Annotated in this window: 54 protein-coding genes (2 of these 54 only partly in view); 34 read left to right on the forward strand and 20 right to left on the reverse strand. The window is 63.6% G+C overall.

What is annotated here, in order from left to right; all coding sequences use genetic code 11:
* The 8 genes in view from msbA to NOM55_RS14615 are tightly spaced (each overlapping or abutting the next) and all read left to right on the forward strand, a layout consistent with a single transcriptional unit that may run on beyond the window.
* Positions 1–676, forward strand: partial view of a lipid A export permease/ATP-binding protein MsbA gene (gene msbA, locus NOM55_RS14580; protein ID WP_047967911.1) — the end only. Its footprint begins 1,085 nt before the window's first position; 676 of the gene's 1,761 nt are visible here — the last part of the coding sequence; its start codon lies off the left edge, out of view; it ends in the stop codon at positions 674–676.
* Positions 669–1,769, forward strand: coding sequence for a glycosyltransferase family 4 protein (locus NOM55_RS14585; RefSeq protein WP_255909275.1), 1,101 nt, complete (start codon positions 669–671; stop codon positions 1,767–1,769). The genes msbA and NOM55_RS14585 overlap by 8 nt, the downstream gene beginning before the upstream one ends.
* On the forward strand, positions 1,766–2,587 hold the full coding sequence (locus tag NOM55_RS14590; protein WP_255909277.1) for a polysaccharide deacetylase family protein: 822 nt from the start codon (positions 1,766–1,768) through the stop codon (positions 2,585–2,587). Before NOM55_RS14585 ends, NOM55_RS14590 begins: the two co-directional genes overlap by 4 nt.
* Positions 2,587–3,732: a glycosyltransferase family 9 protein gene (locus tag NOM55_RS14595; protein ID WP_255909279.1), complete on the forward strand. Its 1,146-nt coding sequence runs from the start codon at positions 2,587–2,589 to the stop codon at positions 3,730–3,732. The genes NOM55_RS14590 and NOM55_RS14595 overlap by 1 nt, the downstream gene beginning before the upstream one ends.
* Complete coding sequence (locus NOM55_RS14600) at positions 3,729–4,940, forward strand: glycosyltransferase (RefSeq protein ID WP_255909283.1); 1,212 nt, start codon at positions 3,729–3,731, stop codon at positions 4,938–4,940. The genes NOM55_RS14595 and NOM55_RS14600 overlap by 4 nt, the downstream gene beginning before the upstream one ends.
* Positions 4,937–6,046, forward strand: coding sequence for a glycosyltransferase family 9 protein (locus NOM55_RS14605; RefSeq protein ID WP_120809310.1), 1,110 nt, complete (start codon positions 4,937–4,939; stop codon positions 6,044–6,046). Before NOM55_RS14600 ends, NOM55_RS14605 begins: the two co-directional genes overlap by 4 nt.
* Positions 6,039–7,334, forward strand: a complete 1,296-nt coding sequence (locus tag NOM55_RS14610) for an O-antigen ligase (protein ID WP_255909286.1) — start codon at positions 6,039–6,041, stop codon at positions 7,332–7,334. Before NOM55_RS14605 ends, NOM55_RS14610 begins: the two co-directional genes overlap by 8 nt.
* Entirely contained in the window at positions 7,331–8,389 is a 1,059-nt protein-coding gene (locus NOM55_RS14615) for a glycosyltransferase family 9 protein (protein WP_255909288.1), read from the forward strand. Before NOM55_RS14610 ends, NOM55_RS14615 begins: the two co-directional genes overlap by 4 nt.
* A 100-nt stretch (positions 8,390–8,489) precedes the next feature.
* On the opposite strand, the gene NOM55_RS14620 is transcribed toward NOM55_RS14615, so the two are convergent.
* The 4 genes from NOM55_RS14620 to NOM55_RS14635 form a co-directional block, all read right to left on the reverse strand.
* A complete protein-coding gene (locus tag NOM55_RS14620; RefSeq protein ID WP_255909290.1) occupies positions 8,490–9,797 on the reverse strand; it encodes a TolC family outer membrane protein in 1,308 nt (435 codons plus the stop codon).
* Between the two features lie 80 nt (positions 9,798–9,877).
* Positions 9,878–12,937 (reverse strand): efflux RND transporter permease subunit, encoded by a 3,060-nt coding sequence (locus NOM55_RS14625; protein ID WP_255909291.1) that lies wholly within the window; start codon positions 12,935–12,937, stop codon positions 9,878–9,880.
* A gap of 9 nt (positions 12,938–12,946) precedes the next feature.
* Positions 12,947–14,020 carry an efflux RND transporter periplasmic adaptor subunit gene (locus NOM55_RS14630; RefSeq protein ID WP_255909293.1) on the reverse strand — a complete coding sequence of 358 codons (1,074 nt, stop codon included), beginning with the start codon at positions 14,018–14,020 and terminating at the stop codon, positions 12,947–12,949.
* Positions 14,021–14,040: 20 nt separating this feature from the next.
* A complete protein-coding gene (locus NOM55_RS14635) occupies positions 14,041–14,706 on the reverse strand; it encodes a TetR/AcrR family transcriptional regulator (protein ID WP_047968425.1) in 666 nt (221 codons plus the stop codon).
* 249 nt (positions 14,707–14,955) lie between these two features.
* On the opposite strand from NOM55_RS14635, the gene argB reads away from it, so the two are divergent.
* Both argB and NOM55_RS14645 read left to right on the forward strand, forming a co-directional pair.
* On the forward strand, positions 14,956–15,828 hold the full coding sequence (gene argB / locus NOM55_RS14640) for an acetylglutamate kinase (protein ID WP_255909294.1): 873 nt from the start codon (positions 14,956–14,958) through the stop codon (positions 15,826–15,828).
* Between the two features lie 133 nt (positions 15,829–15,961).
* Positions 15,962–16,393: a CBS domain-containing protein gene (locus NOM55_RS14645; protein ID WP_255909295.1), complete on the forward strand. Its 432-nt coding sequence runs from the start codon at positions 15,962–15,964 to the stop codon at positions 16,391–16,393.
* Between the two features lie 92 nt (positions 16,394–16,485).
* On the opposite strand, the gene NOM55_RS14650 is transcribed toward NOM55_RS14645, so the two are convergent.
* Positions 16,486–17,265 (reverse strand): IclR family transcriptional regulator, encoded by a 780-nt coding sequence (locus tag NOM55_RS14650; RefSeq protein ID WP_120809303.1) that lies wholly within the window; start codon positions 17,263–17,265, stop codon positions 16,486–16,488.
* A 153-nt stretch (positions 17,266–17,418) separates the two neighbouring features.
* Between NOM55_RS14650 and NOM55_RS14655 the strand changes: the two genes are divergently transcribed.
* The 3 genes from NOM55_RS14655 to NOM55_RS14665 all read left to right on the forward strand — a co-directional run bounded on the left by NOM55_RS14655 (position 17,419) and on the right by NOM55_RS14665 (position 21,679).
* Positions 17,419–18,606, forward strand: coding sequence for an acyl-CoA dehydrogenase (locus NOM55_RS14655; protein ID WP_255909296.1), 1,188 nt, complete (start codon positions 17,419–17,421; stop codon positions 18,604–18,606).
* A gap of 163 nt (positions 18,607–18,769) precedes the next feature.
* The gene (locus NOM55_RS14660) at positions 18,770–19,963 is read left to right on the forward strand and encodes a CaiB/BaiF CoA-transferase family protein (protein ID WP_255909297.1); all 1,194 of its coding nucleotides are present in this window, start codon (positions 18,770–18,772) and stop codon (positions 19,961–19,963) included.
* A gap of 96 nt (positions 19,964–20,059) precedes the next feature.
* Positions 20,060–21,679 carry an electron transfer flavoprotein-ubiquinone oxidoreductase gene (locus NOM55_RS14665; protein ID WP_120809359.1) on the forward strand — a complete coding sequence of 540 codons (1,620 nt, stop codon included), beginning with the start codon at positions 20,060–20,062 and terminating at the stop codon, positions 21,677–21,679.
* Positions 21,680–21,853: 174 nt separating this feature from the next.
* Here the strand turns inward: NOM55_RS14665 and NOM55_RS14670 are convergent, their stop codons facing one another.
* Complete coding sequence (locus tag NOM55_RS14670; RefSeq protein ID WP_255909299.1) at positions 21,854–22,210, reverse strand: translation initiation factor Sui1; 357 nt, start codon at positions 22,208–22,210, stop codon at positions 21,854–21,856.
* Between the two features lie 340 nt (positions 22,211–22,550).
* On the opposite strand from NOM55_RS14670, the gene NOM55_RS14675 reads away from it, so the two are divergent.
* The 4 genes from NOM55_RS14675 to ylqF all read left to right on the forward strand — a co-directional run bounded on the left by NOM55_RS14675 (position 22,551) and on the right by ylqF (position 24,751).
* A complete protein-coding gene (locus NOM55_RS14675) occupies positions 22,551–23,081 on the forward strand; it encodes a hypothetical protein (protein WP_255909300.1) in 531 nt (176 codons plus the stop codon).
* 96 nt (positions 23,082–23,177) lie between these two features.
* Entirely contained in the window at positions 23,178–23,531 is a 354-nt protein-coding gene (locus NOM55_RS14680) for a DUF4870 domain-containing protein (RefSeq protein ID WP_120809298.1), read from the forward strand.
* A gap of 62 nt (positions 23,532–23,593) precedes the next feature.
* Entirely contained in the window at positions 23,594–23,806 is a 213-nt protein-coding gene (locus NOM55_RS14685; RefSeq protein ID WP_047968423.1) for a DUF3820 family protein, read from the forward strand.
* Between the two features lie 3 nt (positions 23,807–23,809).
* Positions 23,810–24,751, forward strand: a complete 942-nt coding sequence (ylqF, locus tag NOM55_RS14690; protein WP_120809297.1) for a ribosome biogenesis GTPase YlqF — start codon at positions 23,810–23,812, stop codon at positions 24,749–24,751.
* Between the two features lie 84 nt (positions 24,752–24,835).
* On the opposite strand, the gene ruvX is transcribed toward ylqF, so the two are convergent.
* Positions 24,836–25,276: a Holliday junction resolvase RuvX gene (gene ruvX, locus NOM55_RS14695; RefSeq protein ID WP_202902807.1), complete on the reverse strand. Its 441-nt coding sequence runs from the start codon at positions 25,274–25,276 to the stop codon at positions 24,836–24,838.
* A complete protein-coding gene (locus tag NOM55_RS14700; protein WP_120809295.1) occupies positions 25,260–25,820 on the reverse strand; it encodes a YqgE/AlgH family protein in 561 nt (186 codons plus the stop codon). The genes ruvX and NOM55_RS14700 overlap by 17 nt, the downstream gene beginning before the upstream one ends.
* Positions 25,821–25,977: 157 nt before the next feature.
* Here NOM55_RS14700 and smc point away from each other — a divergent pair, with 157 nt between their 5' ends.
* The 17 genes from smc (at position 25,978) to NOM55_RS14785 (ending at position 45,769) form a co-directional block, all read left to right on the forward strand.
* Complete coding sequence (gene smc / locus NOM55_RS14705; protein ID WP_255909302.1) at positions 25,978–29,463, forward strand: chromosome segregation protein SMC; 3,486 nt, start codon at positions 25,978–25,980, stop codon at positions 29,461–29,463.
* A gap of 3 nt (positions 29,464–29,466) precedes the next feature.
* Positions 29,467–30,207 carry an energy transducer TonB gene (locus NOM55_RS14710; protein WP_255909303.1) on the forward strand — a complete coding sequence of 247 codons (741 nt, stop codon included), beginning with the start codon at positions 29,467–29,469 and terminating at the stop codon, positions 30,205–30,207.
* Positions 30,208–30,410: 203 nt separating this feature from the next.
* Positions 30,411–31,553 (forward strand): cell division protein ZipA C-terminal FtsZ-binding domain-containing protein, encoded by a 1,143-nt coding sequence (locus NOM55_RS14715; protein WP_047968311.1) that lies wholly within the window; start codon positions 30,411–30,413, stop codon positions 31,551–31,553.
* 64 nt (positions 31,554–31,617) lie between these two features.
* Positions 31,618–34,047 carry an NAD-dependent DNA ligase LigA gene (gene ligA, locus NOM55_RS14720; protein ID WP_255909304.1) on the forward strand — a complete coding sequence of 810 codons (2,430 nt, stop codon included), beginning with the start codon at positions 31,618–31,620 and terminating at the stop codon, positions 34,045–34,047.
* 83 nt (positions 34,048–34,130) lie between these two features.
* Complete coding sequence (gene galU / locus NOM55_RS14725; protein WP_047968309.1) at positions 34,131–35,003, forward strand: UTP--glucose-1-phosphate uridylyltransferase GalU; 873 nt, start codon at positions 34,131–34,133, stop codon at positions 35,001–35,003.
* Between the two features lie 72 nt (positions 35,004–35,075).
* Positions 35,076–35,618, forward strand: coding sequence for a hypoxanthine-guanine phosphoribosyltransferase (locus NOM55_RS14730; RefSeq protein WP_047968308.1), 543 nt, complete (start codon positions 35,076–35,078; stop codon positions 35,616–35,618).
* 105 nt (positions 35,619–35,723) lie between these two features.
* Positions 35,724–36,452, forward strand: a complete 729-nt coding sequence (locus tag NOM55_RS14735) for an S-methyl-5'-thioinosine phosphorylase (RefSeq protein WP_255909305.1) — start codon at positions 35,724–35,726, stop codon at positions 36,450–36,452.
* Between the two features lie 28 nt (positions 36,453–36,480).
* Positions 36,481–37,716 carry a flagellin lysine-N-methylase gene (fliB, locus tag NOM55_RS14740; protein ID WP_255909306.1) on the forward strand — a complete coding sequence of 412 codons (1,236 nt, stop codon included), beginning with the start codon at positions 36,481–36,483 and terminating at the stop codon, positions 37,714–37,716.
* Positions 37,717–37,835: 119 nt separating this feature from the next.
* The gene (locus NOM55_RS14745; RefSeq protein ID WP_255909307.1) at positions 37,836–39,317 is read left to right on the forward strand and encodes a flagellin; all 1,482 of its coding nucleotides are present in this window, start codon (positions 37,836–37,838) and stop codon (positions 39,315–39,317) included.
* Positions 39,318–39,403: 86 nt separating this feature from the next.
* Complete coding sequence (locus tag NOM55_RS14750) at positions 39,404–39,811, forward strand: flagellar protein FlaG (RefSeq protein WP_255909308.1); 408 nt, start codon at positions 39,404–39,406, stop codon at positions 39,809–39,811.
* Between the two features lie 63 nt (positions 39,812–39,874).
* Complete coding sequence (gene fliD, locus NOM55_RS14755; protein WP_255909309.1) at positions 39,875–41,854, forward strand: flagellar filament capping protein FliD; 1,980 nt, start codon at positions 39,875–39,877, stop codon at positions 41,852–41,854.
* Positions 41,855–41,882: 28 nt separating this feature from the next.
* Positions 41,883–42,326, forward strand: coding sequence for a flagellar export chaperone FliS (gene fliS / locus NOM55_RS14760; RefSeq protein ID WP_047968302.1), 444 nt, complete (start codon positions 41,883–41,885; stop codon positions 42,324–42,326).
* The gene (locus NOM55_RS14765) at positions 42,313–42,633 is read left to right on the forward strand and encodes a hypothetical protein (protein ID WP_255909310.1); all 321 of its coding nucleotides are present in this window, start codon (positions 42,313–42,315) and stop codon (positions 42,631–42,633) included. Before fliS ends, NOM55_RS14765 begins: the two co-directional genes overlap by 14 nt.
* 241 nt (positions 42,634–42,874) lie before the next feature.
* The gene (locus tag NOM55_RS14770) at positions 42,875–43,252 is read left to right on the forward strand and encodes a DUF2802 domain-containing protein (RefSeq protein ID WP_255909312.1); all 378 of its coding nucleotides are present in this window, start codon (positions 42,875–42,877) and stop codon (positions 43,250–43,252) included.
* Positions 43,249–44,547 (forward strand): flagellar hook-length control protein FliK, encoded by a 1,299-nt coding sequence (locus NOM55_RS14775; protein ID WP_255909313.1) that lies wholly within the window; start codon positions 43,249–43,251, stop codon positions 44,545–44,547. Before NOM55_RS14770 ends, NOM55_RS14775 begins: the two co-directional genes overlap by 4 nt.
* Positions 44,537–44,857, forward strand: coding sequence for an EscU/YscU/HrcU family type III secretion system export apparatus switch protein (locus tag NOM55_RS14780; protein WP_120809282.1), 321 nt, complete (start codon positions 44,537–44,539; stop codon positions 44,855–44,857). Before NOM55_RS14775 ends, NOM55_RS14780 begins: the two co-directional genes overlap by 11 nt.
* A 39-nt stretch (positions 44,858–44,896) precedes the next feature.
* Complete coding sequence (locus NOM55_RS14785) at positions 44,897–45,769, forward strand: NAD(P)-dependent oxidoreductase (protein ID WP_255909314.1); 873 nt, start codon at positions 44,897–44,899, stop codon at positions 45,767–45,769.
* Between the two features lie 773 nt (positions 45,770–46,542).
* Here NOM55_RS14785 and NOM55_RS14790 read toward each other — a convergent pair.
* The 12 genes from NOM55_RS14790 to NOM55_RS14845 form a co-directional block, all read right to left on the reverse strand.
* Complete coding sequence (locus NOM55_RS14790; protein WP_255909315.1) at positions 46,543–47,109, reverse strand: Panacea domain-containing protein; 567 nt, start codon at positions 47,107–47,109, stop codon at positions 46,543–46,545.
* A 646-nt stretch (positions 47,110–47,755) separates the two neighbouring features.
* Positions 47,756–48,016, reverse strand: a complete 261-nt coding sequence (locus NOM55_RS14795; protein WP_255909316.1) for a hypothetical protein — start codon at positions 48,014–48,016, stop codon at positions 47,756–47,758.
* The gene (locus NOM55_RS14800; RefSeq protein ID WP_255909317.1) at positions 48,013–48,519 is read right to left on the reverse strand and encodes a hypothetical protein; all 507 of its coding nucleotides are present in this window, start codon (positions 48,517–48,519) and stop codon (positions 48,013–48,015) included. The genes NOM55_RS14795 and NOM55_RS14800 overlap by 4 nt, the downstream gene beginning before the upstream one ends.
* 214 nt (positions 48,520–48,733) lie before the next feature.
* Positions 48,734–49,063: a hypothetical protein gene (locus NOM55_RS14805; RefSeq protein ID WP_255909318.1), complete on the reverse strand. Its 330-nt coding sequence runs from the start codon at positions 49,061–49,063 to the stop codon at positions 48,734–48,736.
* A 103-nt stretch (positions 49,064–49,166) separates the two neighbouring features.
* Complete coding sequence (locus NOM55_RS14810; RefSeq protein ID WP_255909319.1) at positions 49,167–51,623, reverse strand: DUF927 domain-containing protein; 2,457 nt, start codon at positions 51,621–51,623, stop codon at positions 49,167–49,169.
* Positions 51,620–51,925: a hypothetical protein gene (locus NOM55_RS14815; protein WP_255909320.1), complete on the reverse strand. Its 306-nt coding sequence runs from the start codon at positions 51,923–51,925 to the stop codon at positions 51,620–51,622. The genes NOM55_RS14810 and NOM55_RS14815 overlap by 4 nt, the downstream gene beginning before the upstream one ends.
* Positions 51,926–51,930: 5 nt before the next feature.
* Complete coding sequence (locus tag NOM55_RS14820) at positions 51,931–52,257, reverse strand: hypothetical protein (protein ID WP_255909321.1); 327 nt, start codon at positions 52,255–52,257, stop codon at positions 51,931–51,933.
* Positions 52,254–52,715 (reverse strand): hypothetical protein, encoded by a 462-nt coding sequence (locus NOM55_RS14825; RefSeq protein ID WP_255909322.1) that lies wholly within the window; start codon positions 52,713–52,715, stop codon positions 52,254–52,256. The genes NOM55_RS14820 and NOM55_RS14825 overlap by 4 nt, the downstream gene beginning before the upstream one ends.
* Positions 52,716–52,726: 11 nt before the next feature.
* Complete coding sequence (locus tag NOM55_RS14830) at positions 52,727–52,960, reverse strand: AlpA family transcriptional regulator (protein ID WP_255909324.1); 234 nt, start codon at positions 52,958–52,960, stop codon at positions 52,727–52,729.
* 162 nt (positions 52,961–53,122) lie between these two features.
* Positions 53,123–53,947, reverse strand: coding sequence for a hypothetical protein (locus tag NOM55_RS14835; RefSeq protein WP_255909326.1), 825 nt, complete (start codon positions 53,945–53,947; stop codon positions 53,123–53,125).
* Positions 53,948–54,048: 101 nt separating this feature from the next.
* Positions 54,049–55,299 (reverse strand): Fic family protein, encoded by a 1,251-nt coding sequence (locus tag NOM55_RS14840; protein ID WP_255909328.1) that lies wholly within the window; start codon positions 55,297–55,299, stop codon positions 54,049–54,051.
* 74 nt (positions 55,300–55,373) lie between these two features.
* Positions 55,374–56,298: the 3' portion of a site-specific integrase gene (locus NOM55_RS14845; RefSeq protein ID WP_255909330.1), read on the reverse strand. Its footprint extends 347 nt past the window's final position; only the last 925 of its 1,272 coding nucleotides appear in the window; its start codon lies beyond the right edge, outside the window — the gene reads right to left on this strand; it ends in the stop codon at positions 55,374–55,376.

A 56,298-nucleotide genomic window follows, 5' to 3' on the forward strand; every position in this document is an offset into this window, starting at 1 on the left:
CCGCTTTGCCATCAAGCCGGGTGAAACGGTGGCACTGGTCGGCTCCAGCGGCAGCGGCAAGACCACGCTGGTCAGCCTGATCCCGCGCTTTTACGAGCCGTCGGCAGGACAGATTACGCTGGATGGCATCCCACTGACCGACATCGCCCTCGGCAGCCTGCGCCAGCACATCGCGCTGGTCAGCCAGGATGTGGTGCTGTTCAACGACAGCGTGGCGGCCAACATCGCCTATGGCCGCATCGGCGAAGTCAGCCGCGAACAGGTTGTCGACGCCGCCCGCGCCGCCAACGCGCTGGAATTCATCGAGGCGATGCCGCAGGGCTTTGACACCATCATCGGCGAAAACGGCGTGCGCCTGTCCGGCGGCCAGCGCCAGCGGCTGGCGATTGCCCGCGCCTTGCTGAAAAACGCGCCGATCCTGATCCTGGACGAGGCGACCAGCGCGCTGGATACCCAGTCCGAGCGTCTGGTACAGGCGGCGTTGGAGAACCTGATGCAGAACCGCACCACACTGGTGATCGCCCACCGCCTGTCCACCATCGAGCACGCCGACCGCATCGTGGTGATGCACCAGGGGCGCATTGCCGAAGTCGGCAACCATGCCGCACTGATCGCGCAGGATGGCCTGTACGCCAACCTGCACCGCCTGCAGTTCAAGGAGCCCGCGCATGACTAAGCCGGTGCTGACCATCGTCCATACCGAATCATCGCTGGGCTGGGGCGGGCAGGAGCACCGTACCTTCAAGGAGATGGTCGGCCTGCGCAAGCTGGGCCACCGCATGGTCCTGCTGTGCCAGCCCAAGGCCAAGTTCGGCGCCCGTGCGCGCGAGGCCGGCTTCGAGGTGTTTGAAGTCCGCATGCGCAACGGCATCGACCTGCCGGCGGCGTGGCGCATGGCGGCCATCATCCGTCGCGTGCAGGCCGATGTGGTCAATACCCACAGCGGCCGCGACAGCATTCTCGGCGGTCTGGCCGGTTTGCTGGCCGGCCGTCTGGTGGTGCGTACCCGCCATCTGGCGCTGCCGATCACCTCGCGTTTCACCTACACCACGCTGCCGCACCATGTCGTCAGTGTCAGCGAGCATGTGCGCCGCTACCTGATGAGCGAGGGCGTGCCGGAGTCGCGCGTGTCTACCGTGTATACCGGCATCGACCCGCAGGTGATGCAACTGGATGGGCCGTCCACGCTGCGCGCCGAACTGGGGATTGCCGACAGCGCCCGCGTGATCGGCACCGTGGCCATCCTGCGCATGAAAAAGGGGCACCGTTTCATTGTGGAGGCGGCCGACCGCATTCTGGCCGCGCATCCGGACACCCATTTCGTGTTTGCCGGCGACGGCGCGCAGATGGACAACCTCAAGACGCTGATTGCGGCCAAAGGGTTGGCCGCACGCATACACCTGCTCGGCCTGCGCCGCGACATCGCCAACGTGCTGGCCGGCTGCGACCTGTTCCTGCTGCCGACCGAGCAGGAAGCGCTGGGCACCTCCTATATCGAGGCGATGGCGATGGGCCTGCCGGTGGTGGGCACCAATGTCGACGGCGTACCGGAAGTGGTCCGCGACGGCGACAACGGCCTGCTGATCGCGCCGGGCGACGCCGCCAGTCTGGCCGAAGCGGTCAACCGCCTGCTGGGCGACGACACGCTGCGCCAGCGCATGGCGGGGCGCAGCCGCGAGCTGGTGTCGTCGGTGTTCCACGTCGATACCATGTGCCAGTCGATGCTGGACCTGTATCGTCGCCTGCTGGCGCAACGGGGGCAGGGATGAAACAGGCCAAAGCCATTCCGGTACTGATGTACCACCATGTCAGTCCCGCTCCCGGGCTGGTCACGGTCTCGCCGCAGACCTTCGAGCACAATATGCGCTGGCTGGCAGAAAACGGCTGGACCACCATCGGCTGCGACGATCTGGCCGGATTTCTGGCCGGTCGGCCGCTGCCCGACAAAAGTGTGCTGGTCACCTTTGACGACGGTTATCTCGACAACTGGGTCTACGCCCATCCCGTGCTGCAGCGCTACGGCCAGCAGGCCACGCTGTTCACCATTACCGGCTGGATCGGTGACGGTGCGGTGCGTCCGCACGACGGCTGTGGCCAACCCTTGCCGGCCACGCCTGATCACAATGGCTGCAAGCAGGCGGTGGCCGACGGCCGCCACGATGCGGTGATGATGCGCTGGAGCGAGATCGAGGCGGCGCGTGCCGCCGGCACCTTCGAGTTTCACAGTCATACCCACAGCCATGCCCGCTGGGACAAGCTGTGTGCCAGTCGCGAAGACAAGCGCGAACGGCTGGCCGCCGATCTGGCACAGTCGCGTGCCACGCTGCAGGCGCGGCTGGGTTCGGTCAACGATCACCTGTGCTGGCCGCAGGGCTATTTTGACGACGACTACCTGGCCGTGGCCGACGCCGCCGGTTTCCGTCACCTGTACACGGTGGACAAGACGCTCAACACCCGCACCACCTCGCCACGGCACATCGGCCGCATCGTGACCAAGGACCGCCGCGACAGCTGGTTTGGCCGCCGCCTCGGCCTGTATCGCAGCCCGCTACTGGGCCGCGCCTATCTGGCGTTGCGGGGCAAATAATGGGCACCCGCATCCGTGAAAACCTGCTGGCGTGGGGGCTGGGCTTGGCCCGCCGTTTCGACCGCCGCGCGCCGGACCCGGCCGAGCTGGGTACCGCGGCCATCCGCCGCATCCTGGTGATGTCCTGCACCGCCATCGGCGACACGCTGTTATCCACACCGGCCATCCGCAGCCTGCGCCAGCGCTACCCGCAGGCGCGCATCGTGCTGCTGGTCAATGCTCCGTATCACGGTCTGTTTGCCGATAATCCCGACATCGACGACCTGATCGACTACCACGGCGGCTATCGCCGTTTTGTGCGTCTGGCGCTGGCACTGCGCCGCGAGCGTTTCGATCTGGTGGCCATTCTGCATGCCAACGAGCCGCAGGCCACGCCGCTGGCGTATCTGAGCGGTGCCCGCTGGCGCTTCAAGCTGCCCAACAACAGCCGTTTCCGTTTTTTGCTCAGCAATCACCAGCAGGTCAGCAACTGGCGCGATTTCACCCACGGCATTGACCAGCGCCTGGCCGTGGCCACGCTGGCCGGTGCCGACGGCAGCGACAAGCACATGATCCTGCCGGTGGCGGCACAGAACCGCGATGCGGTGGCCGGCTGGCTGCAACAGCAATACGGCATCACCCCGCAGCAGCCGGTGATCGGTTTCCAGGTAGGCGCCTCGACCGCCAGCCGGCGCTGGCGGCCGGAGCGCTATGCCGAGCTGGCGCAGCGCCTGCTTGCGGCCAACCCAAGCTTACGCATCGTGGTGACCGGCTCGCCACAGGAGCGGGCGCTGGCCGATGCCGTTGCCGGCGCGGTCAACGACGCGCGGCTGGTGGTGACGGCAGGGCAGTTGCCGCTGACGCGGATGCCGGCGCTGGTACAGCGTTTTGCCTGTCTGGTGACGCCGGACACCGGCATCATGCACATGGCGATTGCGGTGGGCACGCCGATCGTCGGCCTGTTTGCCGCCGCGCACTGGCACGGCTCCGGCCCGACCACCGAGCTGCAACGCCATATCGTGATCCAGAAACACCGCACCTGCGAACCCTGCCTCGGCAAACGCTGCCGATATGCGGCGCCGCCGTGCATGGACAACATTACGGTTGACGAAGTGCTGGCCGCCTGTGAGCACCAGTTGTCGTTGCAACCGGAGAATTCTCAATGACAACCCGAACCAGAATCCTGTTGCTGGATACCGGCAATGAATGGGGCGGCGGGACCAATAGCCTGTTCGAGCTGCTCAAGCGCATCGATCGCGAGCGTTTTGACATCACCTGCCTGTTTTACCGCGATTACAGCAAGGGCCAGAGCACGCTGTCGCGCGAGCTGGCCGCTATCGGCATGCCGCTGCGGCTGTTACCGCAGCGCAAGCAGCCGCTGTGGGCCAAGCTGGCCAAGGAACTGGCGCGTGGCCTGCTAGCCTGGCATAAGCCCTGGCGCCAGGCCCTGGTCAAGCGCATCGAGCACGCCTGGCGCATTGCGCCCAATGCCGCCGCGATTGCGCGCCAGCTGCGTGACGAGCGCTTTGACCTGCTGTACATGAACAACCAGCCGCGTTCCAACCTGGAAGGCTATCTGGCGGCCGAACAGAGCGGCGTGCCGGTAGTGCAGCATTGCCGCATCGAGCCGCTGATGGATGCCGCCGATGCGGCCATCGTCAACCGCGTGGCCAGCAAGGTGATCGGCGTCTCCAATGGCGTGGTCGGAGCGCTGGTCCGACACGGGGTGCAGGCGGACAAATGCGTGGCGGTGCTGAACGGCATCGACCCGGACCAGCCCCTGCCTGATGGCGCGGCGGTACGGGAACAACTGCTGGCTGGCCGCGAGCACGAGATCGTGCTGGGTGCGGTCGGGCAACTGGTGGAACGCAAGGGGCTGCGCTTCTTGCTGCAGGCGACGGCTGAACTGGTGCGGTGCCAGCTGCCGGTGCGCCTGCTGCTGGTCGGCGACGGCCCGCAGCGCGCCGAACTGGAAAGGTTGGCCGCAAGCCTGGGCATTGCCGGGCAGGTGGTGTTTGCCGGCTTCCAGCCGCAGCCGCTGGCCTATACCGCAGCGATGGACGTCTGCGTGCTGGTGTCGCAAAGCGAGGGCCTGCCGCGGGTGCTGCTGGAGGCGATGCTGCTGGTCAAGCCGGTAGTGGCCTCGCGCGTGGTTGGCTCGCAGGAGCTGGTCGCCGATGGCGACAGCGGCCTGCTGGTACCGTATGGCGACAGCGCGGCGCTGGCCGAGGCGCTGGCTAAACTGGTGGCCGATGCCGGCCTGCGTCAGCGCATGGGGCAGGCCGGGGAGGCGCGGGTCAAGGCGCAGTACACCATTGCCCGCTACGTGGCTGGTACCGAGGCCATTCTGGCGGAGGCGGCGCGCAAACCATGATCTACGTGCTGCTGACCTATCTGCTGGCGCCGTGGTGGTGGCTGGCCAAGCGCTTGCAGCGCCGGGGCAAGATCGAGCGCATCCTGCTGGTGCAGACTGCCAAGATCGGCGACATGCTGTGTGCCACGCCGGTGATCCTGGCGCTGCGGCAGCACTATCCCGACGCGCAACTCACCGTGCTGCACGCGCCGGTCACCGGCAAGATCATTGCCGGCCTGAGCGAGGTCGACCACTGCATCGCCATCCGCTCCGACTCCTGGCGCGGCTGGGCGGGGAAATGGCGGCTGGCGCAGCTGATTGCTGGCGGGCGCTACGACCTGGCGGTCAACCTGTCACCGTCGCTACCGATACTGTGCGGGCTGATCTGGTCCGGTGTGCCGCGCACGCTGTCCATCATGCCGACCAAGGTTGGCCGCACGCTGGCCGCGCTGCGCCACTGTATCGACCTGACCGAACAGCATCGCCCGGGCGAACTGGTACTGGCTACCAAGCAGCGCCTGTTGCAGCAGCAGGGCATCGCCATGGGCCTGCGCAAGAAAATGGCCATCGCCGTCAGCGGCGAAACCGTGTGTGACCGGCTGGGTGTTACCCCTGACCATTCCGCCATCGGACTGGCGATCTCCAGCGCCAACAAACTGAAGGAGCTGGGCGAGGACTTGCTGGCGGCGCTGGTGACGCGGCTGTTGCAGGATTATCCGGGACAGGTGGTGCTGATCGGCGGCCCGGAAGACGGCCCCTGTGCTGCTGCCGTGGTGGGTCGCGTGAAGGGCGCCGAACGCGTGATCAATGCCGCCGGCGCCTTCCAGCTGGACGAGCTGCCGGCGCTGATGCAGCGCTTGAAGCTGTTCATCGGCGTCGACTCCGGTCTGACCTATCTGGCGGATACCTTCGACGTGCCTATGGTCGTGATCGTCGGGCCGGTGGATTTTCGCGAGCAGCGACCGCTGGGGCCGCAAGTACGTTTCGTGTCGAAACAGCCACCCTGCTATCCGTGTGCCTTTGTATTCAACGCCCCTTATACCTGCAAGACGGGTGATCGAGCCTGTATCCGCACTGTTGCGGTTGGGGACATCCTGGCGGCAGCGAAAGAAGCCCTGAATGACTGATACTCGCCCTTCTTCCTCTCTGGCGCGCTACGGGGCGCTGCTGGAGAAACCGCTGTTCTTCCTGATTGCTCTGTTCTGTTTTGCCTCGGCCTCGACTGCGCTGACCGGCCTCATGAATGTGTCTTTTTTCATGGCTGTCATCCTTTGGACCGGCTGGCTGTTGTGTGTGCGGCCAACCCTGCCGTGGCGTAGTGGGATATTCCGCCTGTTTATGCTGCTGGTACTGGTGTTTGTCGTCTCGCTGCTGCTCAATGGCGACTGGCTGGCAAACAACCTCAACGAGTTCAAGAAGGACCACCTGAAGCCATTGCTGGTATTTCTGGTGGCGTGCAGCTTTATCCGTCGCGAGCAGCAGGTTCGCATCATTCTGTTGGGCTTTGCACTGGGCTTTGCCCTGCGCTCGTTATTGGTGCTGGCTTATTACGGCCTTGATCTGGCTTGGCTGGCACCGTACCGGCGCGGCTATGCGATGGATGCGGTGTTCTATCTGTCATTGACTTCGGTGTTGTTGCTGTTTGGGCAGGACTGGCTGTCGCGCCGTTGGCGCGTGCTGCTGGTGGTGATGTGGGGTGTGGAAATGCTGAACCTGGTGTTGCATCAGAGTCGGACGCCACTGCTGGCTACCGTTGCCAGCCTGCTATTGTTGCTGTTGCTTAACGGCGCATGGCGGCAGTGTTTACTGTTACTGCTGGTCGGCGTAATTGCCGGGGCAGGGCTATTTGCTGCCAAGCCCGAACTGTGGCAGCGCTATACCTCGACTTTCCGCTCCGAAACCTATCAGCAGGATGGCTCTCTGCTGGAGCGGCAAGGCATCTGGGTTGCGACCAGCTATCTGATCCGCCAGCAGCCGGTACTTGGTTATGGGCCCGGCTGGCGCAAGCTGGCACTGCTGGCGCGTGACGAACAGCTGCTGCAGCACCTGCAGGCCGGAACCCACCCGCGCAACCGTTACGGCTATGCATATTTCACCAAACGGGGGTACCCGTATGGCAAAGCCAATCCTCACAATCTGTACTTGCAGGTAGCGCTGGAAACCGGTCTGTTTGGCTTGTTGGTATACCTGTCATTCCTGTTGACAATTCTGTGGCTGGCGTTTCGTCAAGTTTGGCGGCAGACGGTACGTCATCCGGTTGCCAGCAGCCTGCTGGTGATCATTCCTGCCTTCTTGCTGGTAGGTTTTGCCAATGGCATGTGGGCAAACGCGGTGTTGCTGATGATGCTGGCAGGCATGCTATTGGTGCCGCAGGTGGTGCACCGTTCCGACCCTTCTTCGGAAAAACTGGTATGAAGATTTTGGTGATACGCCGTGACAATATCGGCGATCTGGTTTGTACCACGCCATTGATCGCAGCCTTGCGTGAGAAATATCCGCAAGCAGCAATCTATGCACTGGTCAATGACTACAACAAGGACGTGCTGGATGGGCACCCGCTGCTGGATGGCGTGTACTTCTATACCAAACTGAAGCACCGCGGAGCGGGGGATTCGGTTGTGCGGGTAATCTGGCGCAAGCTGATGACCTACCTTGCGTTGCGGCGCGAGCATTTTGATTACGCGATTGTGGCCGGCTCGGGTTATCCCAAAAATGCTGTACGTCTGGCAAAGGCCGCCAGACCGAAACATGTGATCAGTTTTGTGTCGGAGGGGACAGACTATGATGCCATCGTGGACTACCCGATCCCCTTCACGCGGGATCATGTATTCCGTCATGAAGTAGAGTGTCTTGCCGAACTTTTGTTACCGCTTGGTGTGACTCAAGCTCCTGGCAGGCTGAGTTTGCCTGCTGTTGTGGTGCCTGATGTCTTGGCCCGTCGTTTTTCCACCAAGCAGCGTCCGGTTATCGCCTTGCACATCAGCGCCCGCGAGAGGAGCCGAGTCTGGGCGGTCGAGCATTTTTGCGAAGTGATCCGTACCTGCTTGTCGCGGGACGTGGATTTCCTGTTGTTGTGGGCGCCTGGCGCCGCCGATGATCCTCGTCATCCGGGGGATGATGAGAAAGCGGATTACATTCGCAGCCAGTTCCCGGAGCACGAGCGTTTGGTGTTTTATCCCACCCGGACGGTCAAGGAGTTGATGGCGGCATTTTCTTGTGCCGATCTGGCGGTGTGTTCGGACGGCGGCGGCTTGCATCTCGCGGCAGGGAGCGGGGCCAGCGTGGTCGGTCTGTTCGAGCATCTGGAAAAGAAAACCAAGCATTGGTATCCGTGGCAGGTGCCGCACCGGGTGCTGACCTCCGGCTCAGAACAGGACTGGCAGGTTGCCCATATTCCGGTAGCGGATGTTGTAAGTGCCATCGAAGACTTGCTGCCGCACAGTAGGGTACTACCTGCCGATAGCGACTGATCCGAACAACCTCGAGTCGGCCCATACGCAGTTGTGATTGCGGCCAACCTTATTAAAGGTTGGCCGCAATGTTTTTGTGCAGCGCCTGCCCAGACCGATATCAGAAGAAACGGTTGACCTCTTCCACCACCTCGTCGTCCAGCGTGCCGGCGGCCTGTGCCAGCGCCAGTCGCGCCTGCAGGAAGTTGTAGCGGGCCTGTGCCAGTGCGCGGATGGCGTCCTGGTAGTCCTTTTCCGCGTTGAGCAGGTCGAGGTTGGTGCGCACGCCGACGTCCTTGCCGAGGCGGGTGGCGTCGAGCTTGCTCTTGGCGGAGACCAGCAGCTGTTCCTGCGCCTTGACCAGCGCCGCGCCGTTGCTGACGCCCAGCCAGCTGCGGCGCACGTTCTGCGCGTTCTGGCGGCGGGTGACTTCCAGGTCCTCGCGTGCCTTGTCGCGGTTGGCCGCGGCTTCGGTCACCTGCGAGTCGATGGCGCCGCCGGCGTACAGCGGCAGCGTCAGGCTGAGGCCGAGGCTGCTACCGCGCGTGGTGTCGCGGCCGCTGGCGACGCTGCTGGCATCGGTGCTGCGGTTGTGGCTGTAGCCGGCGTTGAGGCTGACCGTGGGCAGGTGCTTGCCGCGTGCTTCGTCCAGGTTCTTTTCCGCCAGTGCCAGCTGCTGTTGTTGCAGCTGCAGTGCCAGGCTGTTCTGCTGCGCGCGTTGCGTCCACGTCTCCAGCGTGCCGAGGTCGGCGGCGCTCAGTTGCGGCTTGTCGCGCAGGCGGCGGATGCTTTTCGGGTTGAGACCGGTCAGCTGCGCCAGCGCGTTGCGCTTGAGGTCGAGGTCGCTGAGGGCGGCGATTTCCTGGGCGGTGGCGGCGTCGTAGCCGGCCTGTGCCTCGTGGGTGTCGGTGATGGTGGCGGTGCCGACCTCGAACGCCTTGCGCGCCTGTGCCAGCTGGCGCTCGTAGGCGCTCTTGGTGGCGCGGGTGACGTTGAGCACGTCCTCGGCCAGCAGCGCGTCGAAGTAGGCCTTTGCGACGTCGATCACCAGTTGCTGGCCGCTGGCGTCGAACTGCAGCTGCGCCACGGTGCTGGCGATCTTGCCCTTGTGGTAGCCGCTGTAGCTGGCGGTGTCGAACAGCGGTTGCGTCAGCTGCACACCGAGGCTGTCGCTGCGGTAGCTGCCGGACGTCGGCTGCAAGGGTTTGTTCTGGGTAGTGCTGGCACTCAGGCCGACGCTGGGCAGCAGCAGCGCGCGGCCCTGGACCGCCTTTTCGGCACCGGCACGGTTGGCGGCGCTGGCGCTGGCGTAGCCGGCATCGTACTGGCGCGCGGCCTGCAGCGCCTGCAGCAGGTCGAAGGCGTGGGCCGGGGCGGCGAGGGCGCTGCCGAGCAGGGCGCCTAGGCCTAGGGTGCGGATGAGCTTCATAGTGGGCATTCCGGTTGCATCATGAAAGCGGTGAAGCCTCTACCTTACCCAATTCCGGTAGCGGCTTCACTCGGGATTGATTAATTTGTTTGCGGACGCTTGACGCCGAACCACTGCGCGTACAGCGCCGGCAGGAACAGCAGCGTCAGCACGGTGGCCACCAGCAGGCCGCCCATGATCGCCACCGCCATCGGCCCCCAGAAGGTGCTGCGCGACAGCGGGATCATCGCCAGGATCGCCGCCAGCGCGGTGAGCATGATCGGGCGGAAGCGGCGCACGGTGGAGCCGACGATGGCCTCGAAGCGGTCGATGCCCTCGCCGATGTCGGTCTCGATCTGGTCGACCAGAATCACCGAGTTGCGCATGATCATGCCGAACAGCGCGATCACCCCCAGCATCGCGACAAAGCCGAACGGTGCGCCGAACAGGATCAGCGTCAGCGTGACGCCGATCAGGCCCAGTGGCGCGGTCAGCACCACCAGCAGCGTGCGCTGGAAGCTGCCGAGCTGGATCATCAGCAGCGTCAGCACCACCACCAGCATCAGCGGCGTCACCTTGCTGATCGCGTTCTGCGAGTTCTGGCTGGCTTCCAGCGAGCCGCCCAGCTCGATGTGGTAGCCCAGTGGCAGCGTCTTCTCCAGTGCCTGCAACTGTGGCCACAGCGCCTTGGAGATGTCGGCCGCCTGCACGCCGTCGGCGGCATCGGCGCGCACCGTCACCGTCGGCAGCCGGTTGCGGCGCCAGATGATGCTTTCCTCCGGCTGGTAGCTGATGCTGCCCAGCTGCGCCACCGGCACGTACTTGCCGCTGGCGGTCTGCACCATCAGGCTGCCCAGCGCGTCCACCTGCTCGCGGCCGGCATTGTCCAGCCGCGCCACGATGCCGATGCTGCGGTCGCCTTCACGCCATTCGCTGACGGTGCTGCCGCTGATCAGCAATTGCAGCTGGCGGCTGAGCGACTGGCTGGAGACGCCCAGCACGCGCGCCTTGTCCTGGTCGATCTCCACCCGCAGCGCCTTCACCTGCTCGCCCCAGTCGATGTTGACGTGGCGGGCGCCGGGATGGGCGCGTAGCAGCGTCTCAACGTTGGCCGCAATGCTGCGCACCTTGGCGTGGTCCTCGCCCATCACGCGGAACTGCACCGCGTAGCCGACCGGCGGGCCGTTTTCCAGCCGCGTGACGCGGCCGCGCACCATCGGGAAGTCACGCTCGAACAGCGTTTCCAGCTTGTGCTTGACGTCTTCGCGCACCTTTTCGTCCTGCGTCATCACCATCAGCTGCGCGTAGTTGAGGTGCTGCTGCTGCTGGTCCAGCGGCAGGTAGAAGCGCGGGCTGCCGCCGCCGACGTAGGCGGTGGTGCTGACCACGTGTTTATCGTCCTTGATCAGCGCCTCCAGCTTGCGTACCTCGGCCTCGGTGGCCTGGTAGCTGGCGCCCTGCGGCAGCCACATGTCCACCATCAGCTCGACGCGGTTGGAGGAGGGGAAGAACTGCTGCTGCACGAACAGCTTGAACGCCACCAGCGACAGGATGAACGCGGCCGCGGTCAGCGCGATCACCGTCTTGCGGTGGTCGAGGCACCACTCCACCGTGGCGCGGAAGCGCAGGTAGAACGGCTTGTGGTAGACGTCTTCGTGCGCGCTGGCGGCGTGGTGCTCCGGCAGCAGCTTGTAGCCGAGGTAGGGCACGAACACCACCGCCACGATCCACGACAGCAGCAGCGCGATGCTGACCACCGAGAACAGGCTGAACACGTACTCGCCGGCGTTGGAGCGGGCCATGCCCACCGGCAGGAAGGTGGCCGCGGTGAGCAGGGTGCCGGTCAGCATCGGGAAGGCGGTGCTGGTGTAGGCAAAGGTGGCGGCCTGGAACTTGTTCCAGCCCTGTTCCAGCTTCAGCGCCATCATTTCCACCGCGATGATGGCGTCGTCGACCAGCAGGCCCAGCGCGATGATCAGCGAGCCGAGCGAGATGCGCTGCAGGTCGATGCCCAGCAGGTACATGGCGAGGAAGGTCATCGCCAGTACCAGCGGGATCGACAGCGCCACCACGATGCCGTTGCGCACGCCCAGGCTGAGGAAGCACACCGCCAGCACGATCACCACCGCCTCGATCAGCACCTTCATGAATTCGCCGACCGCGTTCTTCACCACCTGCGGCTGGTCGGACACCGAGTGGATCTGCATGCCGACCGGCAGCTTGTTCTGTACCTCCTGCATTAGCAGCTGCAGGTTGTTACCCAGTTTCAGCACGTCGCCGCCCTGTTTCATGCTGATGGCGAGACCAAGCGCCGGCTTGCCGTCAAAACGCATGCCGAACGACGGCGGGGTGACGAACTGGCGCTCGACGGTGGCGATGTCGCCGAGGCGGAAGCTCTTGCCACCGGCGCTGAGCGGGGTATCGGCAATGGCCGCCACCGAGCCGTAGCTGCCGGAGACGCGCACCCAGATGCGGTCGCTGGCGGTGTCGTAATTGCCGGCCGGCGTCATCGCGTTCTGCTCCGCCAGCGCGCTCCAGATGGTGCGTGCGTCCAGCTGCAGCGCCGCCAGCTTGGCGTTGGACAGCGTCACGTAGATGCGCTCTTCCTGCTCGCCGATCAGGTCGACCTTGCCGACGTCGGGCAGGCGCAGGATCTCCTGGCGCACGCCGTCGACGTAGCGGCGTACTTCCTCGTAGCTGAAGCCGTCGCCGGTAAAGGCGTAGATGTTGCCGAAGGTGTCACCGAATTCATCGTTGAAGAACGGGCCGCGGATGTCGGTGGGTAGGGTGTGTTTGATGTCGCCCAGCTTCTTGCGCACCGTGTACCACAGCTGCTGCACGTTCTTGGGCGGCACGTCCTCGCGGATCGACAGGATCAGCAGCGCTTCGCCCGGCTTGGTGTAGCTCTTCACGTACTCCAGCTCGCCCATTTCCTGCAGCTTCTTCTCGATCTTGTCGGTGACCTGCTGTTCGGTCTCCAGCGCGGTGGCGCCGGGCCACAGCACGCGCACCATCATCGCCTTGAAGGTGAATTCCGGATCTTCCTTCTGTCCCAGCTGGGTGTAGGCGAACAGTCCGGCCACCATCAGCACCACCATCAGGTACTGCACCAGCGAGCCGTTGCGCAGCGCCCATTCCGACAGGTTGATTTTTTTCATCATCGCGGTCCCTTATTGCTGCAGCAGGCTGACGCGCTGGCCGTCGCGCAGCAGGTGGACACCGGCGGTGACCACTTTCTCGCCGCCGGCAAGGCCGGACTGCAGTGTCACGCCCTGGCTGTCGAGGCGGGCGACCTGCACCGCCTTGCGGCCAACCTTGTTGCTGCCGTCGATCAGCCACACATAGTGCTTGCCGTTCTCGTCGAGAATGGCGCTGTGCGGCAAGCGGATGGCGCGCGGCTGGCCGCTGGCGGCCAGCGCGCTGATGCGCGCGGTCATGCCCAGCCGCACGCTGTCGTCGCTGGCGGCCAGCTGCAGCCGCGCGGCGTAGGTGCGGGTGGCCGGGTCGGCGTCGGCGGCCAGCTCGCGCAGGCTGGCATCCAGCTCGCGGCCGTCGGCCCACAGCGCCACCTTGAAGCCGCTGGCGCGGCGTACCCGTTCCAGCGCGTTTTCCGGTACCTGGAACAGCACCTCGCGCGCGCCGTCGGCGGCGAGGCGGGCGACCACCTGGCCGGCGGCGACCACCATGCCCGGCTCGGCGCTGATCTCGCTGACCACGCCGTCACTGTCGGCCAGCAGCGAGGTGTAGCTGCCCTGGTTGCGGCTGGCGGCCAGTGCCGCCTGCGCCTGCTGCAGGCTGGCGCGCGCGCTGCTGACCGCCGCCTGCTGGCGGTCGACCTGCGACTGGCTGATGAAGGACTGGTCCAGCAGGTCGCGGAAGCGCTGCAGATCGGCCTGCTGTTGCTGCAGGTTGGCCTGTGCCGCCGCCAGCTGTGCCGCCTTGGCCTGGCTGTCGAGCTGGTAGTCGCTGGCATCCAGCACCGCCAGCACCTGGCCGCGCCGCACGCGCTCGCCGCTGTTGACGCGCTTCTCCACCACCTTGCCGGCGACGCGGAAGGCGAGGCGGCTTTCCTGGCGGGCACGGACTTCGCCGCTGAATTGCTGGCTGCTGGCAGCGTCGCTGCTGCTGGCGGTGGTGTAGCGGACCGGGCGGATCTCCTCGACCGGTTTGACCTCGTCCTGGCAGGCGGACAGGGTCAGCAGCAGTGCGCTGGCCAGGGCCAGCCGGTGGTAGTGCGGTGCCATCGTGATTTCCTCGTTGCGTTTTATTGTTGTGGCTGACGGCCGGACATCAGGCCGTTAAGCATCAGGTCCAGCGACAGTTCCAGATACTGCAGTGGCGGCATGGAACGGTGCTGGCTGTCGGTGATCACCTTGCCGAAGGAGCAGCGCCAGGTCATGGTCAGCATCATCGGCGCCACCAGGGTGTCGACCACCGCGTGCGGGTTGATGTCGCGGAACTCGCCGCGGGCGACGCCGCGCTGCAGGATGCGCAGCAGCATGTTGTGGCTGGGCTCGATCACCTCGTGGTGGTAGAAGCGCGCCAGCTCCGGGAAGTTGGTGGCCTCGGCGAACATCAGCTTGCAGATGCCGGCCAGCGGCGATTCGCCGACTTCCATCCACCAGCGCCGCATCATCAGCCGCAGCAGTTCGGCGCTGCTGCCGTCGAACTGTTGCTCCAGCTCGGCAAAGCTGGCCAGCCGCGTCACCAGGTTCTCGCGCAGCACCGCCTTGAAGATGTCTTCCTTGTTCTCGAAGTACAAATAGGGCGTGCCCTTGGTGACGCCGGCGGCCTTGGCGATGTCTTCCATCTTGGTGGACTTGAAGCCGCGCTCGACAAACAGCGCCAGTGCCGCATCCAGGATCTCCGCCGGGCGGACTTCCTTGCGGCGGTGCCAGCGGGTGATCGGACAGCAGGATGGTTTGCTCATGGCGGTGTTCTCTGAATACTTGTTCATTAATCTGATGGCCGGACTTTAGTGCAAGAGCTCGGTATCGGCAATTAATAAATCGAAATTTATTTGCAAATGGCGTATTGGCGATGGCGGCCTGTTGCAGCGTTGCCAACAGCCGCTTAATCGCGGCCGGATGTGCACAAACGCCAGCCGAATCGGCCGTGCTTGGGTAGAATGCGGCGCAGCAATAGCTGTTTCTGATTCCGACTACCGTGGAGATGCCCCGTGAGCGTAGCCCCCATCGACAAGGCCGCCATCCTGGCCGAAGCGCTGCCATATATCCGCAGCTTCAACAACAAGACCATCGTGGTGAAATACGGTGGCAACGCGATGACCGACGACAAGCTGAAGGAAGACTTCGCCAAGGACATCGTGCTGCTGAAACTGGTCGGCCTCAACCCGGTGGTGGTGCACGGCGGCGGCCCGCAGATCAATGAGCTGCTGGAGCGCGTCGGCAAGGAAGGCCAGTTCATCCAGGGCATGCGCGTCACCGACAGCGAAACCATGGACGTGGTGGAAATGGTGCTCGGCGGCCTGGTGAACAAGGAAATCGTGTCGCTGCTGAACAAGCACGGCGGCAAGGCGGTCGGCATCACCGGCAAGGACGGCCACTTCATCCGCGCCAGCAAGCTGTTCCTGAAATCGGAATCCGATGAGAACATCGATATCGGCCAGGTCGGCGACATCGAGCACATCGACCCGAGCCTGGTGGCGCTGCTGGACAGCCACGACTTCATCCCGGTGATCGCGCCGATCGGTGTCGGCAAGGATGGCGAGGCCTACAACATCAACGCCGACGTGGTCGCCGGCAAGCTGGCGGAAACGCTGAAGGCGGAAAAGCTGGTGCTGATGACCAATACCCCCGGCGTGCTGGACAAGCAGGGCAACCTGCTCACCGGCCTCACAGCGGCCAAGGTTGACGAGCTGTTTGCCGACGGCACCATCAGCGGCGGCATGCTGCCGAAGATCAGTTCGGCGCTGGACGCGGCCAAGAGCGGCGTCAACTCGGTGCACATCATCGACGGCCGCGTACCGCACGCGCTGCTGCTGGAAATCCTCACCGACGAAGGCGTCGGCACCATGATCAAGGCCGGCTGATTCCGCGCCTGTTCCCTGCCAAAGGCCGCTGTTGCGGCCTTTTTCTTTTGGTCCTGGCTGGCGGCTGTCTATATTGAACGCAATACGGTTCTACTCCGGCATATGCCGGGCGGTCATCAAGGGGGAGGGCGGCATGCAAACAGTGCGACAACTGCTGGAAAACAAGGCAATCAAGGAGCTGATCAGCGTCGGGCCGGAAATGACGGTATTCCAGGCGCTGCAGGTGATGGCGGAGCGCGACGTCGGTGCCATTCTGGTGATGGAGATGGGCGATGTGGTCGGCATTTTCTCCGAGCGCGACTATGCGCGGCGCATCGTGCTGCTGGGGCGCACCTCGGCCGGCACCAGGGTGCGCGACATCATGACCAGCAAGGTGATCTTCGTGAGCCCGGAGCAGAGCATCGGCGAGTGCATGGCACTGATGACCGAGCGCCGTATCCGCCACCTGCCGGTGATGGAGGACAACCGTGTCATCGGCCTGCTGTCGATCGGCGACCTGGTGCACGCCACCATCGCCGAGCAGCAGTTCGTGATCGAGCAGCTGGTGAAGTACATCCGCACCTGAGACAGGCGGCGCCCGCCGCCTCGTAAAAACCACAAAAGGTTGGCCGCAACGCTTGCGGCCAACCTTTTGTGTTTGTCGGGACGGTTGCCGGCTCAGGGCACGATCTGGCGCGCCAGCTGCATCAGCGCCGGCGCGATCTGGCGGCGCATGGTGTCGGCGTTGAAGGCGAAGGCCGGGCCGCTGGCATTGAGGCACACCACCGGCATGCCCGGCACCGGCGACGGCAGCGCGACGCCGACCGCCATCACGTCGCGCTCGAACTCGCCGAACGATTCGCTGTAGCCGTATTGCGCGTAGTGCTCGCCGCTGGCCTGCAGCCGCGCCGCGACGGCCGGCCAGTCGCCGCTGTAGCGCTGCGCCAGCTCCGGCGCCAGCGCGGCGCGCTCCGCCGGCGACAGGATGGCGTAACAGGCGCGGCCGATGGCGGTGCTGGCCAGCGGCACGCGCGAGCCGACGGTGAGCTGCACCGATACCCGCGCCTGGCTGCGGCAGGTTTCCAGATAGACGATGTCGGTGCCGTCGCGCATGCCGAGGCTGACCGAGATGGTGTGCTGCATCGCAAAGTCGCGCATCAGCGGCGAGGCGACGCGGCGGATGTCGTAGCTGCCGAGCACGGTGGAGCCCAGCGCCAGCACCGCCAGCCCCAGCCGGTAGTAGCCGGTGTCGTGATCCTGGGACAGGTAGCCGAGCTTGGTCAGGGTATAGGTCAGCCGCGACACGGTGGATTTCGGCAGGTCGGTCCGTTGCGCCAGCACCTGGTTGGACAGTGCGCCCTCGCCGGGCTGGAACGCCGCCAGCACGCGCAGGCCACGGGCCAGCGCTCCGACGAACAGGCGGTCTTTTTCCTCGTCTGCAACAGGGTTTGACGACATCGGCAATCGGCTCTCTTTCTGGATGAGTGGCAAGAATAGTGCACCGCCTTATATCGACCAAGAAAAAACTTTACAGCGTCTGGCCGAGTTGTTAGTCTATTTTGCATTGTAGAACGTAATTCCGCAATGCGGAATTACTTAAGGAGAGTCCACATGGCTGCAGCATCCAATCGCGCCCCTTTTCAGTGGGATGACGCACTGTTACTGAACGATCAGCTGACTGACGAAGAACGCATGGTGCGCGACAGCGCCTACGCCTACTGCCAGGAGCGCCTGCTGCCGCGGGTGCTGACGGCCAACCGCGAAGAGCGCTTCGACCGCGAGATCATGAGCGAGATGGGCGAGCTGGGCCTGCTCGGCTGCACCATCGACACCCACGGCTGTGCCGGCCTGTCGCACGTGGCCTACGGCCTGGTGGCGCGTGAAGTGGAGCGTGTGGATTCCGGCTACCGTTCGGCGATGTCGGTCCAGTCCAGTCTGGTGATGCACCCGATCTGGGCCTACGGCACCGACGCGCAAAAAGACAAGTACCTGCCGAAACTGGCGACCGGCGAATGGGTCGGCTGCTTCGGCCTGACCGAGCCGGATGCCGGCTCCGACCCGGCTGGCATGAAGACCCGCGCCCGCAAGGTGGACGGCGGCTACGTGCTCAACGGCAGCAAGATGTGGATCACCAACAGCCCGATCGCCGATGTCTTCATCGTGTGGGCCAAGGACGACGACGGCGAGATCCGCGGCTTCGTGCTGGAAAAAGGCATGAAGGGCCTGTCGGCGCCGAAGATCGAGGGCAAGTTCTCGCTGCGCGCCTCCATCACCGGCGAAATCGTGATGGACAACGTGGAAGTGGGCGAAGACGCACTGCTGCCGCACGTCAAAGGCCTGAAAGGCCCGTTCGGCTGCCTCAACAAGGCGCGCTACGGCATCGCCTGGGGCGCGATGGGCGCCGCCGAGTTCTGCTGGCACGGTGCCCGCCAGTACACGCTGGACCGCAAGCAGTTCAACCGTCCGCTGGCCGCCACCCAGCTGGTGCAGCTGAAACTGGCCAATATGCAGACCGAAATCAGCCTGGCGCTGCAGGCCGCGCTGCGTGTCGGCCGCCTGATGGACGAAGGCCGTGCCGCGCCGGAAATGATCAGCCTGATCAAGCGCAACAACTGCGGCAAGGCGCTGGACATCGCCCGCGTTGCCCGCGACATGCACGGCGGTAACGGTATTTCCGACGAATTCCACATCATCCGTCACGTGATGAACCTGGAAGCCGTCAACACCTACGAGGGCACGCACGACGTACACGCCCTGATTCTGGGCCGCGCCCAGACCGGTATTCAGGCGTTTGCCTGATCGCTTGCGGGCGCACCGGGCAAGGGTGTCCCGTGCGCCTGGAGTGTGATGTACCGCCGCCGGCCTCCACCAGCGGCGCGAGTTGGTTCCTGTCTGTCCTTAGGGCTCGGTGTAACCGAGCCATTTTTTTCGCGGCCAAGGTTGGCCGCAAAGGAGAAGCATCATGGCTGGCGCATTGTCGGGTATCAAGGTTCTGGATCTGAGTCGTGTCCTCGCCGGGCCGTGGACCGGGCAGCTGCTGGCCGATCTCGGCGCGGAAGTGATCAAGGTGGAGCGCCCCGGCAGCGGCGACGATACCCGCCACTGGTCGCCGCCCAGCCTGGCGGACGGTACCGCTGCCTACTACCTCGCCGCCAACCGCGGCAAGCAGTCGCTCACCGTCGACATCACCCAGCCGGCCGGGCAGCAGATCGTGCGTCAGCTGGCGACCGAATGCGACGTGCTGCTGGAAAATTACAAGGTCGGCGGCCTGAAGAAGTACGGCCTCGACTACGACAGCCTGCAACAGCTCAACCCGCGGCTGGTGTACTGCTCGATCACCGGCTTTGGCCAGGATGGCCCCTACGCCGAGCTGCCCGGTTACGACTACATCGTGCAGGGCATGTCCGGGCTGATGAGCATCACCGGCCCAGCCGACGGCGAGCCGCACAAGGTCGGCGTCGCGGTCACCGACCTGTTCACCGGCCTGTACGCCGCCAATGCGGTACAGGCGGCACTGCTGTCGCGCCACCACACCGGCGTCGGCCAGTACATCGACATGGCACTGTTCGACTGCGCGCTGGCGATGCTGTCCAACGTCAACATGAACTGGCTGGTCGGCGGCGAAGTGCCGCCGCGGCTGGGCAATGCCCACCCCAATATCGTGCCCTACCAGGTCTTCAAGACCGGCGGCGACGGCCACTTCATCCTCGCCTGTGGCAACGACAAGCAGTTCCGCGCGGTGTGCGAGGTACTGCAACTGCCGCAACTAGCCGACGATGCGCGCTTTGCCAGCAACCCGAAGCGGGTGCAACACCGTGCCACGCTGGTGCCGCTGCTGGCCGAGGCCTTCATGGCGCGTGGTCGCGACGAATGGCTGAAACTGCTCGATGCTGCCGGCGTGCCGTGCGGCCCGATCAATACCGTCGCCGAGGCATTTGCCGACCCGCAGATTCGTCATCGCGACATGGCGTTGCAGATGACCGACAGTAAAGGGCAGAACGTGCCCCAGGTGGCCTGCCCGATCAAGATGTCGGCCACCCCGCCGCAGTACCTGACGCCGCCACCGGCGCTGGGCGAACACACCGACGCGCTGCTGCAGCATCTGGGCTACGACGCGGTGGCAATTGCACAACTGCGCGCCGCCGGAACCGTTTAAACGCTTGTTTGATTTTGACGCGCAGCCACTTTCATTGGCATCATTGCGCTTATTGTCCCCTGCCAGCGCAAAGGAGAAGCGGTGGAACGCGAATACATGGAATACGACGTGGTGGTAGTCGGCGGCGGGCCTTCCGGCCTGTCTGCCGCCATCCGTCTCAAGCAGCTGGCTGCCGAAAAAGGTCAGGAACTCAGTGTCTGCCTGCTGGAAAAGGGCTCCGAAATCGGCGCCCACATCCTGTCCGGCGCGGTGCTGGAGCCACGCACGCTGAACGAGCTGATCCCGGACTGGCAGGCAAAGGGCGCACCGCTCAACACCCCGGCCAAGCAGGACAGCTTCCTGCTGCTGACCGAAACCGAGTCGATCAAGCTGCCGACCCCGCCGCAGATGAACAATCACGGCAACTACATCATCAGCCTCGGCAACTTCTGTCGCTGGCTGGGGCAGCAGGCGGAAGAGCTGGGGGTGGAGATCTATCCCGGCTTTGCCGCCGCCGAAGTGCTGTACCACGCCGACGGCTCGGTCAAGGGCGTGGCCACCGGCAACGTCGGCACCGGCAAGAACGGTGACGAGGAGGGCGAACCGGGTATCGAGCTGTGGGCGAAGCAGACCGTGTTCGCCGAAGGCTGTCGCGGCTCGCTGACCAAGGGCCTGTTCGAGCGCTTCCAGCTGCGCACCGGCGCCGATCCGCAAACCTACGGTATCGGCATCAAGGAGTTGTGGGAAGTGAAGCCGGAGCTGCACGAAGCCGGCAAGATCACCCACACCGCCGGCTGGCCGATGGACCAGAAAACCTACGGCGGCTCCTTCCTCTACCATCTGGAAAACAACCAGGTGGTGGTCGGTTTCGTGGTCGGCCTCGATTACGAGAACCCGTACCTGTCGCCGTACGAGGAATTCCAGCGCTTCAAGACCCATCCGGCGATCAAGGGCGTGTTCGAAGGCGGCCGCCGCCTGTCCTACGGCGCGCGCGCGATTTCCGAAGGCGGCCTGCAGAGCATCCCGAAACTGACCTTCGCCGGTGGCGTGCTGGTCGGCGACACCGCCGGCTTCCTCAACGTGCCGAAGATCAAGGGTACCCACACCGCGATGAAGTCCGGCATGCTGGCGGCGGAAGCGGTGTTCGCGCTGTTTGCGGCCAACCCCGAGGCGCAGGGCGCGGAAGCGGTCGGCTATACCGCCGCCTTCAAGCAGAGCTGGCTGCACGACGAGCTGCATAGCGTACGCAACATCCGCCCGGCGTTCCGCTGGGGGCTGTGGCCGGCGATGATCTACTCGGCGATCGACACCTACCTGTTCCGAGGCAAGGCGCCATGGACGCTGCGTCACAAGCACGCCGATCACGAGTGCCTGAAGCCCAAGGATGAGTGCACGCCGATCAGCTATCCGAAGCCGGACGGGGTGCTGACCTTCGACCGCCTGTCGTCGGTGTTCATCTCCAACACCAACCACAGCGAAGAGCAGCCACCGCACCTGCAACTGAAGGACGCGTCGGTGCCGATCCGCATCAACCTGGAAAAGTACGACGCGCCGGAACAGCGCTACTGCCCGGCCGGGGTGTACGAAATCGTCGGTCGCGAAGAGGGCGAGCCGCGGCTGCAGATCAACGCGCAGAACTGCGTGCACTGCAAGACCTGTGACATCAAGGACCCGACCCAGAACATCAACTGGGTGACACCGGAAGGTGGCGGCGGGCCGAATTACCCGAACATGTAATCCCGCATCACCCGAACACGCCGCCAGCAGACCGCTGGCGGCGTTTTTCATTGCCGGTGCGGCGATTGGGATGACGCACGGCCGCGCCGCCCTCTGCTCGCGATCAGGCGTTGGTGTGCCAGCCGTCGCAGCAACGGATCACCGTGGCCTTGCGGCCAACGTTGGCCGCAAGCTTCAGCCGCCGCTGCGTTTCACCGTCCAGCCCTGCTTTTGCAGCTCGGCCATCAGCAGCGCCACGTGCTCGCCCTGGATCTCGATATGGCCATCCTTGACCGTGCCGCCGGTGCCGCAGCGCGCCTTCAGCTGCTTGCCCAGCGCCAGCAGTTCGCTGCCGGCCAGCGGCACGCCGCTGATCACCGTCACGCCCTTGCCCTTGCGGCCCTTGGTCTCGTGGCGCACGCGCACGATGCCGTCGCCGGCCGGTGCGGCTGCCACCTGGCAGACGCAGGCGTCCAGTGGTGTGCGACAGGCGGGGCACATGCGGCCGTGTTCGGTGGAGTACACCAGTCCGCCGCTGGCATGCTTGTTCATGTTGCGTCCTTGTCCTGTTTGCGAAAAAACTGCATCGTCTGGCCTGTCGATGCAGGAATGACGCATTGTATTGCGCCATCGCGCGCAGCTCAAATGGCGACGCGGCTTGACAGCCGGCGCCGCGCGGGCGCATCATCGTCCGCTATGGCTACTGTTATCCGTTTCGTGTCCCACGCTTATTATTATGGTTACCGCACTTCTCCGGCGGCACCAGGACGCGTCACGGGCTGAATAAGCCTTACCCCCGAATCCCTGAATCAATGCCGCCGCACTCTGGCGGCATTGGTGTTTCTGGGCAGTTCCAATGTTTCCGGTTTGCGGCACCCAACGGAGTCCGAACATGGAAAACAATCGATGCTGGCAGCTGCCAGCGACAAACCACGGTATCAGCAGCGCGCTGTGCATCGTCAGCGATGTCGAGCACTGCTCGCATCAGCCCGGCAACCCGGTGGCCCGCCTGCAAGCCCTGCTTGCCGGGCAGTCGCAGCCGGCGGTGCTGGAGTCGCTGTTCCCCGAAGTGCGCAGCCTGGCCTACCTGTCGGCCGGTGGCCGCTCGCCGCAACGCGCCGACTGGCTGGCCGCGCGAGTGCTGGTGTTCTCGCTGCAGCATCTGGAGCTGGCCAGCCACGAACTGGCGCTGATGGACGCGGTAAACCTGCGTTTGCAGCAGCTATCGCGTAAACTGGCACTGGATTGCCCGCTATTGCGCTCGTTTGCGCTGTTTTGTGGCGCACGGCCGTGGCGCACCCACGGTCATGGCGAGCAGCTGCTGAGCGTGGCGGCGTCGCCGGTGGTGCAATCGCTGGCACTGCGCCGCCAGCTGGCCGCGCATCTGGCGCGTTTGCAACAGGCACTGGCGCAGCTGGCGTGATGCCGGCGCACACAAACAGCATGGCTAACAAAGCCTGGCGTGACGGCAGTGCCGCCGCGTAACGGTTTTGTTAGCCATGCTCGAACGGGAGAAGACATGGACGACGGTTATCTGCAACGCGTACCCCGCGCCGACGACACACTGAAAACCCTGACCCTGGTGGTGTATGCGCTGCAGGCGCTAAGCCTGTTTGTCGGGGTCACCGCCATCGTCGGCATCATCATCAACTACCTCAAGCGTGATGAAGCCGCCGGCACCGAGTGGCAAAGCCACTTTGCCTGGCAAATCCGCACCTTCTGGTGGGCGGTGATCGGCTTTGCCGTTTCCTGGCCGCTGATCCTGCTGCTGGGGCTGGGCTTTGTTACCGGTTTTGCGGTGTGGGTGTGGTACGTGTACCGCATCGTGCGCGGTTTTCTGGCGTTTAACGAGCGCCGCCCGCTGCCGCAGTGAATGCTTGCTGCGCATTGGCCACAGCTTTGGCACAATGCGCGGCTGATTTTTGAATGAACGCGATGAATCCCGAACATCTGCAACTGCTCGTCACCCGCGTGATGCCCTACGGCAAGTACAAGGGCCGCGTGATCGCGGACCTGCCCGGGCACTACCTGAACTGGTTTGCCCGCGAGGGCTTTCCGCCGGGCGAGATCGGCCGCCTGCTGGCGCTGATGCAGGAGCTGGATCACAACGGGCTGTCATCGCTGCTCGACCCACTACGAAAGCGATAATACATGGCCATCCAATGGTTCCCCGGACACATGAACAAAGCCAAGAAAGAGCTGCAAGAGCGTCTTGGCGGAATCGATGTGGTCATTGAAATGCTGGACGCGCGCCTGCCGGCCTCCAGCGCCAACCCGATGATCGCGCAGCTGGCCAAGCGCAAGCCGTCGATCAAGGTACTCAACAAGCAGGATCTGGCCGATCCGGCCGTCACCCAGCAGTGGCTGAACTGGTATCGCAAGCCGGGCACCATCGCTATCGGTCTCGATGCCTCGGAAAAATCGCCGGCGCAAAAGCTGATCGAGGCCTGCATGGACGTGGCGCCCAATCGCGGCACCATCGACAAGCCGCTGCGGGTGGTGATCTGCGGCATTCCCAACGTCGGCAAGTCGACGCTGATCAACAGCATCACCGGCCGCCGCATCGCCAAGACCGGCAACGAACCGGGCATCACCAAGGGTCAGCAGCGCATCATGCTGTGCGACGAGATCGAGCTGTTCGATACCCCCGGCATGCTGTGGCCGAAGATCGTGGTGCCGCAGGGCGGCTACAACCTCGCCGCCAGCGGCGCGGTGGGCCGCAACGCGATGGATGAAGAAGAGGTGGCGCTGGAGCTGCTGGCCTACCTGATCCGCTACTACGGCAAGGAGCTGGACGCGCGCTACAACATCGGCGACATCGCCGGCATGCAGGACTGGCAGGTGCTGGAACAGATCGGCCGCAAGCGTGGCGGCATGCTGCCCGGCGGTCGCGTCAATATCCAGAAGGCATCGGAAATCGTGCTGTCCGACTTCCGCAGCGGCGCCATCGGGCGCATGACGCTGGAGCGGCCGGACGAATGGCGTGCGTGGGAAAAGGCGGCCAAGGAAGCCGCGGTACTGCGCGCCGCGGAGAAGGAAGTCGCGCGTCTGGAGCGCGAGGCCCGCGTGGCCAAGGCCGCCAAGCGCCGCTAATCCGTTGCGGCCAACGTTGGCCGCAAGCGCAAACAAAAAGCCCGCTGCACCGCAGCGGGCTTTTTTTGTGCGGTGGGGCAGGGCTCAGCCGAGGCGTTCGCCTGGCTCCTCGAACCACGCCATCACGATCGCCTGCGCCGCCACCTGGTCCAGCACCGGCTTCTGCTTGCGGCCGCGCACGCCGGCTTCCTCCAGCAGGCCCTCGGCGATCACCGAGGTCAGCCGCTCGTCCACCAGCCACACCGGCAGCCGGTAGCGGCCGTGCAGGCGCTGCGCGAACTTGCGGCACAGCGCGGTCAGCGCGTGGGCGTTGCCGTCCATGTGTGTGGGCAGGCCGACGACAAAACCGGTCGGCTGCCACTCCTCGATCAGCTTGCCGATGGCGGCAAAGCGCACCTCGTTGCTGTCGCTGCTGATGGTGGCCAGCGGCGTGGCGATGCCCAGTTCCGGCTCGCCCAGCGCCACGCCGATGCGCTGCTCGCCAAAGTCGAAGCCCAGCAGCGTGCCCTTATGCATGACCGGCATCCGTGCACAGCAGTGCCGGGTCGAAGCCCAGCAGCTTGATCGCGCTGTCGAAGCGTGCCTCGCTCGGGGTGTCGAAGATCACCCAGTCGGCGGCGGCGACGGTCAGCCACTGGTTGGCGGCGATTTCTTCTTCCAGCTGGCCTTTTTCCCAGCCGGAATAGCCGAGGCTGACCAGCAGCTTGTCCGGGCCCTGCGCCTCCGATACCGCCTGCAGGATGTCCTTGGAGGTGGTCAGCGCCATGTCGTCGGTGATGGTCAGCGTCGATTGCCAGTTGCCGATCGGCGTGTGCAGCACGAAGCCGCGATCCGGCTGCACCGGGCCGCCGAAGTGCACCGGCACGGTATTGGCTTCGTCGTTGGCCAGCGGCAGGTCGATCTGCTCCAGCAGCTGCGCCAGCACCAGGCCGGAGGGCTTGTTGATGATCATGCCCATCGCCCCCTGTTCGCCGTGCTCGCAAATGTAGACGATGCTTTTGGCAAACAGCGGGTCGGTCATGCTGGGCATGGCGATCAGAAAATGATGTGCAAGGGTCAGCGTATCCATGCCTGCATTATGGCAACCATTGTCATGGCCGGCAAAGGACATCGCGCAAAAGCGCCACCGCGGCCGCGCGGCACGACGGCCGGCCGATAAAGGTTGGCCGCAGCGGCGCGGTTGCTTGCTAAAATGGCAGACTGATTTCTCCTGAGCTGGATACCCCTTGCGCCTCACTCACATCAAACTGGCGGGCTTCAAGTCCTTCGTCGACCCTACCAGCATCGCCGTGCCCGGCCAGCTGGTGGCGGTGATCGGCCCCAACGGTTGCGGCAAGTCCAACGTGATCGACGCCGTGCGCTGGGTGCTGGGCGAATCGTCGGCCAAGCAGCTGCGCGGCGAATCGATGCAGGACGTGATCTTCAACGGCTCCAGCACGCGCAAGCCGGTGTCGCGCGCCTCGGTGGAGCTGGTGTTCGACAACGGCGACGGCCAGCTCACCGGGCCGTGGGGCCAGTACGCCGAGGTATCGATCAAGCGCGTGCTGACGCGGCAGGGTGAATCCAGCTACTACATCAACAACCAGCAGGTGCGCCGCCGCGACATCACCGACCTGTTCCTCGGCACCGGCGTCGGCGCGCGCGGCTACGCGGTGATCGAGCAGGGCATGATCTCGCGCATCATCGAGGCGCGCCCGGAAGAACTGCGCGCCTATCTGGAAGAGGCCGCCGGCGTGTCGCGTTACAAGGAGCGCCGCCGTGAAACCGAAAGCCGCCTCGCCGACACCCGCGACAACCTGACTCGCATCGACGACCTCAAGCTGGAGCTGGAACGCCAGGTCGAGCGCCTGACCGAGCAGGCCGAGGTGGCGGCCAACTACCAGGACATGCGCGGCGCGCTGACCTTCAAGCAGAACCTGCTGGCACTGGCGCGGCGCGAGGAAGCGGCACGCAGCGAGGCCGCCGCGCGCAGCGAACTGGCGCGCATCGAAACCGAAGAAGCCGCGCTGGAAGCGGCGCACACCCACCTAGAAACCGAGCTGGAAACCGTGCGCGAGACGCACTACGCCGCCAGCGATGCGGTGCACGAGGCGCAGCAGGAGCTGTTCGAGGCCAATGCCACGCTGGCGCGGCTGGAAGAGCAGCAGCGCCACCGCCTGCAAAGCCGCGAGCGGCTGGAGCGCGATCTGGCCAGCGCCCGCAACGAACGCCAGCAGCTGGCGGAGCAGAAAACCCAGGTCGAGTACGAACTGGACGACTGGCTGCCGCGCCGCGAAGAGGCGCAAATGCGCATGGAAGAAGCGCAGATGGGGCTGGAAGACGGCGCCGACGGCCTGCCCGGCGCCGAGGCCGCGTTCCGCGTCGCCGACCAGCGCCTGGCGCAGATGACGGCGCAGATCGCCAACCTCACCCGCGAACGCGATCTGGCGCGGCAGCAGGGCGAGCACCTCCGCCGCAGCATCGAGCAGCTGGCCGGGCGTGAAGACGCGCTGCGCCGTGAACTGCACGACCTCAACCTGCCCGACAGCGGCGTGCTGGAAGCGGCCCATGCCGAGGTCGCGCGCGCGCAGGCGGCGCTGGACGCGGTGCGCGCCCGGCTGGCCGCCGACGAAGCCAAGCAGGCCGATCTCACCAGCGAGCGCGAGCAGCTGGACAAGACGCTGCACGAATTCAATAGCGACGCCGCCCGCGCCGAGGCCGAAGTCGCCGCGCTGGACGCGGTGCTGGCACGCGAAGCCGCCGGCGAGCAGCTGGCCGGCTGGCTGGCGGCGCAGCAGCTGGACGGTGCGCCGGCGCTGTGGCAGAGCCTGCAGGTGGACGAACGCTGGCGCGCCGCGGTGGAGGTGGTGCTAGGCGACAGCCTCGCCGCCCGTGCCGCCGCCTTGCCCGGCGCGCTGCCGCCGGCGCCGCTGGTGCTGGTCGACTGCGCGCTATCGCCGGCCGTTGCGGCCAACCCTGGCCGCCAGCCGCTGCTGGCTGTGGTCAGCGCCGGCGCGCCGTTTGCCGCCGCGCTGGCCGACTGGCTGGCCGGCGTCTACTGTGCCGACACACTGGCCGAGGCCATCGCCCGCCGTGGCGAGCTGGCCGCCGGCGAATGCTGGATCACGCCGGACGGCCACCGCGTCAGCGCGGTCAGCGTGCGCTTCAACGCCGCGCACAGCGGCGACGGCATGATGGCGCGCAAGGCGGCGCGCGACGCGGCGGCGGCAAGGTTGGCCGCGGTGCAGCCGCAGATCGACAGCGCCCAGCGCCGTCGCGACAGCGTGGTGTCGATGCTGGGCATGCTGGCCGAGGCGGTGCGTGCACAGAAGGGCGCAGTGTCGCGACTGGAGGCAGAGCTGAACGCGGTGACGCTGGAACACGTGAAGCTGGATCAGGCGGCACGGCAGGGCGCCGCACGGCTGGCGGCGATCCACGCCGAACAGCAACGGCTGCAAGACGAGCGCGACACGGCACAGGAAACCATTGTTGAAGCCGAGCTGCTGGCCGAAGAAAACGCGATGCAGATGGAAGAGCTGGCCGAACAGCTGGAAGACGCGCGTCTGGCGCGCCTGAACGCCGAGACCGGGCTGGAGCTGGCGCGCAACAAGACCCGCGACGCCGAGCGCATGCTGCACGAGATCAAGCTGGCGCAGCACACCGCTGAGCAGAAGGTGGCGGAGCTGGCGCGCCGCGCGCGCGAACTGGAAGACCGTGATCTGCAGCTGGCCGAGCGCCTGGAAACGCTGGCGATGGAAGCGGAAACGGTGGAAGAGGCGGCGCCGGACGAGGTGCTGCAGCAGGCGCTGCTGCTGCGCGAAACGCGCGAGCAAACGTTGGCCGCCACGCGCGACCAGCTCAACGCGCTGACCGAGACCCTGCGCCAGTCCACGCAGCGGCAGCAGGAAATCAGCGCCGCGCTGCCGGCGCTGCGCGAGGCGCGTTCCGATTGGCTGCTGAAGCACCAGGAAGCGCGGCTGAACGTCGAGCGCTTCGACGAGGAGTTGAAAACCGCCGAGGCGGACGAGGCGGCGTTGCTGCCGCACCTGTCCGAGGCGGTGAAACCCAACGCGCTGGCGGCGGAAATCGCGCGCCTGGCGCGTGCCATCGACGGCCTCGGCGCGGTCAACCTCGCCGCGCTGCAGGAGCTGGAAGAGGCGCAGAAGCGCGGCGCTTACCTCGCCAGCCAGACCGACGACCTGCTGCAGGCGATGGCGACGCTGGAAGAGGCGATCGCCAGGATCGACGGCGAAACCCGCGACATGCTGCAGACCACCTACGACGCGGTCAACACCAAGATGAGCGAGTTTTTCCCGACCCTGTTCGGTGGTGGCCGCGCCGAGCTGGTGCTGACCGGCGACGACCTGCTGTCGGCCGGTATCCAGATCATCGCCCAGCCGCCGGGCAAGAAGAACAGCACCATCCACCTGCTGTCCGGCGGCGAAAAGGCGCTGACCGCGATGAGCCTGGTGTTCTCGCTGTTTAGCCTCAACCCGGCACCGTTCTGCCTGCTGGACGAGGTCGATGCGCCGCTGGACGACGCCAATACCAGCCGCTTCTGTGATCTGGTGAAGCAGATGGCGGCGCACACGCAGTTCCTGTACATCAGCCACAACCGCCTGACCATGGAAATGGCCGAGCAGCTGGTGGGGGTGACCATGCAGGAGCAGGGTTGCAGCCGCATCGTGGCGGTGGACATCGTCGAAGCGCTGAAAATGCGCGAAACGGCCTGAACGATGCGCGCGGCGCTGTTATTGTCGCTGGCGCTGCACGCGCTGCTGCTGGCTGTGTTTGCCTGGCAGTTCCGCCCGCTGCCGGCGCTGACGCCGCTGACGCCGCCCTTGCAGGTACTGTTGCTGTCTGCACCCGCGCCCGCGGCGCTGACGGCACCGCGTGGTGACAGCCGTGCCGTTGCCGCGGCTGCCGCCCGGCTACCGGCCGTGACCAAGTCGCCGACACCGGCACCGGTCGCCCGCCACGCCACGCCGGCGGCATCCGCGCCAGCGCGGACTAGCGCAACACCACCTGCAACGGCATTGGCGGCCGGCAAGGCCGCAGCGGCAACAGGTAGCGCGTCCGCCAGCACCAGTAGCACGGGCAGCAATGCTGCGGCCAACCTTGCCCCGGCCGCCGCCGGTGCGGCCTCGCCGCCGGGCGTTGCCAACGGCAGTACCGCCGCCGGCAGCGAAAAGACGGGCGAAAGCCGCGCGGTGCGGGTACGCTTTTCGCCGAAGCCGCCCTATCCGGCGCTGTCGCGCGAGCTGGGCGAGGAGGGTGTGGTGTTGCTGCGCATCTCGGTCAGTGCCGGCGGGCAGTTCGAGCAGGTGCAGCTGTTGCGCTCCAGCGGCTTCATCCGCCTCGACCGCGCCGCGCGTGACGGCGTGCGCAGCTGGCGCTTTGACGCCGCGTGGCAGGGCGGACAGCCGGTGGCGGACAGTATCGACATCCCGGTGCGCTTCCGCCTCGACGAGTTGTAGCCGGCCGCGGCCTCCGCGCGCGGCGATGTCGCGCTGCCGCTGGCGGTTTTTTCGTGAAAATTACGCTTTTGGCTGGCAAAACCAAAAAATTGAGCCCGTTTTCGATAGAGAATGGCCGATGACGCGAGGGTGGCCACCGTTTGCGTTGCGACGTTTGTTATAATACTGTCCTGAATAATGGCCACAGCAGTGGATAAGGCTCGATGAGCGACATACAAATAGGCTTGCTGATGCTGGGGGGGATCGTCATCGCCCTGGTGTTCGCCTTCAATACATACCAGGAATGGCGCTTTCGCAAGCGGACCCGCCAGGCCTTTTCACGTCATCACGCCGATGTGCTGCTGGACGTGCCCAAGAATCATGTCCGCGACGGCAAGCAGGAGCGGCTGGAGCCGGTGTTGCTGCAGGACGAGGACGATACCCCCGCCTACCTGAACGACACCCCGCCGCAGCACGCCTTTACGCCGCCGCCTGTCGTCAGCGAACCGCTGCCGGAAGAGGATGACGAAGTGGTGGCGATGGACGCCGCCGACCACCAGGCGCTGGTGGTGGCGCTGCTGGATCCGTCGCTGGATTTCATCGCCGAAGTGGTGTTCAGCCGGCCGCTGACGCTGTCGTCGCTGCCGCGCTTCAATGTCGCCAAGCGGGTGCAGGCCATCCTGCGCAGCGAGCGCGGGCTGTGGACGCCGGCCGAGCTGCTGCCGGGCACCCGTTACAAGCAGGTCAACTTCGGCCTGCAGCTGGTCGACCGCAGCGGCGCGGTCACCGAGCAGGAGCTGGCCAGCTTCTGCCAGCAGATCAACCATTACGCCGAGCAGTTTGATGCCCAGGTCAGCTTCCCGCAGCGCCAGCAGAAGCTGGTCGCCGCGCGCGAGCTGGACCGTTTCTGCGCCGATGTCGACGTGCTGATCGGCATCAATATCGTGCCGGTGGCGCCAATCTCCGGTGCGCGCCTGCGCAGCGTGGCCGAAGCCGCCGGGCTGCAGCTGGAGCCGGACGGCCAGTTCCACTACCTCGCCGATTCCGGCAATTCGCTGTACTCGCTGGCCTCGGCCGACCAGACGCCGTTCACGCTGCACAACCTGCTCGACAAGTCGTTCCCGGCGCTGACACTGCTGTTCGACGTGCCACGCGTGGCCGGCGGTGCCGCGGTGTTCGACCGCGCCATTGCCTTCGCGCTGCAGCTGACGCAGGAATTCGACGCGCGCCTGGTCGACGACAACCGCCGCGAGCTGAGCGAAGCCGGACTGCTGAAGATCCGCGAGCAGCTGGTGCGCATCTACGGCAATATGGACGACCGCGGCATCGCACCGGGCAGTGTCGCCGCCTTGCGCCTGTTTGCCTGATTCTTGCCGTTTTCATTGTTTCCGCACGCCGGCCCTTGCCGGCGTGCTGCATTTGGGGCCTTCCATGACCAAACCTACTCCCGAGATCGAAGCCCGCGCCCGCGAGTTGGCCGCACTGCTGGAACGCTACAACCACGAGTACTACCTGCTGGATGCGCCGACGGTGCCGGATGCCGAGTACGACCGCCTGTTCCGCGAGCTGCAGCAGCTGGAAGCCGACTGCCCGGCGCTGGCCAGCGACGCCTCGCCGACGCGGCGCGTCGGTGGCGCGCCGCTGCCGGCCTTCGACAGCGTGGTGCACAGCGTGCCGATGCTGTCGCTGTCCAATGCCTTTTCCGACCTGCAGCAGGATGACTTCGCCAGCCGCCACGCCGAGCTGATCGCCTTCGACGAGCGGGTGGGCAAGGACCTGGCTGCGGCCAACGTCGAGTACGCCACCGAGCCCAAGTTCGACGGCCTGGCGGTGAGCCTGCTGTACCGCGACGGTGTGCTGGTGCAGGCCGCCACCCGTGGCGACGGCGCCAGTGGCGAGAATGTCACCGCCAATATCCGTACCGTGCGCTCGGTGCCGCTGCAGCTGCGTGCGGCCAACGTGCCCTCGCTGCTGGAAGTGCGCGGCGAGGTGCTGATGCTGAAACGCGATTTCGAGCGCCTGAATGACGCGCAGCGCGAGCGTGGCGACAAGACCTTCGCCAACCCGCGCAATGCCGCCGCCGGCAGCCTGCGGCAGCTGGATTCGCGCATCACTGCACAGCGCCGGCTGTCGTTCTTTGCCTACGCCATCGCTCAGGTGGAAGGTGCCGACTGGCCGGCCAGCCACGCCGGCGAGATGGACTGGCTGGCGGCGCTGGGCTTCCCGGTGGTCGCGGCCGAGCTGCGCCCGGTGGTGCAAGGGGCGAAAGGTCTCGCCGCTTACTACGAAGGCGTGCTGGCGCAGCGCGCCAGCCTGCCGTTCGAGATCGACGGCGTGGTGTACAAGGTGAACAGCCGCGCGCTGCAGGCACGGCTGGGCTTCGTGTCGCGCGCGCCGCGCTGGGCGATTGCGCACAAGTTTCCGGCCGAAGAGGCGCTGACCCGGGTGGAGGCGATCGAGGAGCAGGTTGGCCGCACCGGCGCCATCACCCCGGTGGCACGGCTGCAGCCGGTGTTCGTCGGCGGCGTCACCGTCACCAACGCCACGCTGCACAACGAGGACGAAGTGCGGCGCAAGGATGTGCGCGTCGGCGACACCGTGATCGTGCGCCGCGCCGGCGACGTGATTCCCGAGGTGGTGGCGGTGGTGCTGGCCGAGCGGCCAATGCGGCCAACCTTGGGTGGCGATCTGTTCAGCCAGGGCGAGGAGCCGATGTATCCGGCTTACCGCCTGCCGACCGTCTGTCCGGTATGCAGCAGTCACGTGGTGCGCGAGGAGGGCGAGGCCATCGCGCGCTGCTCCGGCGGGCTGGTGTGCAAGGCGCAGCGCACGCAGGCGATCCAGCATTTTGCCGGCCGCCGCATGATGGACATCGACGGCCTCGGTGAGCGTTACATCGACAAGCTGGTGGAGTTCGACTACGTGAAGAGCGTGGCCGACCTGTACCGGCTGACGCTGGATGACCTGCTGCAGATGAAGCGGCGTGCCGACGAGCAGGAGGGCGTCACGCCGGAAACCGTCAAGGCGGGAAAAGTGGCCACCAAGTGGGCCGACAACCTGATCGAGGCGATCAGCGCCAGCAAGCGCCCGCCACTGGCGCGGCTGCTGTTCGCGCTGGGCATTCGCCACGTCGGCGAATCCACCGCCAAGACCCTGGCCGACTGGCTGGGCACGCTGGATAACGTGCGCCGCGCGCCGCGTGCGGTACTGGCGGCACTGCCGGACATCGGCGGCGTGGTGGCTGATGCCATTGCCGAATTCTTTGCCGAGGCGCAGAACGAACAGGTGATCGATGCCTTGCTGGCCGCCGGCGTGGCACCGGCCGACGAGCATGCGCCCAAGGCACAGCTGCGCGACAAACTGGCTGCGGCCAACCTTTACGCCCGGCTGAACGTGCCGCGGCTGACCGAGGTGCGCGCGCAGCAGCTGGCGACGCAGCAAGGCGAGTTGGCAACGTTGGCCGCAATGCCGCGGGTGGACGTGATCCAGCTCGACCTGCCGGCGGAGGTGGTCAACGCACTGGCCGACTGGCTGGACGACGTGGCCAACCGCGCGCAGCTACAGGCCATTGCCGACTATTGCCGCGCGCTGCTGGTCGGGCTGCCGCAGACCGAGGTCGCGCCACAGAACGAGGCGGTGGCCGGCAAGACCTTCGTGCTGACCGGCACGCTGCCGACCATGGGCCGCGATCAGGCCAAAGCCTTAATAGAGGAGGCCGGCGGCAAGGTGTCCGGCAGCGTGTCGAAGAAGACCCACTACGTGGTGGCTGGCGCCGAGGCCGGCAGCAAGCTGGACAAGGCGCTGGAGCTGGGCGTGACGGTGCTGGACGAGGCCGGCCTGCTGGCCTTGCTGGCGTCGTGACGGCAGGCAAAACTAGAGCGGTGGCGATAAAACGCCTACAATTGCCCGCTACTTAACATGTTGTCCGGATAAAAAGACTCATCATGCAAAAAGTTACCAAAGCGGTATTCCCGGTGGCCGGCATGGGCACCCGCTTCCTGCCCGCCACCAAGGCCAGCCCGAAAGAGATGCTGCCCATCGTCGACAAGCCGCTGATCCAGTATGCGGTGGAGGAGGCGGTGGCCGCCGGCATCACCGAGCTGATCTTCATCACCGGCCGCAACAAGCGCAGCATCGAGGACCATTTCGACAAGGCCTACGAGCTGGAAACCGAGCTGGAAAACCGCAACAAGAAAAAACTGCTGGAAACGGTGCAGCAAATCCTGCCGGCCAACGTCAGCTGCATCTACATCCGTCAGGCGGAGGCGCTGGGCCTAGGCCACGCGGTGCTGTGCGCCAAGCCGGTGGTCGGCAACGAGCCGTTCGCGGTGATCCTGGCCGACGACCTGATTGACGGCGAGCCGGGCGCGATGGAGCAGATGGTGCGCGTGTTCAACGAGACGCACAGCTCGGTGCTGGGCGTGGAAACCGTGGCGCGCGAGGAGACCGGTTCCTACGGCATCGTCGAGGTCGCCACCGATGGCAACGGCCGGCAGCAGGTGTCCAGCATCGTGGAGAAACCGCATCCCGACGTGGCACCGTCCAATCTGGCGGTGGTCGGCCGTTACATCCTGACGCCGCGCATCTTCGACAAGCTGCTCAATACCGTGCCTGGCGCCGGTGGCGAAATCCAGCTCACCGACGGCATCGCCGCGCTGCTGAAGGACGAACCGGTACTGGCCTATCCGTTTACCGGCAAGCGCTACGATTGCGGCTCGAAACTGGGCTATCTTAAAGCCACGGTGGAATACGGCCTCAAGCATCACGAAGTCGGCAGCGAGTTTGCCGCCTTCCTGGCCAGCCTGCCGCGCGCCTGAGCGCAAAACTATCCATCACGCCGCCTGCCGCGTCAGGCGGCGTGTCGTTTTCTTGAATAAGGACTCATCATCATGGCTAATGTTGCCGAAGCCCGTGGCATTCTGAATAGCTCTGACATCCTGTTTTCCGCCGAAGAGGTCAATGCCGCGGTCGACCGCATGGCCGCCGACATCACCGCCGAGCTGGGGGAAAGCTATCCGCTGGTACTGTCGGTGATGGGCGGTGCGGTGGTGTTCACCGGCCAGCTGCTGCCACGCCTGATCTTCCCGCTCGACTTCGACTACGTGCACGTGTCCCGCTACGGCGACAAGACCCAGGGCGGCGAGCTGGTGTGGAAAACCGCACCGAAGGAAGACGTGCGCGACCGCGTGGTGCTGGTTCTGGACGACATCCTGGACGAAGGCCACACCATGGCGGCGATCCGCGACAAGGTGCTGGCGATGGGTGCCAAGGCCTTCTACAGCGGCGTGTTCGCCAACAAGCTGATCAGCAAGGACAAGCCGATCAAGGCCGATTTCGTCGGCATCGACGTGCCGGATCGTTACGTGTTCGGCTACGGCATGGACGTGCGCGGCGCCTGGCGCAACCTGCCGGCCATCCACGCGCTGAAGTAAGCCTGGCGATACACCCCGGCCAGCCCGCAACCGTAAATGTTGCGGGCTTTTTTCATGCCTGCGGATTAGAATTCGGCACAGAGCAGCCATAACAAGGAGAACGTCATGCTCGCCATCATCGGAGGCAGTAGCCTCGCCAAATTGCCCATTCTCGAAGTGACCCATCGCCAGGTTGTGCGTACCCCGTATGGCGACCCGTCCTGCGCGCTGACCTTCGGCCGCATCGGTATGCAGAACGTGGTGTTCATTGCCCGCCACGGCTATGGCAACTCCATCGCCCCGCACGAGATCAATTACCGCGCCAATATCTGGGCCTTGCACAGTGTCGGCGTTAAGGGCGTGATTGCCATCGGCAGCGTCGGCGGCATTCGCCCGGACATGGTGCCGGGCAGCCTGGTGATTCCCGACAATATTGTCGACTACAGCTGGGGCCGCAAGCACACCTTCTTCGAGGGACCGGAAAAGCCGGTAGTGCACATCGACTTCACCTGGCCGTTTGACCGCGAGCTGCGCGCCCGTCTGGTGCAGACCGGTCGCGAGGCCGGCTTGAGCGTGATCGACGGCGCGGTCTATGCCTGCACCCAGGGGCCGAGGCTGGAAAGCGCGGCGGAAATCCGTCGTGTCGAGCAGGACGGCGCCGACATGGTCGGCATGACCGGCATGCCGGAGGCGGCATTGGCGCGCGAACTGGCGCTGCCATACGCCAATCTCAGCCTGGTGGTGAACTGGGCGGCCGGCAAGGGCAACAGCAGCGAGACGGTTGCCCTGCCGGAGACGGTGTTCGAGCACGGGGTCAGCAAGATCCTGGCCGTGCTGACGCAACTGGCAAAATGAGCAATCACCGGCATTCAGGAAAGAGACGATGGCCGAAACCCAATTGAAAAGCATGATCGCCCCCGCGTATCTGGCACAGTTTTCCTGTCTTGGTCCGGCGTGCCCCGACACCTGTTGCTACGGTTGGCGTATCCCGGTCGAGCATGAAACCTATCTGCGCCTGCAAAGCCTGCCGGATAAAGAACTGAAACCATTGATCAAGAAAGCGCTGCATCGCGGCTCGGGCAAGAGTGGCAGCAGGGATTTCGGTTTCCTGTCGGTGAGTACCGAAGATCATGCGCGCTGCGAATTGCTGGATGGCGAGGGGCTTTGCAGCCTTCATAAGAAGTGTGGTGAGCAGATGTTGCCCGATGTCTGTGCCGCCTATCCCCGTGCCACCAAGTCGGTCGCCGGTGTGCTGGAGCAGTTTGCCTCGCCGTCCTGCCCGGAAATCGCGCGTCTGATCATTGAAAACGAGCACGCCTTGCAGTTGCAACAGCTGCAACTGCCTACCCGTGCCAGCACCATTGCCAGTATCCCGGCGGCGATTGCCAGCCCGGAAATGGAGCAGGTGCGGGCATTCTTCTTGGCCATTCTGGCGGCTACGGAAGTACCGTTATGGCAAAGACTTGCCTTGCAACTGCTGATCGCAGAGTCATTGCAGCAGACGGTGGACCAGTTCGATGCCGCTTCCGGGGCGGTATTGCTGGACGACATCACGGCGCTGCTGCTCGACTGGCAACAACAGCTGCAAAACGGGCAGGCACTTGCCGCGCTGCAGGGCTGGCAGCGCCACGAGCAGTTGCACATCAAAACGTTGGCCGCCGCCAGCCGGGTACGGGCCGATCTGCACTTCAATCGCCCGCGTTACCTGGAGCTGATTACCGAGGCCTTGCAAGCGTTGGGGGCGGGGCAACCGGAGGCCGAGGTGGATGAGGCGGTACTGTGCCGCACCTTTGCCGCGACGGCGCTGTCTGCCGAGGTCGAGCAGTGGCTGGGCCGCATCCTGCTCAATCATACCCATACCGGCTACTTTCCGCTGCAAGGGCAGGTCGTGCAGGATGTGCAGCAGCTGTGCATGGCGTACCTGCTATTGCGTTTCTGGCTGGTGGGCCTGACCGCAGCAAGGCAGCGTCAGCTTGCGGCCAAGGAAGTCATTGAGCTGGTGTACCTGTTTTATAGAACCAGCATTCATCAGGAAAACTACCTGCCTTCCTGCATGGCTGGCTTCCAGCAGGCGGGTCTGGTGAAACCGGAGCACTGGCTGCTATTGCTGCCGGATTAAAAATTTTCACCGGATGGCTAAAGCTTTCCGGTGAGGATCCGATAAAGCTAGGGAAGGCGGTAGCAGCGGCACGGGGCCGGCTGGTACAACGCCCAGATTGATGATTCCAAGGAGCAACCATGCTGACCATCAACACTAACGTGGCTTCGCTGAACTCGCAGCGTAATATGTCCGGTTCCCAAAGCGCCTTGTCCACCTCGCTGCAGCGCCTGTCGTCCGGTCTGCGCATCAACAGCGCCAAAGACGATGCCGCCGGTCTGGCCATCTCCGAGCGCATGGGTGGTCAGGTCCGCGGTATGGATCAGGCTCGTCGTAACGCCAACGATGGCGTATCGATGGCTCAGACTGCTGAAGGCGCACTGTCTTCCGCTGGTAACATCCTGCAGCGTGTTCGTGAGCTGGCGGTACAATCGTCCAACTCCAGCAACTCGGCTTCCGACCGTCAGGCTCTGCAGTCCGAAGTGACGCAGCTGACCTCCGAACTGGACCGTATTTCCCAGACTACCGAATTCAACGGCCAGAAGCTGCTGGATGGTACCTCCGGCACCCTGACCTTCCAGGTCGGCGCCAACGCCAACCAGACCATCCAGGCATCTGGCTCCAACTTCCGTACCAGCAACTACGGCAACAACAACCTGTCCGTTGCCGGTCCGGTTGCTGGTAACGCCACCTCTTTGGTGGCCGCTAAGGCTATCGCGGTGAGCGGCTCGCAGGGTTCTGCCACCTACACCACTGTGGCTGGTGACACCGCCAAGTCGATTGCCCAAGGTATCAACAACCTGAGCAGCCAGACCGGTGTAAATGCTACCGCCAAGACCGAGGCCAACTTGTCCGGTCTCGTCGCCAACAAGTCCTACGCGGTAGACGTGGTGTCCGATAACGGCACTGCCGTGCGCGTTTCCTTCTCCACCGGCGCCACCGTTACCAGTTCGAACGACCTGTCCGAAGCGATCAATGCCTTTAATGCCGCTTCTGGCAAGACCGGCGTGACTGCTGAATTCGACAGCAAGTATGGCGGTATCAAGCTGACCAATGCCACAGGCAACGACATCAGTCTGACCAACAGCAGTGCTGCTGGTGCCGACTTCAACACTGCGGGTTACACCGTGGCCGGTTCGGATGGCACTGCAGCCAACGCTGCCGCTGCACTGACTGCCGCCGATGCCGCTGCCGGTGCCGGTGGGGTGTCGTTCGTGAACGGTACCGTACGCCTCGACTCCGACAAGAGCTTCTCGGTGACGGATGCCGGCTCCGGTTTCTTCGGGGCGGGCGGTTCCTCGACCCTGCAAACGGTGGCTTCGCTGGACGTGACTTCGTTCGCCAACTCCCAGAAAGCGATCAAGATCGTTGACTCTGCACTGCAGGCGATCAACGGCCAGCGTGCCCAGTTCGGTGCCTTGCAGTCCCGCTTCGAAAACACCATCTCCAATCTACAGTCTTCGTCGGAGAACCTGAGTGCCTCGCGTAGCCGTATTCAGGATACCGACTTTGCTTCGGAAACCGCTAAACTGAGCCGTAACCAGGTGTTGCAACAGGCTGGTACCGCCATGCTGGCGCAGGCTAACCAGCTGCCACAGCAAGTCCTGTCGCTGCTGCGTTAATCAAGGTGGGTGAGGGCATGGCCCTCCTGTAACCCAGCGTGCCTGGCGTGGCCCCCACGCCAGGCTTTTCGTCTTGGAGGTGTACTATGTCGTCATTATCGCCACTGTTGCCGGTTGCCACACCTGTTACCACCACCTTGTCTGACGGTGCCGGTCGCTCTGCGTCGTTACCAGCCCAGCAAGCCAGTGCCCCGACGGTGCCGGTCTCTGCCGGTGCGGTGCAAGCGCTGTCCAGTAGTGCTGCAAGTGGTCAGGGCAAGAACGTGCCGGACAAGGAAGAACTGGCACAGGCTACGGAAAAGATCAGCAAGCTGGTTGCCACCTTTGCCAGCGAACTGAACTTCTCCATCGACGAGGATCTGGGCGTGCCGATCGTGAAGGTCATCGACAAGCACACCGACAAGGTGATCCGCCAGATCCCGACCGAAGAAGTGCTGGAACTGTCCAAGAACCTGGACAAGTTGGTCGGTGTTTTGTATCAGAGCAAGGCGTAATTTTGGTAGCAGCAAGCGTAGTGCCGACAGGCCCTACGACTGAATAATGGCGGGAGAAATATCATGGCATTGAGTTCGAGCGGTCTTGGTTCCGGGATGGATATTGACAGCCTGGTTTCCAAGCTGATGAATATTGAAACCCGCCCATTATTGAAGCTGCAGCAGAAGCAGCAGGTTTTCGAAAGCAAGATATCGGCGGTCGGCCAAGTCAAGAATGGCTTGGCGTCGTTCCAGGCCGCGCTGAAGGCGCTGCAGGATCCGGCAAAATACCAGACGCTGTCGTCGTCTACCTCCGACAAGGATGTGGCCGAGATCAGTGCCGGTGCCAAGGCACCGGTGGGCGGCTTCAGCCTGAAGGTGGAAACGTTGGCCGCAGCGCAGAAGCTGTCGTCGAGTATTTTCACCAGCAGCAAGACCGCCATCAATGGCGCGACCGAGGAAACACTCAGTTTTTCCTTTGGCACCACTTCCGGCGCCACCTTCACGCCGCTCTCCGGCTCGACCCAGAAGGATGTCAAGATCCCGGCCAATGCCACGCTTGAACAGGTACGCGATGCGGTCAACAAGGCCAATATCGGTGTCAGCGCCAGTATCGTCAATGACGGCAGCGGTTACCGGCTGATCTACTCCTCCGGCAAGACCGGTACCGAGAGCACGCTGAAGGTCACGGCTGCCGGTGGCGCCACTTCGCCGCTGGCGAACCTGACCCATGATCCGGCGGGCACGACCATGACGGTGTTGCAGCCGGCCAAGGATGCCGTTTTTTACGTCGATGGCCTGAAAATCACCAAGCAGTCCAACACCGTCAGCGATGCCATCGATGGTGTGACGCTGACGCTGAAAAAAGAGCAGGAAGCGGGTGATGCGGCGCTGAAAATGAATGTCAGCCGCGACACTGCCGGCATCAAGAAAACACTGGAAGACTTTGTAAAGTCGTATAACGACTTTACCAAAGTGTTGAAGGAGACGACGGCGGCGACGCCCGGTACCGCGCCCGGCGAGGCCGGTTCATCGTCTCCGTTGAGTGGCGTGGCGGCGATTCGCGGCATCGAAACGCAATTGCGTGCCGCTTTTGGCTCCGCCACCAAGAATAGCGGCAGCTACCAGGTTGCCAGCCAGCTGGGGCTGGCTTTTGCCAAGGATGGCAGTCTGAGCCTGGATTCGAGCAAGCTGAGCAAGGCGATCGAAGCCTCGCCCGATGATGTGGCCAAGTTTTTTGCCACCGGTGCTCAGGTTAATGGCAAAGGCATGTCCTATGTGTCGAGTACCGACAAGACCGTGGCCGGCAGCTACGAGGTTTCCGTCAGTGCTTTGACCACCGGTTACAATCAGGCTGGCAGCGTGCCGACGCTGCCGGTTTCCGGCACCAATGCATTTTCGGCCATGATCGACAACACCACCGTCAACGCCCAGGTTACCGGTACCTATAACAGTGCCACCGAATTGGCCAAGGCGCTGGAAACCGCCATCAACGGCGATGCCGGCCTGGTGGCGGCCAAGGGACAGGTCTCGGTCACGGTTGACGAAGACAGCGGCAAATTGCTGATTTCTTCAGTCAAAACCGGTACCGAGTCCAAGGTCAACGTGCTGAGCGGCCTGGATTTTGCCGGCTTTGCCGCTGCTAGCGGTGTCGCCGGCTCGGCGAGTGTGGCCGGTAGCATCGGCGGTTACGCGGCACGTGGTGACGGTAACAAGCTGATCGGGGCGGTCGGCACCCCGGTGGAAGGCCTGACCATCGAGCTCAGCGGTGGTACCATCGGTGACCGTGGCTCGCTGACCTATACGCAGGGTTTCTCCTTCAATCTGGACAAGAAGCTGGAGGGGATGCTCAGTACCAATGGCACACTGGACTCGTTTAACAAGGGCCTGAACGCGTCGCTGAAAGACTTGCAGAAGCAGCAGGACACCATGGCCAAGCGCCTGGAGACAACCGAGGCCCGCTACAAGGCCCAGTTCAATGCGATGGACCGCCTGCTGGCGCAGCTGAACGCCAGTAGCTCGTTCCTGACCCAGCAAATCAGCAGCATGCAAAAGAGTTCCTGAACTGGATAACATCGATTAAGGCTTCATCATGGCACTTTCTAGGCATATGCAGGCCGCTTACGGTCGCTCCGCACTTGAGACCGAGGTATTGGTAGCGACCCCTCATAAACTGGTGCTCATGTTGCTGGATGGTGCGTTGCAGGCGATCCGGCGCGCAAAGATCGCGATGGAAGCCGGGCAAGTTGCCGACAAGGGTATGCTGATCGGCAAGGCGATCTCGATCGTGGATGAAGGGCTGCGCCTGGCGCTTGATCACGAAAAAGGCGGCGACATTGCCAGCAATCTTGACCAGCTCTACGAGTACTGCACCCGCCAGTTGTTTCAGGCCAACATCAATAATGATCCCGCGTTGCTGGACCAGGTGTGTGCGCTGTTGAATGAAATTCGCGATGCCTGGGTCCAGATCGGGGTGCCGGCCAACGCGCAGGGCAGTGCACCGGGTGACGCAGGAAAAGTCTATGGCGCAGCCTGAGTTGTCGGAAGACTGGTGCGCCTGGCTGTCGCTGGTGCAAGCGCTGTCAACAGCGGTCGAGGCCCAGGACTGGGAGCGGGCGGTAGTATTGGCGGAGCAACTGGGGGCGGCACAGGTGACGCTGTCGCCATTGTCGGCGCTGCCCGCCGCCGCGCATGACGGGGTGTTGGCCGAGCTGCTCAACGCGCAGCGTTTGCTGCAAGCTCTGACCCAGCAGGTTAGCGCCAGCAAAGGCCAGTTACAGCCGGAACTGGCGCTGCTGAAAACGCGGCAAAACCTGCTTTCTACCTATAAAGACAGCCTCTAGCCGGTACCGTTTTACGGTGTGGATGGGGGTTTTATCGTTGCGGCCAACCTGCAAACGACGCTGTTATCCTGCCGATTGCGTGCCATAGTAAAAGCAGTGTTGCCGTACCCACCGTGTTCCTGGATGACAGAGGGCAGGCCGGCATCGCTTGTGATCGTTACCCTGCCAGCATCAACAAGCTTGAGGACATTCGCCCTTTACCTGAGCCAGAGGGAATGTCCGTGTTACCGGAGTCGTGATCATGACCATTTATCTGGTGTTGCTGATTGGCCTGATGATCGCGCAGGCCGTCGCAGTCTTCTATCTGTGGCAACGGCTGTTGCGCATCGAGTCCGAGCGCGCGGTCGAGGCGGTAAGCCATGAGCAGCTGCAGAAGCAGTTGGCGGCTGCACAGCGCAATATCCAGGACATTGCGCTGCTGGCACAGCAGAAAGTGGTCGAACACGAGCCGCGCCAGCAGTTGCCGGCCGCCAGCAGCGAGGGCATCAGCCCCTACAATCAGGCGGTGGAAATGTTCAAGCGCGGCCTGGGCAGTGCCGATGTTGCCGAGCGCTGCGGCATTTCCCGTAGCGAGGCCGAGCTGATCCTGTCGCTGTACCGCAATAGTCCCACTCCATGATTTCCCTGCCCCCGATTCTTGCGCCGGGCAAACAGTCGACCGGTGCGGCCGAAGCGTCGACGATTGTTGCCAATCGTCCCGGTCGCGAGACGTCGCGCAGCCCGGTCGAGGTTGCCTCGTCGCCCGCGCGCTTGCCGGCATTGCAGTCCGGCGAGACCGTCACCGCCCACATCACCGAACGCCTGCCGGATGGCAAGCTGGCCGCCTCCATCAAGGGCGAGGCCTTCGTGCTAAGCCTGCCCAAGGGCATGACCGCCGATGGCAATGCGCTGTCGCTGCGCGTGACCGCCGGGCCGCCGCTGTCGTTCAATCTGCTGGACGTGCTGCAGGATCCGGCGACGGCGCTGCGCAGCAGCGAGCTGGCGCGGGCGGTTTCGGCGGCACTGCAGGACGACAACAGCACCGCGTTGCAGACCCTGTCCCAGCCGGGGCGGCTGCCCGATCTCGCCCGTGGCGAGGTGGTCACCGGCCGGCTGGCGGAGCGCCTGGCGGACGGCAGTGCGATGGTGCTGATCAAGAATGCGGTGTTCAACCTGAAGGCGCCGGCGGATGGCCTACTGACCAAGGAGCCGATGCTGTTGCGGGTGGGGGCGAGCTCGCCACTGTTGCAGTTCGACCTGCTGCGTCTCAATGCGCTGCCGGACGAAAAATCGGTGCCGGTGGCCTTTACCTCGGGCGGCCGCTATCTGAACGGCTTGCTGGATGCGGCAACGCAGTCGGCGACGCGCGGCAGCCTGACCCTGCTGTCCGATCCGGCGGCGCCGGGCGCCGGCGAGCAGCTGCGGCAGACGGTGGAAAAAAGCGGCGTCTTTTACGAATCTCACCAGCGGGCGTGGGTTGATGGCCGCCTTTCGCTGGAAGAGCTGAAGCTGGAGCCGCAGGCTAAGCTGCTGCACGAGGGCCGGGCCGGGCTGTCGCCGGAACTGGGGCAGCTGGTGCAGAAGCAGCTGGAGGTGCACGAGCAGAAAGTGCTGGTGTTCCAGGGGCAGGCATGGCCGGGACAGGCGGTGGACTGGGAAATCCAGCGCGAGGAAGTCGCCGAGCGCGAAGCGGATGGCGAGCTGGAGCTGCCGGTGTGGCAAACGCGGCTGAATCTGGAGCTGCCGGCACTGGGCGGCGTCGGGGCGCGGCTGCGCATGGTGGGCAAGCAGGTGCAGGTGGTGTTCGATGCCGATGATGGGCAGACCGCACAGCTGATCGAGCAGTATCGCAGCCGTCTTGGCTCGGCACTGGAAGGCGCCGGTCTGGCGCTGGCCAGCCTGCTGGTCAAGCACGAGGCCGGCGATGAAGCCTGAGCATCGCCGTTCGGCGGTCGCGCTGCGCTACAGCGAGGACAGCGCGGCGCCAAAAGTGGTGGCCAAGGGCTATGGCCGCATGGCCGAGCGCATCATCGAGCAGGCGAAGGAAGCCGGCGTCTTCGTGCACGACTCGCCGGAGCTGGTCAACCTGCTGATGCAGGTGGACATGGACAATCACATCCCGCCGGAGCTGTATCGTGCGGTCGCCGAGATCCTCGCCTTCCTGTATTTCCTCGAACACCAGGCTACCGGCAAGGACATGAATTTCGAACAGTGGCTGGCACAGCGCCAGCCGCCTCCATCCTGAGTCGGCGAGTGGCCGGCTTGCATTTTTCTGCTTAGGAACATGATGAAAGTTGCGTATATCGGTCTGGGGATCATGGGGCGCCCGTGCGTGGAAAACCTGCTCAAGGCCGGACATGAAGTCTGGGTCTGGGCTCGGCGGCGCGAGAGCGCCGAACCGCTGCTGGCGCAGGGCGCCCATTGGGCGGACTGCCCGCAGGCGCTGGCGGCCAACGTCGAGGTGCTGGTGACCAATGTCTCCGATACCGCCGACGTCGAGGCCGTGCTGCTGGGCGAGAACGGCGTGGTGCACGGTGCGCGGCCGGGGCTGGTGTGTGTCGACATGAGCACCATTTCCCCGATCGGCGCGCGCGAGATCGCCGCCAAACTGGCTGCCAGCGGCATCGACTTCCTCGATTGTCCGGTGTCCGGTGGTGAAGTCGGCGCCATCAACGGCACGCTGACCATCATGGTCGGCGGCAAGGCGACGGCGCTGGCCACCGCGCGGCCGGTACTGCAGGCGATGGGCAAGACCATCACCCATATCGGCGACAGCGGGGCCGGGCAGGTGGCCAAGGCCTGCAACCAGATCGCGGTCGGCGTCGGCGTGGCGGCAGTGGCGGAAGTGATGAAGCTGGCCAAGGCTTGCGGTGTAGACCCGGCGCCGGTGCGCGAGGCGCTGCTGGGCGGCTTTGCCAGCAGCCGGGTGCTGGACGTGCACGGTCAGCGCATGATCGACGACAATTACGCGCCGGGCTTCAAGGCCAAGCTGCACCAGAAGGACATGGGCATCGTGCTGGACACCGCGGAGTCGCTGGGCATCAAGCTGCCGGAGGCCGCGCGTGTTGCCGGCCTGATCGACCAGCTGGTGGCCAATGGCGAGGGCGAGCTGGATTCCTCCGCCATCGCACGGCTGATCTGGCAGGACAACGACTGAGCCGCGCTAAAAAAATTGCGGCCAACCTTGCTGCAAGGTTGGCCGCAATGCGGTGAGCGGCGGTAGCGCCAGGCTTATTCGACGTTGGATCTGTTTATTTAGTGTTGGCGTCAAAGCATTGCCAGTGAAGGAATGTGCTACTCGCGCTTTTGCTTTGGGTACACTCTTGGGTACACGCGAAATAGACGTGCTCACTGTTTTGTACGGTCAGTGGACTGGCCGTGGTCGCTTAGTACCGGCCTGCATGTGGTTCGTTTTCTCATTCACCATGGTACGCATAAGTACACCCTTGGGGTGAGTGCTCGTAATTTTGGGCGGGATGCTTTGCACTAAAAGAGCAAAACCCGCAAAGCGGGTTTTGTCAGTCAATTAAGGTTGTGTTGCAGTCTGAAAAAACTGTGCAAACTTTGGCTTCACATAGGGCGAGATCATGAGCCCGGCACATATCCGAGCAAACACCGCAGGACTCAAGGTTCCTTTGCCAACAAAGACGCCGACTCTCACTCCCGCTTGGAGAGATGCAATCGGACGAATCTCTAAATGACGGTAGTCAATCCAACTGTCATGCTTTATGAAAGGGTGATCACCCTGACGAAGTATGCACGTAGGATCGTGCCAAACCTGTGGTTTGACTGACAAAACACAAACCATCAAAACAGTTTGATCCTGTGTAACCGGGTCGGTTAGTAGGATGTACAAATGCATGCGATCCGGGTCGGCAACGGGGCCAGATGGCACCAGTAGCGTTGCTCGCTGTGTCGGCCAAAACAAAGTCATTGTGAGAGTTGTTGGAATAGACTATCGAGGTACTGCCTAGACTCTTCTTGTTCTAGATCTTCTTTGATCTGCTTATGAGTCTTTCCAACGGCGCGCAAGATTGCATCCAAACGAATCGGGCGGCTGGAGCCGTTCGGATCTTCCCATTCTGGGACATTCCGTTTGTCATGGGTGTAGTCTCTGATCTCCCAGCGAGTCATCTTTCCGAAGTCGGACCAGATGTGATTTAGAACCGCAATATCGGCATTGCTTAGTTCATCAAGCAAGTCTCTGTTAGCTTCATGGCGAAGCTCTACTTCATGGTTCTCTTTATCTGAGATCCACGATTCCCAGCCACCAGAAACTGGTTTGCAATAGCCATCCATCAGCTCCTTGGTGCGGGTCAAAACAGGGCCATGTGGCAGAGATGAATACTCGTCGCCAGAGATTGACATTCCATATCGTCGGAGTGCCTCTCTATCGGCGAGGTATAGAAGCTTCATTAGCTTCAGGTGGGACATGCGCCCGCCCCGCCGATCCAGAAAATAAGCGGCAGCTTGGGCGACTTTGCGTTCGTCAAACATGCCTTCTCCTTCGAAAAACGGCTGATTCTACCGAAGTACTGACAGCTAAGACAATGCATTACAAGGGGAGTTTAGCCTTTGGTGAATGAATTGATAGGGGCGGGGATGTATATTTTGCATATGGCCAACAAGGGGCATCACCTCTCCGACGTTAGATAAGAGTCATGCAGCCTGGGCGGACTCTCCGACTTCCCTCCATGGTGGTAGCTCTTCACCAGGCGCCGGCCAATGTCTGATCTCCTGGCGCCTCAACATTTCTCAACACCTGAGCATTCCTTAGCGTGACCACGGCACGGCACCCAGCAGTGCCATGCCGTGGTCGCGGCACATTTCAGGTTTTATCAGGTTCCCCGCGACGTGAAGCAGGCTGGTAATTACGGAATGTCCCACCGTGGCGTGATGGGGTGGCACACACAGATCCTACAGCAGGAACCTGCCCCCTTTTTCAGGTGTCAGGTTTGTCAGGTTTGGCCGCCTTTTTCAGGTGTGAGTTTTGTGAGGTTTGCGGCCTTTTTTCAGGTGTCTCGTTTGTCGCATTTTCCTATCAAAGCGATGCCGGATTTCCGGTATCGGTCGCACGTGCTGGGGCTGCCAGCCCCAGCATCAATGTGTCCAGATTCAGACGCATCAATACCCGTCCTGAACGTTACGTTATGTCACGGTCTGCTGCCGGTACAGCAGCCCTGCTGTACTGCTTCACCATGCGCCGGCCCTTGTCGGCTGTCCTCTCCACCAGCGCCACCGACACCACGCCCCGCTTTTCAAGCCTGACCATTACAGGCGAGAGGTCAGAGAGATGGTGGTACACCGGCAGGTGCTGCTGTATCTGCCCAAGGGTCACCCCCCGGCCGGCATCGGTCAGCAGTGCCAGCACATCACCGGGCAGCCCTTTGCCTCGCTTCGTCATGCAGCCAGCCTCCCTTCGTCTGCAGCATCCCGTCCGCACTGCCCAACAAGGTGCCAGCGGTTGTAATCTGCATCGCCGGGGATGTTGGACACCCGCCAAGGGCGCTGGTGTTTGGTGCAGGTGCCCATCAGCAGGCTTTTGGGCTTCGACGCAATGCCAACCGATGACATCACCTTGTGGCGCGGATCCGGGTAGGTCTGGACGCCCTGCCAATGGCGGCAGGTCAGGCAGTCGTTGACCTGGCCGGCCAGTCGTTCTGCCTCGGCTCGCGGCAGCCCGCCGTCGTACTCCATGATGGCGGCCCGCTCCGCGATGGCCTCGCGGGTGTCGTGCCAGCGGGCAATGTGCGCCCGGTAGCCGGTACGGATGGTTGCCACGTCACACTCATCACTGGCCAGCTGCCGGCCGATGATGGCCAGGTGCTCGGCCTGCTCGTCTTGCGGCCAACCTTCCAGGCGGGCGACTTCCGCCACCAGCTCGGTGAGGTCGGCGGGGATGGCCACCCGGATTTCTCCCTCTGTCCCCGCAGTATTTCGGGGTGACTGTTTTTGAGTGGGAACAGTGGGAACAGTGGGAACAAAGTCCTGAAACCCTTTCTGGATAAGGCTCTCCGCTGTTCCCCCTTTTTGTTCCCACTCTGTTCTGTTCCCACTTTTTGGGGAACAAGCGGCCGTTTCGGGGTGGTGCCCAAGATATCGCCCAACCAATTCGATGCGTTCATTCCTCGCCCTCCAGTACCGCGCTGGTCAGCACGTAGACATTCACCGCCGCCGAGTCCAGCGCCTTGATGCGCTTCTTGCGGGTGTTGCGCTGCTTGCTGCCCTTGATGTCACCGGCCAGCATCCAGCCCGCCGCGATGAGGGCACGGGCGGCGGCAGTGTGCTGGAAGCCCTTGCACAGCTCTTTCTTGAACGGCTCCGACAGCACCCAGAACTGCAGCGCCCCCTGCTCGTCGGTGAAGGTGAAACCGGTGCGATTGAGATAACGGGCCAGCACTTCCGGCGCGGCATCGTGCGGCGGGAAGCGGGTGGAGCTATGCGCCTGCATGAAGCCGCCCACTTGGGCGAACAGCGCGCGGTCGTCAGCGGCCTGACCGGTGTTGTTCTCGGCCAGCCATTTCCGGAAGCAGCGCCGGGCGGCCTGAAATGCCTCACCTGGCTGCCAGCCAGTCACCCCATAGCGTGTGGCCAGCTCGCCGGCGAAGGCCACCAGGGCGAAGCGGGACGCTACCCGGCCGATTTCCTCCGCAGCGCCGGCGGGGATGCCCAGGTGCTGGATGATGGCGGCCACGTTGTCGCGTACTTCGGCCCGGATGCTTTGTTGCTCTTCGCTGGTGGTCAGGCGCTGCAGGAAGGCCTGCCCAGCGGTGCCGTAGTAGTGCCGGGTGTTCGCCTTCACGGCATCGGCGAAGGCCTGCCCGCTGGGGGGGGGGCAGCTGCTCCAGCGTGCCCATGCCGGCGCCGGCATCGGCAGGGATAGCCGGCAGGCGGGCCATCTGGCCACCCTTGGCGGTCTTGCCGGCCTCGGCCATGTGCTGGGCCAGATCAATCTCGCCAGCCGACAGCAGCATGACGCGCCAAGTCTGCGCCGGGCGGTTGCCGCCCTCCTTGGTCATGCGCGCCTTGGCTTGGCCGCTGGCAATCAGGTAGGCCGCGCCGCCGGCATCTGCTGCAGCGATCTGCGCCAGCTCGTCCAGAATCAGCAGGCCATCATTGCGGCCCAGGCACAGTGCCTCCAGCCCGTTCTGTGTGGTGCGCCACTTCTTGGCGTAGCGGTCCGGGTTGCCCCAGACGCTGGCGGCCGGGTCCAGCAGCGTGGAGGTCTTGCCCTTGCTGGTGGTGCCAACGTAGTGGAAGCCGCCGCCCGACTCGCCTGCCATGTTGGCGAGTACCCCGGCGAACGCCACCGCGATGGCGAACACAATGCGGCTGTTGCCGGCGGCCGGTGCGGCAATGTGCTGCTGCCACTCGGCCAGCGTGCCGGCGTGGTCGAAGTCGCCGCTGTCGGCGCCCTGGTAGATGACGCCTTCACCGTCCTGCTCACCATAGACGGCGGTAGGCAGCACATAGCGCAGATCATGCCAGCCGATGCGCGACACACAGCGCAGCCGGGTCGACGACTTGGCGCGATGGTTCAGCACGTAGTCCACCAGCTTCTGCCGGGCCTTGCTGTTGGTGGAAATGGTCAGTCCACCCCGTACCAGCTCGCGGCGGAACTCGGCAGTGTCGCTGGCCGCGAGGATCTCCATCGGGCAGGCCCAGCGGTGCGGGTGACCGTCGTTGTCCTTCCACTCCAGCAGCCGGCCCCAGTTGCTCTGGTTGGCGTCGCGGGTTTCGCCCAGGATGTGCAGTGGCGAGGATAGCCACCACACCTTGTCGTCGCTCTTGCTGTCGTCCGCTTTCTCCACCCAATACACGCCATCACGCTGCCCAGGAATGCCTTCCACCAGGAAGAACGGTGAGCCGCTTTCTGGGTTTTTCGGGGTGTTTTCGTCTTCGGAGTGGGAACAAACCGAAGTGGGAACAGAAAAGTGGGAACAGCTGGAAGCCCCGTCTGGCTTGGTTTTCAGCGTTTCTGTTCCCACTGTTCCCACTGTTTCCACCATTTTTGAGTCACCCCGAAACACTTGCTCTTTGACTGCCTCAAGGCCGGCCAGCTGGTGCAGGTCGTTGAAGTCGGTAGGCAGCAATCCATCATGCCGCTGGCGGTGCAGCTCGACCTGCTCCGGGGTGAATGCCGGCACCACAGAGTGGCCACGCTCCAGCAGCAGCTCGGCCGCTTTGCCGGCGGCACGCTGCCCGGTCAGGCTGGCATCGGCATCGCCGCACACCACCACCTTGATGCTTGGCTGTAGGGTGCTGGCCAGTCGGGCGGCCACGGTCACCAGGTTGTGGGCATTGAAGGCCACCACCACCGGCAGGCCGGTCGCTTGGTACAGGCTGCAGCCGGTGGCCCACCCTTCGCACAGCAGCACGGTGTCGGCCTCCTTGAGCCGGCCCAGCACCAGCGAGGTGCCCTTGACCTGGCCGCCGGTCAGGAAGCGCTTGCTGCCGTCGGCTGCGATCACCTGCAGGTTGACCAGCTCACCGGCTACCCGCAGCGGTATCAGCAGCATGTCGCGCAGCTGGGCGGCGCCGGCCGGCACGATACCCTTGGCCAGCAGGTAGGGATGTTCTGCTGCCACATCGTGGCCACGCTCCCATAGGTTGGCCGCTTTGACCGTGGCGGCCTGCCGCTGCTCGGAGGCCAGCGCCTCGGCTTCGGCCTGGGCGGCGGCGCGCTCTGCCTCCAGCTTGGCCCGCTCTTCAGCGCTCGGCGCTTGATAGGGCTGCTCCGGGCGGTAGCCGTGCTGCAGGGCCAGGGCGAACAGGCTGGCAATGGTGACGCGGCCACCGGGCTTCACGCTCTTCCACACTGCCTTGGCGGCCTTGGGCTGATAGTTGGCTGCGCTCTGACTCCAGTCGTCCCACACGATAAAGCCGGTCTCGCCCAGCTCCGACTTGATGGCCATTGCCATGCACACCCATGTTTCCCGGTCGTGGGTATCCAGGTACACCAGCGCGGCGCGGATGTCGTCGGCCGCAGTAACACGATAGGGGGCATTCATGCGGCACCTCCTTCATCGTCCAGCGCGGCCATCAGCTCGGCCACCTTGCGGCATGTGGCGTGGTCATCGGCAACCGCACCAGCAGCAGCCAGATAGCAGGCCACCACCACCAGGAAGCCGCGCCGGCTATCCGGTGGCAAACCATTCAGGGCATCCGCCAGCCAGTACGGGCTCACCGGCTCACCGGCCCGCGCTTGGGCGCGAACACGTTCCAGTGCATCAACGGCCATATCGGCCCCGTAGCGATACGCAGGCAAGCCGGTGGCCTTGCCCACTGGTAGGGCAATCAGTTTCGTGTTCATGGGGGTTATCCCTCGGCGTCGAAGGATGCAGACAGAGAGCCAATGAGGCCGACAATCCAGCCGCGCAGGCGCTCCTGCTCGATGCTCAGATCACCCACCAGACCAAGGCGCAGCAGCAGTTCACGCTGGCAGCCCTGCATGGTCAGCAGCAGGGAATCAGGGGTCGCCGCAACGGCAAAAGCCAGCTCACCTTCCAGGCTGCCCATGGTATAGGCGCGGGTGGCGTTGCCATCGTGGCGGATGTCGTCCAAGGTCTCGGTGCGAACGTTGGCCGCAAAGGGCAGCAGGCGGCTGCCTTCTTCGGGGCGGAATGTCAGGGCGGCGGCGCTCATGCCTTCACCTCCGACACGGTGAAGCCTTGGGCAGCTGGCGCAACGGCGACGCGCTTGCCTTGCGACACCAGCAGACGTGCCATAGCGCATGCTTCGGTCTGGGTCGGTACGGTGGTAACTGGAACAGAGAAAACGGGGAACAGTGCGCGAACGACGCGCAGGGCGATGCTAGGCATGGTGGCCTCCTTCTTGAGCTGAGAAGCCCGCGCCCTCGTCGCCAAACGAGGGGTGGCAGGCACATGGTGGGGTTGGCGAACCGGCAAGAAGGAACCGGCATACCCGAAGGTATCCCCACCACGGCCCGCCATAGAAAAGGACGCACCAATGGTGTTGCAGACGGACGTAAAAATAGCCGCTAGGCGGCTGTCCGCCTTCTTGTAGCCGGTCGCCAAACCGGGGCCGCTATTGAACGGCACAGGGGAATTATGGCGCTGCTGGTGTGGGGTGGCAAGAGTCATCGCATGTCACCTCAAGCCGCCTGCCGGCCTTGAGCGTCCAGCCACTGGCGAATGTCCTCAGCTTTCCAGGCTGTGACACGCTCGGACAGTTTCAAGGGTGCTGGGAAGGTCTGAGCACGCACACGCCTCCACAAAGTAGAAGCAGAGAACGGCAGGATGCCGGGGATGCCGGTTTTGGCGTCACCCACCAGCAAGGACTGACGGACATAGCCCGTCTGTGGAAGGGTAATGACTTGGGTTTGCATGATGCGGTTTCCTATGGCACGTCGTGGTTGACGTCCAAATGAAAGCGCATCACGGCACCCGAAGGGCAACACCAAAAGGGTTCAGGGTTACAGGGGAAATTAACCCTCAGGGTTGCCTATAAGCCTTGTGGACATTGGGTTTCCCACCCTGAGGGTACAGGTTTAGGATGAACGCAGTTGATATTTGCCAGACGGGTTCTTGGGGTCGCGGTCGATGGGAGATGCCACTTTGTCGATGGCTTTGGCAACGGCATTGGTGATTCCTGGGTGACTCTCCCGTAGGTCGCTCACAATCGCAGCTTGAGTAGCTCTGGCGCGTACATCTTGGGATGGGTCCAACTGGCCCTGCCAATGCTCCTGAAAAACCTCAACTGCAATAGCAATGAGAGGCGGCAGCCTTGCCTTTGCGGGTTTCTCAGGCTGGTTTGCTTCTGCCATCTTCACGTACTCGTTGAACTCCCTTGAGATTTCGAGGCGGCTGGTGTGCTCGTCTACTGCCTGCCGAAGCAAGGCTTCATGTTCTGCCTTGAGAAGATCGAGTTCTTGCTTCAGTTTCGCTTCCCGCGATTCGGATGCCTCAAGCCGCATGGTTAATGCCACAACAGCAGTACTCAGATTTCCCTCGGACGCCACCGAACTTGATTGATGACCAAAGAAGGCCAGAACATCGTCACGATAGAAGGTGGCATCGTGAAGGTGGTTCAGGTCCTTCAGGGTAATAGTGTCAACGTCGACTTCCTCTTCCTCTCCATCCCCGAAGCTGTTGTACGACACCCATACGGTTGCAGATACAGGACGTATTTTCTTAAGCGAAATAGCTTGTAGCAGGGAGATTCTATTTGCCTTGGCAACCTCCCACCCCGTCCAATTCCCGGCGGCGGCATGCGCACAATTACCAACTTGCATAGGGTCAAGCCCCGCCGATATTAAAGCTGCCTGATCGAGAGAAAGCAGCTCTAGCCGCATGAGATGCGGTGGAATTTCCATAAATATGCGCTCCCTTTGCGCCCCCTGTTAGGTAGCCAGCACCAAGCGGGCAGGGTTTCCCGCTTTTCGCCCCGTCGGGCTAGGTGCCGGCATAGCTGGTGTTAGGCTGTTTGTGGGCGTGCAACCGGCGCGGGGATAAAGCTCTCGTTAGCCAATGCTCGGATAACACCTCGCATCAGGTAGCTATTGGCAAAACCGGCAGTGTACTGGCGGGCTCCTTCATGTACTGGCTGCAGCATGCCTTGTTCAAGTAGTTTTTTGATTTGATAAGTACGCTGGCCAGCATTTAGCTTGGGTAGAACTGTCCCAAGGTCGCCAGCTTTGAGTGTGCCTGCTGTAATGGCGTGAGCTAGTATTACTGACTCGGTTCCGGTAATCAGCTCTCGTTCTCGTGAGAAATCCAGGGCCGGTAATAGAATATGTTTTTGAAGATAAGCGTAGTCAGTCAGCCTATCGATTTTTTTCATTTCTTCCATAACGCCAGCTAGAACATATTCGCACCAGCTCTCAAGCCCTGCTGGAGTGCCCTGGTCAGCCATTCCCAGCATTGCATAGTAGCGTTCCCGGTCATTGCAGAAGACTGCAGTGGGGTTAAGAAGTCTCCCGCCAGCACTGACGTTAAAGCCATATTTAATCAACATTGCATAAGTTAGTAGACGAACTACACGGCCATTCCCGTTTCCGAATGGGTGTACCCAACCAAAGCGGTGATGTGCCAAAGCAACCTTCATCAGGTCATATTTAGGGGCATCACTACGGTTGATGAAGTCCACCAACTCTTGCATGTAAGCAGGAACCAAGACGGCTTCTGGCGGCAAGTGCTCAGACTGGGCAATCCCTACTTGCCCCTCTCGATAAGCCCCAGGGGTTTTATCGCCTTCCCTGGTAAGTTGCGTGACGGTCAATGCATGCAACTCTCGGATGAAGTGCTCCGTTATCGGTTCGCCTGGTTTGATGACTTCCTCGATGTAGTCCATCGCATCTTCGATGTTGGCGATTTCTCGCAGCTGGTCTGTCTCTTTCTCGCGCCCCTCGACTCTGCTTTCTACATAGTCAGCCAGCGTTGTATGGTTGCCCTCGATTCGGGCTGAACCCAAGCTCTCCAGCATGTGGAAAATTGACTTGAGCTGAAAGAAGATGGGGGGCGGAGTATCCCCGCCAAGACGAAGGCGCCTCAGGTGCTCCAGTTCGTTCAGGACGTCAACCAATGGAGAGTCAAACGATGGGTTGAGTAGCTTGAGGTCGTGATGAACAAATTGGGCCATAGGTTTAGCTATCTTGAATTTGCGAATTCTGTGAACTTGAATGATGCGCCGTGAATCCTTATGAGACAAGGATTTGTATGCGCTCACAACACATCATCATCTTGGCGTGAGCTGGTAGACATCTTGAATCTGTTGCGTCACTAAGTGGAATGCCTTGCTTGTCAGGCCGATTTCTTCCGGCCCTTGGTAATCGGTGTCACGTTGTACGGCTCGCCCTTGTCCAGGGCATCCAGCAGGCCGGCCCACTTGTTCAGGGCGTCGCGTCGTTCGGAGAAATAGTCGTGTCGGTTGTATATGCCTTCTACGCCTGCAATCTTGTGGTTCAAGCAGCGCTCGGCCACTACGGGGTCAATGCCCAACTCGGCCAGGTGGGTGCGGGCTGTGCGGCGCAGATCGTGCACGGTGAAGGCGAGTACGTCCGGCATGTGCGGCTTGACCTTGCCCATGGCGGTGCCGATGGTGCTTTCATGGATATGGGGGACCATGCGGTGTTGCATCTTGCGGGCCGGCAGTAGCCAGCTGCTGGGGCCTGCCAGTTCAAACAGCTGCTGCAGCCAGGCAACCGCAATGGCCGGCAAGGGGATGTCGATTGGCTTGCCTGTCTTGGTGCGCTCACCTGGCAGGTGCCACACGGCCGCAGACAGGTCGAACTCTTCTTTGCGGGCGGCGCACAGTTCCATCTTGCGGACGCACAGCAGCAACAGCAGCCGGATGGCCAGGTCATTCTCTACGCTGAACCCCTTGGCCAACTTCATGGCGGCAAACAGCTTGGCCAGCTCGTCGCGTGACAGTGCGCGGTCGCGTGCCTCTTCCTTGCCGCCGGCGTCGTTCAGGTCAAAGGCGCTGGCCGGATTGATTTCAATGACGTGGCACTTGATGCCGTAGTCGAACATGCGGCGTACCCAGCGCAAGGTATCGTTGGCGATGCTGGGGGCCCCACGCTTCACGATGATCTGCAGCATGTCATCGATGTGCCGTGGCTTGATGTCTTCGACCTTCATGTGCCCCAGCGCCGGGGCAATGTCTTTGTCGATGCGGCGGCGAACGATGTCCGGGTGTTTCCAGCGGCCCAGAATCATCCGCTCG

The sequence above is a fragment of the Vogesella sp. AC12 genome (assembly GCF_024437575.1).
In the GTDB taxonomy this organism is placed as follows: Bacteria; Pseudomonadota; Gammaproteobacteria; order Burkholderiales; family Chromobacteriaceae; genus Vogesella; species Vogesella indigofera.

Coding starts and splice junctions, on each gene's coding strand:
- NOM55_RS14700 (WP_120809295.1), bottom strand. CDS start 25,820: ATGGATACGCTGACCCTTGCACATCATTTTCTGATCGCCATGCCCAGC.
- NOM55_RS14620 (WP_255909290.1), bottom strand. CDS start 9,797: ATGAAGCTCATCCGCACCCTAGGCCTAGGCGCCCTGCTCGGCAGCGCC.
- NOM55_RS14655 (WP_255909296.1), top strand. CDS start 17,419: ATGGCTGCAGCATCCAATCGCGCCCCTTTTCAGTGGGATGACGCACTG.
- ruvX (WP_202902807.1), bottom strand. CDS start 25,276: ATGCCGGTCATGCATAAGGGCACGCTGCTGGGCTTCGACTTTGGCGAG.
- NOM55_RS14630 (WP_255909293.1), bottom strand. CDS start 14,020: ATGGCACCGCACTACCACCGGCTGGCCCTGGCCAGCGCACTGCTGCTG.
- NOM55_RS14660 (WP_255909297.1), top strand. CDS start 18,770: ATGGCTGGCGCATTGTCGGGTATCAAGGTTCTGGATCTGAGTCGTGTC.
- NOM55_RS14600 (WP_255909283.1), top strand. CDS start 3,729: ATGACAACCCGAACCAGAATCCTGTTGCTGGATACCGGCAATGAATGG.
- ylqF (WP_120809297.1), top strand. CDS start 23,810: ATGGCCATCCAATGGTTCCCCGGACACATGAACAAAGCCAAGAAAGAG.
- fliB (WP_255909306.1), top strand. CDS start 36,481: ATGGCCGAAACCCAATTGAAAAGCATGATCGCCCCCGCGTATCTGGCA.
- NOM55_RS14585 (WP_255909275.1), top strand. CDS start 669: ATGACTAAGCCGGTGCTGACCATCGTCCATACCGAATCATCGCTGGGC.
- NOM55_RS14730 (WP_047968308.1), top strand. CDS start 35,076: ATGGCTAATGTTGCCGAAGCCCGTGGCATTCTGAATAGCTCTGACATC.
- fliD (WP_255909309.1), top strand. CDS start 39,875: ATGGCATTGAGTTCGAGCGGTCTTGGTTCCGGGATGGATATTGACAGC.
- NOM55_RS14710 (WP_255909303.1), top strand. CDS start 29,467: ATGCGCGCGGCGCTGTTATTGTCGCTGGCGCTGCACGCGCTGCTGCTG.
- NOM55_RS14595 (WP_255909279.1), top strand. CDS start 2,587: ATGGGCACCCGCATCCGTGAAAACCTGCTGGCGTGGGGGCTGGGCTTG.
- NOM55_RS14750 (WP_255909308.1), top strand. CDS start 39,404: ATGTCGTCATTATCGCCACTGTTGCCGGTTGCCACACCTGTTACCACC.
- NOM55_RS14770 (WP_255909312.1), top strand. CDS start 42,875: ATGACCATTTATCTGGTGTTGCTGATTGGCCTGATGATCGCGCAGGCC.
- NOM55_RS14775 (WP_255909313.1), top strand. CDS start 43,249: ATGATTTCCCTGCCCCCGATTCTTGCGCCGGGCAAACAGTCGACCGGT.
- NOM55_RS14635 (WP_047968425.1), bottom strand. CDS start 14,706: ATGAGCAAACCATCCTGCTGTCCGATCACCCGCTGGCACCGCCGCAAG.
- NOM55_RS14795 (WP_255909316.1), bottom strand. CDS start 48,016: ATGACGAAGCGAGGCAAAGGGCTGCCCGGTGATGTGCTGGCACTGCTG.
- NOM55_RS14830 (WP_255909324.1), bottom strand. CDS start 52,960: ATGCAAACCCAAGTCATTACCCTTCCACAGACGGGCTATGTCCGTCAG.
- NOM55_RS14735 (WP_255909305.1), top strand. CDS start 35,724: ATGCTCGCCATCATCGGAGGCAGTAGCCTCGCCAAATTGCCCATTCTC.
- NOM55_RS14835 (WP_255909326.1), bottom strand. CDS start 53,947: ATGGAAATTCCACCGCATCTCATGCGGCTAGAGCTGCTTTCTCTCGAT.
- NOM55_RS14780 (WP_120809282.1), top strand. CDS start 44,537: ATGAAGCCTGAGCATCGCCGTTCGGCGGTCGCGCTGCGCTACAGCGAG.
- NOM55_RS14625 (WP_255909291.1), bottom strand. CDS start 12,937: ATGATGAAAAAAATCAACCTGTCGGAATGGGCGCTGCGCAACGGCTCG.
- NOM55_RS14715 (WP_047968311.1), top strand. CDS start 30,411: ATGAGCGACATACAAATAGGCTTGCTGATGCTGGGGGGGATCGTCATC.
- galU (WP_047968309.1), top strand. CDS start 34,131: ATGCAAAAAGTTACCAAAGCGGTATTCCCGGTGGCCGGCATGGGCACC.
- NOM55_RS14615 (WP_255909288.1), top strand. CDS start 7,331: ATGAAGATTTTGGTGATACGCCGTGACAATATCGGCGATCTGGTTTGT.
- NOM55_RS14650 (WP_120809303.1), bottom strand. CDS start 17,265: ATGTCGTCAAACCCTGTTGCAGACGAGGAAAAAGACCGCCTGTTCGTC.
- NOM55_RS14810 (WP_255909319.1), bottom strand. CDS start 51,623: ATGAATGCCCCCTATCGTGTTACTGCGGCCGACGACATCCGCGCCGCG.
- NOM55_RS14805 (WP_255909318.1), bottom strand. CDS start 49,063: ATGCAGGCGCATAGCTCCACCCGCTTCCCGCCGCACGATGCCGCGCCG.
- NOM55_RS14680 (WP_120809298.1), top strand. CDS start 23,178: ATGGACGACGGTTATCTGCAACGCGTACCCCGCGCCGACGACACACTG.
- NOM55_RS14645 (WP_255909295.1), top strand. CDS start 15,962: ATGCAAACAGTGCGACAACTGCTGGAAAACAAGGCAATCAAGGAGCTG.
- NOM55_RS14745 (WP_255909307.1), top strand. CDS start 37,836: ATGCTGACCATCAACACTAACGTGGCTTCGCTGAACTCGCAGCGTAAT.
- NOM55_RS14670 (WP_255909299.1), bottom strand. CDS start 22,210: ATGAACAAGCATGCCAGCGGCGGACTGGTGTACTCCACCGAACACGGC.
- NOM55_RS14825 (WP_255909322.1), bottom strand. CDS start 52,715: ATGACTCTTGCCACCCCACACCAGCAGCGCCATAATTCCCCTGTGCCG.
- NOM55_RS14610 (WP_255909286.1), top strand. CDS start 6,039: ATGACTGATACTCGCCCTTCTTCCTCTCTGGCGCGCTACGGGGCGCTG.
- NOM55_RS14685 (WP_047968423.1), top strand. CDS start 23,594: ATGAATCCCGAACATCTGCAACTGCTCGTCACCCGCGTGATGCCCTAC.
- NOM55_RS14790 (WP_255909315.1), bottom strand. CDS start 47,109: ATGTTTGACGAACGCAAAGTCGCCCAAGCTGCCGCTTATTTTCTGGAT.
- NOM55_RS14815 (WP_255909320.1), bottom strand. CDS start 51,925: ATGAACACGAAACTGATTGCCCTACCAGTGGGCAAGGCCACCGGCTTG.
- NOM55_RS14675 (WP_255909300.1), top strand. CDS start 22,551: ATGGAAAACAATCGATGCTGGCAGCTGCCAGCGACAAACCACGGTATC.
- NOM55_RS14820 (WP_255909321.1), bottom strand. CDS start 52,257: ATGAGCGCCGCCGCCCTGACATTCCGCCCCGAAGAAGGCAGCCGCCTG.
- NOM55_RS14605 (WP_120809310.1), top strand. CDS start 4,937: ATGATCTACGTGCTGCTGACCTATCTGCTGGCGCCGTGGTGGTGGCTG.
- NOM55_RS14785 (WP_255909314.1), top strand. CDS start 44,897: ATGATGAAAGTTGCGTATATCGGTCTGGGGATCATGGGGCGCCCGTGC.
- ligA (WP_255909304.1), top strand. CDS start 31,618: ATGACCAAACCTACTCCCGAGATCGAAGCCCGCGCCCGCGAGTTGGCC.
- NOM55_RS14765 (WP_255909310.1), top strand. CDS start 42,313: ATGGCGCAGCCTGAGTTGTCGGAAGACTGGTGCGCCTGGCTGTCGCTG.
- fliS (WP_047968302.1), top strand. CDS start 41,883: ATGGCACTTTCTAGGCATATGCAGGCCGCTTACGGTCGCTCCGCACTT.
- NOM55_RS14665 (WP_120809359.1), top strand. CDS start 20,060: ATGGAATACGACGTGGTGGTAGTCGGCGGCGGGCCTTCCGGCCTGTCT.
- NOM55_RS14590 (WP_255909277.1), top strand. CDS start 1,766: ATGAAACAGGCCAAAGCCATTCCGGTACTGATGTACCACCATGTCAGT.